Genomic DNA, 42,940 nt, shown 5'->3' with positions numbered 1-42,940 from the left:
TGTGACATCAAATACAACAGCAGCTACAAGCACAAGTGCTCTGACGACGTACTGGAATGATATATCTATGCCCATCAGGTTCATGCCGCTGGTTAGTGACATCATAACAAAGGCACCGATAATGGACCCTGTTACCTTGCCGATTCCACCGGACGGTGATACACCACCAACAAAAGCTGCGGCGATTGCATCTAATTCAAACAGAGTCCCAGCCGTAGTTGTGGCTGACTTAAAACGGGATGCGAACAATATGCCCGACAAAGCGGAAAGCATACCCATGGAACAAAAAATCATATAGGTTATTTTCTTTACACTGATGCCGTTCAGTTCAGCCGCCTCCGGATTTCCGCCGACAGCATAAATATGTCTGCCGAGTACCGTCCGCGACATAATAAAATTATAGACAAAAACTAAAATTAATACGATCACCGCAGTCCATGAAAGGCCTTTGTATCCTGAGAGCACCCAAGTCATACCCCCGATTAAAGCCGAACCAAATATCAATTTAATGATGAATAAATGCATCCCTAATACTTTAAAATTGTAGGACTGCATCTTCCTGCGGTTGTTTATCGCGTTTACAATGAAAAATAGAATGATCAGTATGCCGAGGAAGAGTGTTACTTTATGCACCCCGGGTAAAATCCCAATATCGGGAATGTCGGGAATATATCCATTGCCTATAGCATTAAAAACGTCATTCGTAATAACTATCGTGCCCCTGCTCATGGTTACAAGTTGCAGTGCCCCCCTGTAACCTAACCATCCGGCAAGCGTTGCTACAAAGGCGGGAATCTTCATCTGCCCTACCAGAAAACCAGAGAAAAACCCTGCCATAATCCCGATAACCAGGGTAAGTGCGATGCTGACATATACAGGCAAATGCCAGAATTCCATAGCAGTTGCCGCTACCGCACCGAGAAATCCAGAAAGATAGCCAACCGAAAGATCAATATGCGAAATGATAATAACCAGCGTCATGCCAACCGCTAATACTGCTATATAGCCGGTTTGATTTATCAGATTACCTATGTTTCTCGATGAAAGAAAAACACCTTTCGTTGTGATGGTAAAAAACGCCATAATAACTAACAAGGCAATATACATGCCCCATTCACGGATATTCTGCCGAAGTATTTTGTTTATATCGTTAATGAAAATCACCTCATGTCTACTTGTTCGAGCCATTTTACTGCTTATTCCCTCCTTCCGCAAAATCATCGCGTGCACCTACTATGTAGGCCACTACATGCTCTCGAAAAGTGTCAATATCGCCGGTTACGGGAGTGTCACAGACCTTACGCCCGTGGCGCAGCACCATCATTCGGTCGCTAACCTGATAGATATCTTCCAATCGATGACTGATGATAATGATGGAACAGCCCTGTTCCTTGAGCTCCCGTACTAAATCGAGAACTTTTTTTATGGCAGCCACGCTCAGGGCGGCTGTGGGTTCGTCCATTATAGTGACCTTGGTGTTGAAAGCTGTAGCACGGGCAATAGCTACTGCTTGGCGCTGACCACCGGATAGGCTTTCTACTTTCAAGCGCACGGAGGAGATGTCAATCTTAAGACGATCTAACAGACGTTTTGTTTCTTGTTCCATGTAATGCTCATCCATCACACCGATCGGACCTAATTTTACGCTCACCGCTTCACGTCCCATAAAAACGTTTGCGGCTACGTCGAGATTGTTAGCAAGGGCTAAGTCCTGGTACACCATCTCGATGCCCTGCTGGTGTGCATCCCAGGAATTGACCATGTGCACTTTCTTGCCTTCGATAAAAATCTCTCCTTCATCTGGAATGTACGCCCCACTAAGAATTTTCATCAGGGTAGATTTTCCGGCAGCATTGTCACCCACTAATCCCAACACTTCATTATGGTGTAGAACCAGATCTACCCCTCGCAATGCATGTACACCACCAAAGCTCTTTTTGATGTTCCTCATTTCCACAACGGGGATTGCTTTTACCATAGGTTTCCTCTCTTAATTTAAAAAATGATAGATGTATGATTGTACTAAATAAAACCAATAGATTGTAATAACGAGCAAAGCGAACAATCCCTACGATAACCAAGAGACCGTTCGCTTCGCTCACGTTGCTCCTTATTTACAGTAGGCTCTTTAAAATTAATAGCTTTTCGGTTATTTCTTATTTCAATCCGGTAAATTCGGTGGCTTTATAGTAACCGGAATCTATCAAAGCAGCCTTCACATTGCTCTGGTCGACAGTAACTACTACAGACGGTTTGGCAGGAACATCAATTTTTCCGTTGTTATAGGTATGGGTAGCTTCAGGAGTTTTGCCGGTAAGATAAGCGACAGCCGCAGCGATTGCATCACTAACTAATGTTCTGACGTCTTTTAAGACGGTCATTGACTGCTTACCATCAATAATGTACTGTACGGATGGTATCTCGGCATCCTGGCCAGAAACCACATAGCTCTTTACATCATTATCTGCAGCAAATGCGTCTGCAATTGCACGAGCTGTACCGTCGTTCGGCGCAAGGATGAATACATTACCCTTATCAGCAACTCCAGCGACAGTCAAGTTAGCTTCAGCCAGGTTCTTGGCAGTAACAAAGTCCCATTGGGTGGTAACTTGGCCAATGATCTTACCCATCTCATTACGGGTTAATGTGGACTTGCCCTTTAGTGCAATAGCTTCGCTTGAGTTTTTGATTACAAAAGTGCCATCGACAATCTTTGGCTGAAGGACATTCCAGGCGCCCTCAAAGAAGAGGAAGGCGTTGTTATCGGTGGCAGCACCGGCATACAAGTAAAGCGGATTACCGGTGCCAGAAGCCTTGTCAACCAGGTACTGGGCTTGAGCCTCTCCAACAGCAATGCTGTCAAAGGTCACGTAATAGTCAACAGCTTCAGTTTCGCGGATCAGACGATCGTAAGAAACAACCTTTATTCCGGCAGCTCTGGCTTCATCTGCAGCGGCAGCAGCAGCGGTAGCGTCATGCGGGCAGATGATAAGAACTTTAACGCCCTTAGTAATCAAAGCTTCAACATTCTCTTTTTCTTTAGCGGAAGAACCCTGACTGAAAAGAATCTCAGCATTGTAGCCCGCAGTCTTCAGTGCATCATTAAAGCGGGTTTCATCTTGTATCCATCTTGGCTCGTCCTTGGTTGGAAGAACGATACCAACGTCTAGCGCAGACTGTGCAAGCGAAAAACCTGCTATCATGGAAACAAATAGAAACACAAATACCAATAATAATAATTTTTTCATTTTAATTTTCCCCCTTTTTTTACTTATTAAACATTATTTAAGAAAATTTACTTCGAGATTTATTTATTATATCGCCCCCTTTTTTCATCTATATAATAGCCTAATATCTTCAAAAACCTATTTTTATAATATATCACCTCTTTCCTGCTGTCAATTTTTCGCTTCTTGTGCTTAGGATCGGGCTTACAATATCACATTTTCCCCTCCCCTTTGATTCTTTTATCAACAGCAAGTGGCAGAATAATACACACCTGAGAAATTTAAATTAAAACCTATTTCTATTAATAATATACGATATCAATTTTAAAAATCCTTCTTTTTTTGAAAAGTTTTTCGGTGGAAAATAGAGGGTAGCCTTGAAGAAATTGGTGGTAAAAGGAAGAAGTTAAATTTCATGACCGACTTTTCGTGCTCGTACTGTTTTATCCATGTCAATACCCATATTTATTCCGATCTCTACCAGGAGATTCCAACCTACGGCAATTTCCAGGTAATTGGTAAAATCACCGTATTCCGGAATGATAATAGTGGGAAAGATAGTCTTTCTTGTAGAAATTGCTATCACTTTTAATCCTATTCCTTTAATGAGTACATTCTTATATTTTTCCTCTTCCTCTTTGAAGGGATCGACAATGACCACTACTTCTTCTGTATTCATCACTTCTTCTATGCCGTGAAAGGCATAGGTGCCTTCCAAAAAATCCGATTTTTTTCGGGCGATTTCGTTTGCCTTAAGGGTTAATTCCTCGGCCACGCCATTGTTTCTGCCCGAAAAATAAATCATTCTCGAATTCATTAGAGTTTCGGTAATCTCCTCCGGAATATGCATCTGTAAAACTTGGATGATCAAATTACCTAATTGATTAAAATCGGGCAGGTCCATATTATTCAATTTCCTAAATAATAAATCGTAAAAAAGCGCCTGTTCTACCACTGATTTTGTGGCAGGAACTGCCTTCTCTTTACCGCAGGTTAACAGATAGGATAGGTGAGCTTCATTCATGATAGGAGTTCCGGTATTCGCCACAATACTAATAATATTATCATGATTTTGTCTTTTTAATTTTTGAATTAATTCTAAATCTTCTTTTGTTTTTCCTGAATTAGACGCTACAAATACTGTACTATCCAGAAGATTATATTCGAGTGCTTGTGTGGCGCAGTCGGTATAAAAATCTTCTTTATAGCCTTTTTTCCGGGCTTCATAAATTGTCTTTTTTGCCGGAAAAATACGGGATGAACCTTCACCGGTAAAAAATATTCTTTCTTTTTTTATTTCTTGCTCATAAGATATTATTTTTTCAATATCAAGGTGCTTGATTACTTCACCCGTCTCCAGCATTTCTCTGATTAAAAAAAACTGATTATATTTAGTATCCTGTAAATTCATCTCTTCTCTCCTGTTACTAAGTAACCATTATAAATATTTTATAAAATTTAACTCACTGTAATTGGGGAGTTTACCCACAAGCGGTTTGATGTATTTGATATAATCATCAGTCACAAAATTTCCTTCAGCATTGATGTATTTATCATCCATCGTTTTTATCTTTACTGCCACCTGATCAAGAGGAACAGTATCTAATTCAATTTGGTAAGGAAAAGAACTCACCCGATGGATGGAAACCATAATTCCTGAAGCACCTTCTTCAGCTAATTTTATGGCTTTGATTCCACAGGCATAAGCTTCTTCCAAATCAACTTTACTAGCTCTGTCTATAGCACACATCGAGAGAGACTCGGTTATCTGGAATTCCCCCCGGTAATTTGTTTCCTGATGAATCAGCTGATATAAATTAAGGGCTGCGCTCCCGCCACCCATTGCACCATATTCCATATCGGGAAAATCATCCTGTATCCGAAGGCTGGCTACCAAACTTTTATCTTCCCAGAGGATACCTTCACCACAGACAATGGAAACCCAGCCATATTTTTCGATACATTCTTTTACGTCTGATATAAATCTTTCTCTGGACAAAGGCCTTTCCGGTATATAAATAAGATGGGGGGCATCGGATTCATTTTTTTTAGCCAGTACCGCTGATGCTGCCAGCCATCCCGTATCTCTGCCCACCGTTTGTAAAATAACATATTTATCCACGCTCTGCATATCCCGAGCAAGTCTGCCTGCCTGTTGAACTGAAAGGCACACATATCTCGCTGCAGAAGGAAAGCCCGGAGTATGGTCAGTCCCGCAAAGGTCATTGTCCACGGTCTTGGGAATGCCAATTCCGCTTAGTCGATAATTATTTTTTTTACAATATTGCTCTACCTGTCGAAGGGTTCCCATTGAACCATTCCCACCAATAAGAAAAAAATAACGGATATTGAATTTTTTAAGTTGTCTCAAAATAAGGGGAAATTCTTCCTCTTTTAAGATATATCTGCATGAACCCAGGGCGGATGAAGGCGTTTGCCGCAAGGCATTAATGACTCGAGGTTCCTCTTTCCCCAAATCAACAATCTCGTCTTTCATAAATCCTATAATCCCATTTCTCATACCAAGAATGTTTTTGATTTTTTTCGATTTAAGACCTTCTTGAATAAGACCACAAAGACTTGAATTTATCACCGAAGTTGGTCCGCCAAATTGTCCTATAATCGCATTTTCTTCCATAATCCACTTCCCTAATAGATTTAAAATTAGCTATACTCATTTCCAATTTTGTTTAAACTTCACATCGTTTTTTTATACTACCGATATTCTTTATAAAACTATTCCCGGAATTTAGAAAAGGTATCAAAGCCCACCGCTGAGAGAATAATGGCTCCTTTGATGACATACTGAACATAAATATGTATGCCAAGAAGATTAAATACATTAGCAATAATATTTAAGAGCAAAACACCGACTAGAGTCCTCACTACCGACCCTTCTCCGCCGGATACACTGGTACCGCCGATAACCGTTGCGGCAATCGCATCCAGCTCATAACCCTGTCCTGCCAGAGGTGTCACTGATAATAACCGGGCAGCATAAATAACGCCGGCCATTGCGGCCATTAAACCTCCGACAACAAAGGTAAGGATATGATAGTAATCTACTTTTACCCCGGAGAGCCTTACTGCTTCTTTGTTCCCGCCAAGGGCACAGGCATATCTCCCGAACCTGGTTCTCACCAAAATAAACTGCCAAAAAGCGACCATGATGACCAGGATGACCACCGGAAAAGGTATTGGCCCCAGATATCCATTTCCTATAAAAGCGAAGTCCGGTGCCTCCACATACAAGGGATACCCACCGGTATATAAATATACCAAACCTCTTACAATGGTCATGGTTCCCAAAGTTGCAATAATGGCGGGAATATGGATCTTTGCTGCCAAAAATCCGTTTAACAGACCGACCAATGAACCTACTACCAGAACTAACAATATGGCAAGACTCCAGTGCATATAGTTTTGCAGACCAACACACATAGCTGCAGACAGGGCAAGTAATGAGCCAACAGAGATATCAAAACCTGCTCCAATAATAACAAAGGTTGTTCCTATGGCCATAACCCCGATAATAGAACTTTGCCTGAGGATATTGAGAATATTAGCCGAGGACAAGAAACCGGGTGTAATAATCGATAAAAAAATACATAATAAAATAAATATAAATAAAATGCCATTTTTCTTTATCGAATACCAGGTTAAATTTAAATTCATCTTTTTATTCATATTCCCTTCCTTATTTAATAAAATATTTTATTTCCAAATTTTAGCGCTTATTTATCTGCTTGTAATATAATTCTCATAATTTCTTCCTGGCTAACGCCCTGTTTAAATTCACTGGATATTTTCCCATGACTTAAAACTAAAATTCTATCCGAGACTTTCACCACTTCCGAAACTTCCGTAGAAACAAAAATAACGCAAACGCCCGATTCGGCCAGTTTACCTACAATGTTATATATTTCCACTTTGGCATTCACATCAATTCCCCGAGTCGGTTCATCCAGGATTAAAACTTTCGGTTCGGTTTGCAGCCATTTTGAGATAACCACCTTTTGCTGGTTTCCTCCACTTAAATACTTTACCACCTGATTGACGCCCGAAGTCTTTATACCTAATTTCTTTATGGCTTGTTTGGTTACATCAAATTCTTTTCTGGGTGAAATGACCCCTTTATTTACAAATTGGTCCAGGGTGGGAAGTGTAATGTTTTTGTATAATTCCAGCATCAGAACGAGTGCATCTTTTTTTCTATCTTCGGGAACTAGGGAGATACCTTGATTCACTGCATCTATTGGTGAACGAAACCTGACCGGTTTATCATTGATGAAAATTTGGCCGCCTTCCAGCTTGTCCGCACCAAAAATAAGCCGTGACAGCTCGGTCTTCCCTGCTCCCATAAGACCGGTAATACCCAAAACTTCACCGGGAGAAGCCTTAAATGACACGCCATTTATTCTTGGTTTTCTCCACAGATTTTCTACTTCTAAAATTGTCTTTTGACTCTTTTTCCCTCCGGTGGGTGGAGAGGTATAAGCATTTTTTAAACTCTCACCGACCATCATGGTAATAACTTCATCCCGGTTCACCTCTTTAGTAAGAACGGTTTTAATCTTTTTCCCATCCCTTAACACGGTAATCCGGTCGGCAATCCTAAAAACTTCTCCTAAAATATGGGTAATATAGAGGACGCTGATATGATTTAATTTGAGCTCAGCAATGATGCGGAAAAGATGCTCTATTTCATTTTCTGATAAAGAAGCGGTCGGTTCATCCATAATGATAAATTTAGTTTTATGGATGAGGGCTTTCAAGATCTCTACTAATTTTTGCTCTGCCACACCCAGGTTTCTTGCTTCTTTATGGGGAGGAAGTTCAAAGCCAAGTTTCTCCGAAATATCAAGATATTCCTGGTAGATTTTTTTTTCATCAATTAAGCCCCATGGGGTAAAACGCTCTACTCCCAAAAATATATTCTGAATCACCGTGAGCTGAGGAATTAAACTATTTTCTTGATAAATGACATTGATGCCGTTTTGAAAGGCCTGCGCGGGAGAATCAAATTCTGCTTTCTGGTTATTAAAATAGATTTCTCCTGAATTTCTTTTATAGGCACCTACCAGCACTTTAATCAGGGTCGATTTACCGGCGCCATTTTCTCCCACCAAAGCATGAACCTCATCCTGGTAGATTTCCAAATCTATATTGTCCAGTGCCTTTACTCCGGGAAAAGATTTATTTAATTTTCTCACTTCTAATATTACTTTTTCTTTTTTTTGATTTATGACTGTGTCGATAAGAAATCACCTACGGTTTTTAAATTTTCGTCGGGTATTTTCAATAAATCCCAGGATAAAACCATGCCTTTAACCTCCGTCTCTGCCAGGGATTCTAAATATTTTTTCAAAATTTTTGCGGTAATATGGCATAATCCGGGTATTTGCACTGCCTCGATTCCTACATAGATGTTGACATTTTCTCCTAAATCAAGTTCCTTTATTCTTTGCATCTCAAGGTAAATGATATTTTCGGAAATACCATTCTTTAACAGATCATTTATTTGGGTCGGCAAGTCCACCCCGATGATTCGACTTATCTCCCGGATGAACTGGCTTTCGTCCAGGGTGGGATTCATATTTAAGATCGCTTTCATAAAACAAGATAATTCCAGGGGAAGACCTGCCGGACCTGAGGCATGACCATAGATCATCGGCTTTATCCAGTCACAGGTCTTGGCTAATAACCGGTAATCTTGAGACACTAAAGGAGCCAAAGAGGGGGCAAATAAATCAACTCCTACAATTTTACCCATTTGTTTTGCCTTATCAGCAAAGATTTTTACCGCCTGATAAATATTTTGTTTACGGAAATCATAAAATTTTTTTAGATTACCTGGAATAATCATATCGGAAAAGGATTGGCAAGTTCGCAAATAAGTGATATCCATAGTTTTAAGTTTTTCAAAAACGGCTTTTGCCTGGTTCCGATAGTTTTCTAAATCCTCATCATATTGAGTATAAAATTTTTTCCGACAAAACTGACAAAAGCAAGAAAAAAGGAGTTCAAAGCCATTGGAAGGAGAAGGAAAGCGAATTCGATCTAAAAAGACCCCATCAAGGCTACTTTCTGTTATTTTATTCTGATATTGGTCAAATATTCGTCTTATATGCTCTCCATCGTTAGGGCAAAGGAATAAAAAATCTTCCTCCCCCTCTCCCAATTTATCCCAACAGCCATTTTTACCATAACCATATAATCCGTCGAATGTTTCTATTGCTTGCTCCCGTTCTATTTTAAAACCGAGAATATCAGCTAAAACAGGATACCAGAGATAAGTCTTTATTTTAAAATCCGTACAGATTTCTCTAACTAAATCAAGATTTTTTTTGTTGAGATCCGGCCATATGATTAAAGCCTCCAGGTCAAGAAACTCTTTAGCTGTTGCCAGCTTCTTTTTTAAATAATCATTTTTGCCTAATGAGTTATTTGTGATATGATTTAAAACGATCTGAGTACCAATCCATTTTTGCTTCATTTATTTAACTTAAATGTTTTAAGTATTGCCCCCTCTTAATTTTAATTAAAGATATTACCTGTAATTTGGCTAAAAACTATATTTTTACATCTCAGGAACAAACTTATCTACATTATTTTTTGTTACAATGATATGCTTAATTTCTACAAATGATGGTACCGTTTCGCCATTCAAATATTTAGCGGTCGTCTCTACTGCTTTATAGCCCTCTTCGACCACTGAAAAATAGGTACTGCCAGTAACTCTTCCTTCTTTTATATAAGGAACTAATTCTTTGGCATACTCCAGACCGGTAACATACACTCCGGTTACACCTGCTTCTTCCAAGGCCATGGCTGCTGCAATAGCTCCACTCCACCACTGACAGCTCACTAAATCAACTTTTCTACCGCTTTGCAGAAATGCTTCCATGAAAGCCAGTGCGCCTTCTTTGGTCCAACCCTCTATGGGTCTCTTCTCCACAACAGTCCAATTCGGATGTTTGGCTGCAATTTTCAAAAATCCCTCTTCGCGCATTCTTTGGGGGGCAGTTCCCGGATTACCTTCAATGAGTACAATACTGGCCGCTTTATCTCCCAGGAGCAGCTCCGCCATTTCTCCCTGAATAATTCCGGCACCAATTTCAGACCTTCCGATATAAGATACAACTCCCGCGTATTTCCCTTCAGGATCTGTGCCCAGGGAATTGGTAAAAGATATTAAGGGAATATTAGCATCATTACAAAGTTTTACTGCGGGAAGTAATGCCATATTGTCTGCAGCACAAAGCATAATTGCATCCACTTTTTTTACAATAAAGTTTTCTACCTGAGAGAGCTGCTTCCCGGCATCCCACTCGGCATCTGCATAGGTAATATTTAAACCAAGATCGAGAGCTGCTTGATCTATTCCTCTGCGCATAACGCTAAAAAACTCTACCGTCCCCGGCAGTAATACGGCTACTTCTTTCTTTTGAGCAAAGGAAACAGAAAAACTTCCCAAAATTAAACCCATCATTAACACAATCAAAATAGATAATTTAAGATAACTTTTCATTTCAGAAATCCTCCTTAAAACTTTATTAGATATTAGATCAGTAGTCTTTTTAAAGTAAATAATATTTATTTTATATACGCCTCACCGCCTTTTTTGGATTATTTTTTAGTCCGGTTGAATTTATTATGTTATCATTGCTATATTAAAATTATAAATTATTTCATTTTTTATTTATTAATTACTATCAATCCTTTCTTTTTTAAAGGCTCAAGCACCATGACTGCTGCTCCAATTAAAACGCCGTCTTCACCTAATTTAGAAAATTCCAACTTGGGAACAAAAGGGATTATTTTTCTGATATTCATCTTCATTTCTTCTAAAAATCTTGCTGGTAAAATTGAAATTCCTCCTCCGATGATTACTAATTCCGGATCAAGTACACAGGATATGTTTGCAATACCGTAAGCAAGATATTTTAGAGTTTCTTGTACAATATTAAGAGCAATGCCGTCACCCTGGGCAGCCATTTTAAATATTTCTATAACCTTGATATTCTTGCCCAATTTTTTTCTTGCTTTTTCTACAATAACTTTATAACTGGCTAATTTTTCCAAACAGCCATAATCTCTAATGCTCTTCGAGGCGTATTTGGGATCAATAAATAGATATCCTGCCTCACCAGCAGCGTTATTAGCCCCTTTATAAAGTTTCCTATTAATGATAATGCCGGCACCTATTCCGGTTCTTTCTCCCACAAAGACAAAGTTGTTAATCTTTTGGGCTACCCCCTTGGTCTTCTCGCCTAAGGCCATCAGATTCACATCGTTCTCAAGAGCAACGGGTATTCCAATTTCTTCTAAGGTTAAATCATCCAAAGACATTTCCCAGTTTAAATAAGGAGTACCAGTCACTTTTTTTAATTTACTATCAATAATTCCCGGTAGGCCAATACCTATCCCTAATATTTTTTCTTGAGAAATATTTATTTCTTTTATAAAATCTTTTAATAAAAAACTCAGAGATTTTTTTAATTTTTGGCCATTTAAAGATTCCATCTTGGGACCAAACTTCTCTTTAATAATATGGTAAGATAAATCCATCAAGGCTACTCTGATACCATTTTCTCCTCCCAAGTCAACTGCAATCATATAAGCTGTTTTTGAATTTATTTTTAATAATATTGGTTTCTTTCCTCCTGAAGAATCTCCTTTCCCAATTTCCTGAACGATATCTCTCTCCATTAAATCCTTAACAATGGCAGAGATGGTGGGAGGGGTTAAACCTATTATTTTACCAACATCTGCTCTTGAAATAGGACCATTTTTCTCAATCGTTCTTAATATCAAACCTTTATTTATATTCCTTATTTCCACTAAACTATTCCCCCTTCTGTTTTTTTTAACAGAAAATAGGTTCTCTTTATCCTTATCATGTTTTTTATTATACTTTTATATTAGCTTGTACTTAAATATGCTTTCTTAATTAATTTTACTAACTAAGTATATAATAAAATTTTTCCTATCTGATGTCAAATTTTTTTATAGAATGGATTCCTACTATTGTTTTCGCGGAAGCAGTATATAATTTTTATCAAAACTAAAAACCGACATCACCTGGCCGGTCATCTAAGCATATATGCCTTCTGAAGAAGTAATAATTAATTCGAATGATTAATGGGAAATTTCAAAGGAAAGGCAAAAACAGGAAAATTTGGAGGCTAAAAAAATCCAGCGTCTCACTAATGATCTCTTCTAAAACTGAAGAAACTATTGTTATATCTACATTGATGAAGGCCGTATCTTCGGAAATCTATGAAAATTGCTTAAATCGCTCTCTTAATTTTTAATGTTTGTTAAGCTTTTGAAGAAAGCTTTTCTATTCTACTCTTTTGGTTAATTAGAGTTATGATTTGCATAAATTTATTCTTCTTAATTTTACTCTTTCTTCCTGAATGGCGCTGCTTATTTTTTTTAGTAAACTTTCCTTCTTATTATCTGTACTATTATTCCAAGCGAAATAACAGTTAATCCAATGATAGCAACTGTGATTATACTTTGAACTGGCACAGCATCGGCAGTAAGTCGTTTTATTAGTATCCCAAATAAAGCCCAATCCACTACCAGGCAGTAGAAAATATCTTTTCGATTAAAAAGTATCGTAAGTGAGATAGCGATACCGATAATGATGACAGCTATAGTCCAAAATGGTTCACTGAGTCCAAATCGGTTCCAGTTAAGATCTACCAAAAGTGCGGTGGCGTTGGCAATCGTGGCTATGGTAATCCAACCAAGATACACACTAAAAGGAAGATGAACCAAGTATTTTTCAGATCTTGAGGAATCCGATCTACCAACCTGTAGTTTTATATAGATAGCGATTAAAGAACCCAACAGGATTAACATAAGAAAAAGGGATAAAGAGACCATTTCAAAGTGCCAGGCAAAAATCCAGCCAAAATTGGCAAGAGAAGAAACGAAAAACAGAATACCTATTTTTTCCAGGAAAGAAATATTTTGCATATTCTTTCTAAAAGCATAGACCAACTGGTAAATAATGAAAATAGCCAGTAATAGATAGATTACTCCCCAAACTAAAAAAGTAAATCCTGACGGAACGAACAAGTTGGGGTATTGGTCAGATAACTCACCGGTTGTCTGGTTATTTAAGGGAAGGGCGACAGCAAGATAGTTTATGATAACCATAGCTACAAAGCTTAATAAATTCAAAATTGATAAAGTTTTTCTTAACCGAGTATTATTCATGACATCTCCTCCTTTTCTTTATTTATAATATATTTACATAAAGAAAAATTACCCAATCCATCCCGGCTCTATTTTGCTTTTTTTCTGGCTTTTACTACCAATGATTTCTTCTTCCCGGATTTTTTTTGAAAGATTCCCAAGATAATTTCTGCTTCTTTAAAAGGCACGGTGATAAAGGAAAAATCATTATATACTTCCACCTGATCAATGGCAGAATTCCTAACCCCTGTATTTTGGATAATAAACTTTACCAGTTTACTGGGACTTATCTTATCTTTCTTACCCAAGGCTATAAATAACCTGGTGGTGCCTTCCATTTCTATCTTCCGGTTTCTGCTTGATAGATCTTGTATTTCATTATATAAGCCGGGATTAAGTTTATCATCAAAACTGTAATTTAGTAACTTGGCCAGTATCTGGGTTGGGTTATTGTCCTCAAGAAGTTTTTTAGCCCAATTATAATAAGTATTATCTACCTTTTCGCTGTCAATAGCAGTTATATCTTCGTTTATCTTCTTTGTTTTTGCGTTAATTATATCCTTGATCCTTGGTACTTTTGACTTTTTTATATCGGTCTTAGCGATGCGCTGAATAAACATCAACCGGTTATACTCGCTCGGAGTAATAAAGGTGATGGCCGTTCCCTGTTTACCCGCCCTTCCTGTGCGGCCAATCCTATTCACATAGGATTCGGGGTCTTGAGGAAGAGAATAATTAATCACATGGGTCATATTGCTAACATCTATACCACGCGCAGCCACATCGGTTGCCACCAGTACGTTGATCTTCTTTTTCTTTAACTTATCCAGGGTTTTTTCTCTTTGTGCCTGTGAAATGTCACCGTGAATCGCATCAGCATCATACCCTCTTTCAACAAGATGGCCGGCAACATCAGCGACATCATTCTTTGTTCGGCAAAAAACTAATCCGTAAAAATCTTCTTCAATATCAATGATCCGGCACAACGCCTCGAATTTGTCGGCAGCTTTGACTTCATAATAGATCTGTTCGGTAAGATCGGCGGTCAGCTGCTGTTTCTCGACAGTGATAAATTTGTAATCTGCCATGTATTTACTAGCGAGCGCTTTAATCTTTGCGGGCATGGTAGCTGAAAACAAAAAAGTCCTTTTCTTTGGATTAGTGTGTTTCATGATCTCTTCCATATCCTCAATGAATCCCATATTAAGCATTTCATCAGCTTCGTCAAGGATCAGATATTCGATATCCTTAAGATTAAGCGTCTTCCTGTTTAGGTGGTCAATTACTCTGCCGGGTGTACCCACCACAATATGCACTCCTTTTTTAAGGCGCCTCAATTGCTGGTCGATTGATTGCCCTCCATAGATAGGAATGGCCTGGATGCCGGAATCTCCCCTTAATGAGCTAATCTCTTCGCAAACCTGTATGGCAAGCTCCCTTGTAGGAGTAATGATAAGGGCTTGTACAATTTTTTTGTCAGGATCTATCATTTCTATTAGAGGAAGTCCGAAGGCAGCTGTTTTGCCGGTACCGGTCTGTGCCTGCGCCATGATATTGATATTATTCCCCAATATGAGAGGAATTGCCAAGGCTTGAATCTGAGATGGTTCTTCAAAACCTTTCTGGTGAATAGCATCCAATACTCCTTGTGAAAGGCCAAGGTGCTCAAATTTGATTTTATCTTTCATTTCTTTCATTGCTTTTCTCCTAAAATAAACTTCGATCAAAGTGAGATATATTGAAGTTTATTTCTTTTTCAACTTACTATTTTCTTTAAATTTTTTTTCTCTTGATATCGAGAGTGCGAATTTAATAGTTTTTTCCTAAGGCGTATATTAGAAGGAGTGATCTCTAACAATTCGTCCTCTTGAATATAATCTAATGCTTGTTCCAAGGAAAACTGGCGGGGATTTTCCAAACGCAGCGCTTCATCTGAGCCGCTGGCACGCATGTTGGTAACATGTTTTTTCTTGGCTACATTCACTTCCATATCTCCGGTTCTTTTATTCTCTCCGATAATCATCCCTTGATAGATCTCTGTAGCCGAATTAACGAATAAGGTACCCCTTGCTTGAGCGTTATAGAGACCGTAGATACTGGTTACGCCGCTTTCAAATACAATTAAGACACCTCGGGAACGATGAGGGATAAGCCCTTTGTAGGGTTGGTAATTAAGAAAGACGTGGTGCATGATACCTTTACCTTTGGTCTTGGTAAGAAATTCATCTCTGAAACCAATTAGGCCTCTGGCCGGAATTTCAAATTCAAGTCGAAGTTGACCATCGGCAATATCAGTCATATTAATTGATTTTGCTTTTCTTTTCCCGCAAATTTCCATAACTGCCCCCATAGTATCTTTAGGAATATCACAGGTCATCAGTTCTATCGGTTCGCACTTTTCTCCATTAATATGCTTAAAAATAACCTTGGGTTTGGACACCTGAAATTCATAACCTTCACGGCGCATATTTTCAATTAATATAGAAAGATGAAGCTCTCCCCTTCCTGATACGTGAAAAGTGTCCGTAGATTCGGTTTCTTCCACCTTCAAGCTGACATTGGTCTCAATTTCTTTAAACAATCTATCTCTTAAATGTCGAGAAGTAATGAATTTACCCTCTTTTCCGGCAAATGGACTATTATTTACTATAAAATCCATAGTTAGAGTGGGTTCATCAATCTTGATTTTTGCTAAAGCTTCCGGATTTTCTTTACAAGCAATAGTCTCGCCTATATTAGCATCGCTGATTCCAGCTATAGCTACAATCTCCCCTGATTGTGCTTTTTTTACCTCTACTCTCTTTAATCCTTCAAAAACGTAGAGCTTTATGACCTTACATAATGTTTTTCTCTTATCCCATTTGATTAAAGTTACGGTTTCTCCTTCTTTAATTTTTCCACGAGTAATCAGTCCCACAACTATTTTCCCTACATAATCGTCTTGACTAAGATTAGTCACCAGTAATTGCAGGGGAGCATTATATTCCACTAAAGGAGCAGGTATATGTTCCAAAATGGTTGAAAAAAGAGGTTCAAGATTCTCTTTCAAGTCCTCCGTAGAAAATCCGGAAACACCTGCGCGTGCAGAAGTGTAAATAACCGGAAAATCGATCTGGTCATCATTGGCTCCCAGATCAATAAATAGATCATAGATTTCATTCAATACTTCGGCAGGTCGGGCATTTGGCCGATCTATTTTATTAATCACTACGATAGGAATAAGATTTAATTCCATTGCTTTACGCAAAACAAATTTGGTTTGGGGCATGGGTCCTTCAAAGGCATCCACAATCAAGAGAACGCCATTAACCATCCGAAGTATTCTTTCAACTTCCCCACCGAAATCTGCATGTCCCGGAGTATCTACAATATTAATCTTGGTGTTCTGCCAATAAACGGAGGCATTTTTGGAAAAAATAGTAATTCCCCTTTCTCTCTCCAGATCATTAGAATCCATGATCCTCTCTTTTACTTCCTGGTTCTCCCGAAAAGTACCGCTTTGTTTAAGCATGGCATCAACAAGTGTAGTCTTTCCGTGGTCTACATGGGCAATAATAGCAATATTTCTTAAATTTATATTTTTCCTCATATTTATTTCCTTTATCCTAAATAGTGACAGGCGGGTAAATTGTAAGTATACCACAATATTAAGAAATATCAAAATTTTTTTGACCTTTCAAAAATTTATTGCATACTTTTTTAGAGAGATTATGGAATTTGAGGATAAGAACATGGATATCTCGATGAAAAAATTAAAACTTCTACTCGCTTTTTCCCTAACCTTCTTTTAGATATGCTTACCCATGATATAATGAGGAATAGTTTTCCCCAATAAAAATCGGAGGAAAGAATATTTCCCGCTAAACAATATATTAAAATTCAATTTTATAAAAAAATCTTTTGCGCTTTCTGATACAACCCCAAAATGGACTCCCCGGACATTTTCCTTCTGTAGAAAATCAAGAAAATGATCGATCAGCAAAGAACCAATATTTTGCCTTCTGTATTCCGCTCTAATGTTGATATGCAAAGTTGCAGGATATTCTTGGGAAAAATCAGGTGAAATAAATTCTCCTTTCAAATAACTGGATATAATATTTTTAAGTAATATTAGGCTATTTCTGCGTAAAAGTTGACGACGACCTAAAGCTTTACATATTAATCCTGGAACAATCTTATGTTTCATTAATCTACGCATCTTTCGAATATCCTGAGCTCCTATAATATAACCAATTACCTGATTTACTTTAACTGCAACAAAGCAGGATAAAGGTTCATAATCAGTAAAATATTTGGTCAATAGGTCAGCCAGTATCTCATCATCAAAGATAGAATCCCTGTGCTCTCCTAACACGATGTTCTCAAGGCTGATCTTTTGAATAGCCTCTCTATCTTTTATCTGATAGTTACGAATTTTTATACTCGTTACATCCATATTGATTCATCCTATTGTCGTACATTGAAACCCGTATAAACACTGGAAGACTGTATCGTGCTCTTCTCTGTTTATCTGGGTGTTTGTTATGGTTAATCGGGGTAACTTTCTACAGCAAAGAGTTCATTTTCCCGAATAAATGATTCGAGTAAATTTTTTAGTAAGGGATTCTTTAATTGACTTTGATAAGATTTAAGTACTTTTTGCTTTAAGTTCTTTGTTTCTTCCGATAGCATCAATCTTTCCCATCCTCCATCAAAAGTAATTAAACTAATTGGCGGCATGGTGTATAAATCAGGAGTGTATTTTTTGGGATAAGGATACAGAGGGTGATGAACTAAGTATTTATAAGCAATTTTCTTATTCGGAGATTGTTCTAATATTTTCTCTACAATTTTGCTGGTGATGGCATGGTCTTTATGGGTGTCGTTAGGATGAGGATAGAGTACAATATCAGGGTTAAAACTATCTATCCGGCTTCGGAAATTTTTTTCTAATTCTACCTGATCTTCTTGGATAAGATTACCGTCCGGATAATTTAAGAAAATTAAATTGTTAACCAACACCCCTAAAATATTGGTAGCGGCTTCAAATTCTAAATATCGTAGATCTTTTAAACTGCGCCTATTGCCATCAGTAACCAATACAATTTTGACTTCGGCTCCTCTCTTTATTGACTCGATAATATAACCGCCACAGGCAAGTGTTTCATCGTCAGGATGAGGTGAAAAAATCAGAACTTTTTGGTCTTTTTCCGGCAGCTTTACATCATTTAAAAAATAAATGGTCAACTGCGGCATAACTGGATTGGTTCTAATATACCAAAAAATTCCAGCGCAAACGCAAACAAACAAAATTATTATTACAATAAGAATTTGGGTTTTACGATTATTTTTAATTTTCTTGAATGGTTTTATCATGGTCCTCTTGGAAGGCCTTTTTAAAATTTTTAGAAAGTTGATAATCTAAAATAATTTTGGGTGATCAATTTTTCCTCAATTATTATTATAATAACATTTTTTTTACTAATTAAAAAATTTTTAGCAGAATTTTTGTATCGCTTACACCAAGCGAAAGTAATCGCCATAGCACAAAATTATTCTTCTTTTTATTTTAAAACAGAGTTTATCCTATTGACATTCCTGAATATTTTAGGTATAAGAAGGATGAATAAAAAAATAAGATTTTTTTATTAAAGTGAAATCTGTGAAGATTTTTGAAAAATATAGAGGAGAATTATGAATCAAAAAACTACTTCGGACAAACCTCCCCAGCGAAGGAAAAACGGTAAAGATCGAAAAGTATTTTTAGGTCCTGTTCCTGATCTTGAAGAACACGTTCGCCCGGATTGGTGGAGTCGAATCTTTAATTATCTTTATTTAAAAACCGATGGCGATGTGGTAGACGACCTGAGCATTACCGCAGGTGAAATTACTCAATTTTTAGATATTCTAAAACTCTCGCTGGAAGATAAAATTCTTGACTTGTGTTGCGGACAAGGCAGACATTCCCTTGAATTAGCCAGGAGAAACTTTAAAAATATCGAAGGATTGGATCGCTCTCATTATCTGATCCAAAAGGCTAAGGCTCGCGCAAGAAAAGAAGATTTAAATGTCAGGTTTAGAGAGGGTGATGCCCGGAAAATTCCCTCCCCACCCGATACTTTTGATGCTGTAACTATATTGGGTAACAGCTTCGGCTATTTTGAGACTATTCAGGATGACTTGAGAGTATTAAAGGAAATATTTAGAGTTTTAAAGCCCTGGGGCAAACTTCTTATTGAGATTACCGACGGCGAATACCTAAAGAAACACTTTCAAGCCAGATCTTGGGAGTGGATGGATAAAAAGCATTTTGTTTGCAGAGAACGCTCCCTTTCTCTTGATAAGCAGCGTCTCATATCCAGAGAGATTATTAATCACGTAGAAAAAGGGATGATAACAGACCAATTCTATGCTGAAAGGCTATATTCTAAAGAAAGTTTAAATCGTCTTTTGGAGACAGCTGGTTTCAGTGATATCGCCTTTCATGGTCAATTCTCTCCTGATTCCAAACGAAATCAAGATTTGGGCATGATGGAAAGATGTATCATTGTTAGCGCCGTAACTAAAAAAGAATGGACACCCATCAAAAAGAAACTGAGAAAAGAGTTAAAAAATGTGGTAGTTATTTTAGGAGATCCACAAAAAGCAGATCCATTAAAACCCTCTACCATCTTTGATGATGATGATTTTTATACTATAGATCAATTAAAATCAGGGCTAAAGGAGCTGAAAAATTATAATTTTACTTATCTGAGTAATCACGATACTTTAATACAAGATCTGATAAAAGTGAAAGAGAAAATTAATTTTGCCTTTAACCTGTGTGATGAAGGCTACTACAATGATGCACAAAAAGAACTGCATATACCCTCTTTGCTGGAAATGCTCGGTATAGCATACACCGGCTCGGGACCACAATGCCTTGCTTACTGTTATGATAAGTCATTAGTGCGTGGTATTGCACGGGAAATGGAAATTCCGGTACCGGAAGCTTTCTTTATTAAGCCCGAAGATACTGCTTTTGAATTGCCCTTTAGTTTTCCGGTAATCGTAAAGCCAAACTTCGGGGATTCTAGTTTTGGGATTACCCAAAACAGCGTGGCCAACAGTTTTGAAGAATTAGTAAATGCTATTTCGGAGATCAGGGAAAAATTTGGTTATGATAAGCCCATTCTTGTTGAGGAACTTCTTACCGGAAAAGACCTTAGCGTGGGAATCATAGGAAATCCTCCCGAACCCTATACTGTCCTGCCTATCATTATGGCAGATTATTCATTATTGCCGGAAAATTTGCCGCAGATCTGCGGTTATGAGTCTAAATGGCTCCCGGAATCACCCTATTGGAATATAAAATCTGCTGCTGCTGAGCTTCTGGAAGATGTAGAAAAATTCATTATCGAGTGCTGCTTGAAACTATCCGAGAGGTTAGAATGTAAAGATTACTGCCGATTCGATTGGAGAATTGATGCTAATGGCGCCCCGAAGCTCCTTGAAGTCAATCCTAACCCCGGTTGGTGCTGGGATGGTCACCTGGTTAAGATGGCCGAGATTGCCGGGAAATCCTACGGTGAAACCCTAAAAATGATTTTACAAGCCACCGAGCAACGTCTTGGTATAAAATAAATAAAAAATAGGGCACATCCTATTTCTTTTGATATAAATGTGATGTGTCCCTATTTTTTTTATTTAACAGTAGATTCTACTTTTTCAAGTCTTTTTTCTAAATCCTTAAAGTAGGCTTCGAGTTTTTCCAAATCAAGAAATTCCGGAGCGGTATCAGGAACGCTTAAATAATAAACTGTCATATCCGGCAATTCACTGGGATAATTTTCTATCTTTTCACTTTGATAAAAGAAGAAGGTTTTCCCCATCATCTTTTTAAAGGATTCTCGATTTAATTTGATTATATTTTCCTTTGTTAATTTTTGCCCGGTAATGATCCATTCTTCCGAATTTGAAAATGGGTCGGTGGCAATCAGACTAAAGGCATAAAACGGTTTTAAGCTGTTTTCTTGATTAATTATTTTAATATATACCCAAGAATTACTCTCTTCTGTTCCCTTAAGAATAGCCCAAAAAAGGGAAATTCCCTTTGCTTTAAAAAATGAATCCGCTCCGTGATATTTGTTGGGACCGGGTTGCTGCTCGGCAACTACCGAAATAATACAAGCTATACTTAAAGCTAAAAACAGATAGGTAAAAAAAATAAAGATCCTTCTTTTCATTTTTAATCTCCCTTCTCTTTAAAAATTTTCAGCTCCTTTTCAGCCAGGTGTACCTCTACCTCTTGATTTAATACATATTTTGCATATTCGACAGCATTGTAAGAGGTAATATTTAAGCTATGTCCATAAACATCTATGGCAAATTCGACTTTCTCTCCCAAAAAGACTTTTTCGGTAACAATTCCTTTTAATTCTTTCCCTTCTACCTTTTTAGAAAGTTGTACAAATTCTGGTCTGATAAAAACATTTATTTTTTGTTGGGGTTTAATTCCCTCTGAAACGGCAGCAATTTTGTAAGCATGATTAAATATTTTTACCATTATAAAGCCATTTTCCACTTCTTGTACTTCTGCAGGAAGTGTATTAATTCTACCAATAAACTTCGCAACAAATTCTGAATTAGGTTGAAAGTATAAATCTTCTGCTGTTCCTACCTGAATTATCTTCCCTTTATTCATAATGGCTATGTGGTCAGATATAGCCATTGCTTCCTCCTGATCATGAGTAACATAAATAGAAGTCATGTGGAGAGATTGCTGTAGACGTCTTATTTCGCTCCGAGTATGAACTCTTAATTTTGCATCTAAGTTTGATAAAGGCTCATCCAGGAGAAGAACTTTTGGTCTGATCACAATGGCACGGGCAAGGGCTACCCGCTGCTGTTCTCCGCCAGAAATCTGGTGAGGAAACTGCGCTTCATACCCGGTTAAGCCCACCATAGCTAAAATTTCATCAACTCTCTGTTTTTCTTCTTGTGGAGAAACCCCTTTTACTTTTAGACCATAAGCAACATTTTCATAAATCGAAAGATGGGGAAAAAGAGCGTAATTCTGAAAAACGAACCCAATATTTCGTTTATTTGCCAATAAATTGGTCACATTTTCTTCTCCAAGAAAAATAGTTCCCTGATCTGGTTGTTCAAAGCCGGCAACCATTCTTAAGGTAGTGGTCTTACCGCAGCCAGAGGGGCCTAATAAGGTTACCAGCTTAGCATGTTCGATGTCTAAATTAACATTATCAACGGCTTTTACTTTGCCTTTTATTCGATGTATAAAGGTTTTATGAATATTGCTTAAATGGATTCCGATTGCTTCCATATTATCCTCCTAAAATGTTAGACATATCGATTGCTCCTGGGCCGCGAAATAGCCTGAGAAACAAATTAATAAATATAATCACTATAAAAACAATTACGACTACCAGAGTGGAAAACGCAGCAGCTACGCCTAATTCCAGTTCGGTCATCTTCTCGAGAATACGAACGGTAATAAGAGTCCAGTTTATAGAAATTAAAAAGATGGTAGCGCTGATTGCTGTCATTGAACGAATAAATACTATCCCTAAACCGCTAAATAAACCGGGAAGGATAAGTGGTATGGTGATACGTTTAAAAGTGGTGGCAGCATTAGCTCCTAAGCTTGAGGATGCTTCTTCGATGCTTGGATCGATTTGCTGAAGAATAGCTACTGTAGTCCGAATTCCCGTAGCACCATATCGAAAGACATAACAGGCTATGATAATAATTGCCGTTCCGGTTATCATAATCGGAGGATTATTAAAAGCAATTAAATACGCAATTCCTACTATCGTTCCGGGCAGAGAGTAATTGACCATTGAAATAATCTCCATAGCAGATCGGGAAATAAAGGTCTTTTTAGAGATCAAATATCCCACAATAACACCATAAAACCCCCCCAGCAACATTCCCGTAGTGGCAATAATAAGTGTATCTTTTATGGCCTTTAATCCCTCGGTGAAAACCACCGTATAATGTTGTAAAGTAACCTGATAATTGGCACCAAATGCCTTTATAATAGAAGCATAGAATAAAAGAATATAGAAATATAGAATTAAAAGGGAAACAAGGATGCATACGGCAAGAAAAATTCTTCCGGTTATGGAAGTAACACTTTTAATTTGAGTCTGTGCTCCGGCTTTTCCGGTAATAGTCACATAATATTTTCGGCTTACCCAATACCTCTGAAGAATAAATACTAAAAAAGCGGGGACCAGAAGAATAAAAGATAAAACTGCTCCTCCTCTTATATCAAATAACCCGGTAATCTGAAGAAAGGCTTCGGTAGGGAGTACCGGAAATTTATTTCCTGCCAGAATTAAAGGTGTGGCAAAATCGGCCAAAGAGGCAGCAAATAGCAAAAGAAAGGAATTTGCTAATCCCGGGATAGCAAGCGGTAGGGTAATAGTTCTAAACACCCTTCCCCGGGAACTTCCCAGACTAAATGCCATATCTTCTACCGTAGGGTCAATACCAGACAGAACAGCTTTTAAAGTAAGATAAGCAATGGGAAAAAAGGTAATGGTTTCGGCAAACAGTACACTATGTAAACCATAAACATTAAATGTTTTTATTCCTAATAGATTATAGGTGATAAGTCCTCTCCGCCCAAAGGAAAATATCATGGCAATTGCTGTAGTGAAGGGAGGAGATATAAGAGGCAGTATGATGGTGCCGTCTAAAAATTTTGACCAGCCCTTGGAAAGATTAGCTCTAACCGAAGTAAAAGCAAAGAAAAAACCAAGAATCGTCCCTGACAAACCAACCAGGGTAGCCAGAAGAAGGCTATTCCAAAATGCTTGTATATGATTCCGTTTATTCAGGATTTCCAGGAGGTTAGATAAAGTAAAATGCCCGCCTTTTTCAAAAGTTAATATAATTATTTTTGATAAAGGGAAAATAATGAATAATAATAAAAAGAACCAAATTACCATGATGCTTAGTAAAATTGCCGGATCTTTTGGCAAATTAGTAGATATTTTTTTCTTAAATAAATTTAAAAAAGCGGGCATTTTTTCTCTTTCTTTCAATAAATTTCTTACTTAATAGTAGCTATCGGTTAAGGCAAAACTTTTTCTACCCATTCATTTACAATACGTTCACGATTTTCCCCCGCCCAAACACTGTCTATTGGGAAAATATTTGCGTCTTTTATCACCGCAGCCAGACTTGGTTCAATCTCTACGTCCGGATGGGCAGGAATAAAGTTAATCTGGTATTTTGCAAAAAGATTTTGCATTGCCGGACTGGAAGCCCAGTCTATTAACTTTTTGCCTAGTTCGGGGTTTTTAGCTCCTTTAAGCAAGGCAATTGCTTCGGTAGATGTACCAATTCCTTCTTTGGGGAAAGATACTACAACATCATAACCTTCCTGTTGTGTTTTCAAAGCATCGACTATAAAGAATATCCCTGCTCCAGCCTGGCCTAAACCTACGGGAATTGTTCCTCCTCCACCACTTTTTGTATACACTTGTACATTAGCACGTAATTTTTTCATGTATTCAAAGGCTTTTTCTTCATCTCTATTAAAAACTTGGAGAATAGTAAATATCCTGGTAACAGCTGTGCCTGAAGTACGGGCATCAGCCATTTGGATCATTTCTTTATAGGCAGGGTCGAGTAAATCATACCAGGATGCAGGCGGATTAAGATTTTTTTCTTTCAGAAATTCCGCATTGGACATAAATACCAGCGGATCATCGGCAATGCCGACCCAAAATCCATCAGCATCTTTAAATCTGCTTTCCAATACATCATATGAAGGTGGTTTATAGGCTTCAAATACCCCCTCTTTAATTCCTGCACTGTGAGTTTCTACGGGTCCGCCGAAAAGAACATCTACTTGTGGATTGTTTTTTTCCGCTATCACCCGTGCCAGGGCCTCACCGGAAGAAAAACGAATAAAATTTACATGTATCCCGGTTGCTTTTTCAAACTCTTCGAACATCGGTCGTGCCCAATTCTCCGGCCAAATTGAATAAGCATTTAATTCTTCGGCAGCTTGTATGGGAATATTCATTTCACCCACGAACCATACTAATATCAAACTAAAAATCAAGGTGAGGAAAAGAATAACAAAATTTTTCTTAATGCTTGACATAATGATAAAATTCTCCTTTCAATTTTAATTTTTTTTCTGGTTTATCCATACAAAGAGTTCTGAAAAGATCACCTCCTTTTTTTGTGCATTGCTTAAACTTCGTTAGGCATTATCTTTTTATAAAAAAATAAATATAAAAATAAAATTTAATTAGGCGGGTCAAAATTTTGAAAAATCTTAGCAATCCTGATCTTTTTATTTATAGTACAATAAGATTTTGGATAATACAAATTGATTTTAAAAAATGTTCGTGTCAACTACTTGTGGGGGGTTTTCCTTACCTCAAAATTTATGCAAATTAAATCAAGTTACAGAGTAATGATAATAAACAAATTCTAACCGTAAAACGAGAATAATAATAGCAATACATTCTAATGATACACTCCTATATTCTTTTATTAATCTTTAATTAATGAATACTGATAAACTCCTTTAATTGTTTTACCCAGCTTTTGTCCTGGTGGGGACCTACTAATACCGGAAGAGAATATCTACGGTCATATTTATCCTCTTTGGGGAAATGGTCTTCTTCTTTAGGCTCTATCTGTTTGAGGATCACCTCTGGTTCTTTCGGCCAGAAGTCATCCCAGTCATCATTGATGATCAATTGTCCGACCTTGGCTAGGTTCAGTGCTCCAGTAAGACTCCAGCTCATCCCCCTTTTCTTGAAGCGATTGGCCAGGATCTTGTCGATATTGCCCTCAATGGCTCCCATGGTATCTACAGGTAATCCTGCTTCTTTTAAGCGATCTACGGCATTGATTCCCTCAGAGTTATTGACAAGATAGGTAATCAGTTCATTTAATTCATCTTTTTTGGGGGGATTCTTACCTTTTTCTTCTTCCAATAAAATAAGTGCTTCCGGGAGGTTACCCTCTCCTAAGAGCGAACTAATCTCAGATTTTCTTTTACGGTTATAGGAAAGATGCTGGATTAGTTTACGTTTTAAGTGAAAGGGGCATAATTGGTAGATGGAATGAGGAAAATAATCTTTCGCTCCTTCTTTGATCCAGGGAGCACCATCCCCTCCTACTAAGATAAGGTTATGGTCATACAGATGAAACTTCTCTTCAGCCAGGAGACTGACCTGAGCCATAAATTCATCTGCTGGGCCAAGACCGGTATAGGCTAATTTATCTTTGAGCTTTTTGGCATCCGAGTTTCCCGAAGGATACCTCTTTTCTTTTCCTTGGTGGATGATAGCCAGTTTCAATTCCGCCTTTTTCTTCTGCTGTTTCTGCAGGTGAATCATGGTGCCGTCTATCTCCAGATAGAGGGGCTCTCTATTTGATTTTGGGGTGAGGGTTGTTGGTTTTAGAGCCTCTTCTAAGTTTTGGTCAAAGGCGTATTCTTCCTGTCTTTGAATCTGGCTACCCTGCAGTTGTACCTGCCTGCGGATAGCCTCAAAGCTTACTGAATCTCCATAACAATACTCTAGGAATCTTTGGGCATTATGGTAGCTGCCGGCTAGAAAAGAGAATAGCCCGGTGATCTTCTGGTAATGAGTGCTCATACGCTGATTGGGGTTTAAGCCCAGGGTTTCATCCAAAAGACCACGGTAACGACCTTCTTTGCCCCGGTAGAGATGCTTCTGGTAGGTGATATTGCCCAGGAGGGTCAAGAGATATTTGCTACGCTTTACACAGTTGGAAAGCTCTCCCCTTTGTCTTTCTTTCCTTAATTTGTTGTCAAGGAACTGGAGTATTTCGGTTAGGACATGCTGGCCTATGATTTTGGTTAGGTTAAAAACAAATTTCTCCAGGTACTGGAAATTTAGTTTGCCTTCTGGTATAGTCACTTGTAGAGATGGTAAGGTAACTGTTAAGCACAATTCTTTCATTAGGTAGATTTACCTCCTTATTTAGAAAAAGAAGGTTTCTTCTTTTTCTTTAGTTTGATCTATGAGGTAAGTCTACCTTTTTTGTTGACCTACTGGCAAGTGATTTCCTAGAAAACCCCTACTAAAATTTTACACTATCTTAAAAAATAGGGATACATCCTATTTTTTAATTTAAGGATTGATGGTGTTGATAAAGAGTTGGATTACTTTTGCTCCACCGATAAACGTCCCTGCCATACTTCCCAGATTAGCCAGAGCGACTACCAGCAATATTTTAGTAACCCGATTATGAAAAAAGTCTTTGAGGGCAGTGATATTCCCCAGTTCTTCAAAATCTTCTACCCGGGGACGCCTAATCAGGGCTTCTACAATACCGGCAAACCATCCGGCTGCTAAAAGAGGATTTAAAGAGCTAAAGGGGGCAGCCGCAAAGGCAGTAAGGATAGAAAGGGGGTGTGCTATAGCAATCAATGCCCCCAGGGCAGATAGAGAGCCATTCCATAAAAACCATTGGATAATCTGGTCAAAACCAGCAGGAGGATAATAACTAAAAGTAGAGGCGATAATCGCAATGATTACCAGAGGAATGCCCCAGGCCAACGCTTTTATGTAATTGGGAGTAGAAGGTATTTTGCTGAGAGCTATTAAATCATGCTCTTTATCTATTTCCTTTTTAATACCTGGTATATGCCCGGCACCTACAACGGCAATGACTTTATTGCCAGGAGCCAGTCTTATTTTTTCAGCCAGGTATTGATCTCTTTCATCGATTAGAGTATGTTTTAATTGGGGAAATGAATGGGCTAATTCGCTTAAGGCTGCGGTAAGAATGTCTTCTGATTTTAGCCTTTCAATTTCTTTTTCGGAAATTTTTTCCTTGCTGAGTATACTTAAAATTAGCATAAAAATTATCCGTATTTTTCCCCAGAGATTAAGCTTTTTCCAGACACGGGTAAAGGTCACTTGAATGTCCCTATCGGCAAGGACCAGTTGGGCTCCCATCTCTTTTGCTGATGAGATAGCCTGGATCATTTCCTGACCTGGATTAATCCCTAATTGTTGAGCTAATCGTTTTTGAAAAGAAGATAAAATTAAATTAACCAGAAGGAGCGGAGCCTTTTTTTGTTTTATGATGGTGATAATATCCATATTTTTCCATTTGTTCGGAGTATTGATACTGCTATAACGGGCATGACACAGTTCTACACAGACGCTGTCCGGTTTCTCTTGCTCAATTAATTCTTTCACTTCTCGGGCACTGTCTTTAGAGACGTGAGCAGTACCTACTAATAAAATTTCTTTTTCGTCTTTTTTTAATATATGAATATTTCTATTATTTTGTAACAATTGTTTATTTCCTCCAGTAAAAATAGTGTGAACGTGTTTATATCTATGAAATTGAAATAATATTATACCATAAAGAAATTATGAAGAATAATGTTGGGGGGGTTTTTGAGGAAAAAGGTACAGAAAAACCTACTAGAAAACCCTGGTCCCTTGGTAGGTTTTTATTTATTATCAATTTTTCTAATTTCTTCTTTAAAAAAACTTTTTACTTTTTGCCAAGATACATGAACAATCATCTTTGGCATTGGATTATTTTCAGCGTCTTCGAAATATATCAAGCTTTTTAAAATATGCATCATATTATAATTTACGCTCTTGTATTTTCTTTTAAACAAACCTAGAAGATTATTTAAAGATATTAATTCTTTACAGATAAAAAATAAATCAATAAAATCTCTCTTTGTTCCGCGAGAGGAAATAGCATCAATTTTCATGCAACCTATATCTCTGAGGTCTGCGACATTAATTTCTTTTATTGGTTTAGGGTCAAAAAGTAGGGGATAATCATATTTTAAAAAACTGACCCGGGTTCTATTAAATATTCCAATTAAAGTATTCTCTGTTTCTCTTTCTATAGAAAATTTTTCCAGGGTTTTAATTTTTTGAATTAAGATTTTGGTGTTAATGTCTTCTTTGGTAAAAAAATCTAAATCAAGGGAAACGCGATGCTTTAATTGTAAGGCTGCGCCCGTTCCACCAGCTAAATAAAAATTTTTAAGCACCGCTTCTTTGGTTAGTATTTCCAGATTGGCTTTTGTTCTTTTTGAAATGATTTTCTGAAGCATAATATTTTTTCTCTCTTCAGATTAAAAATTAATTGCCAATAATTAGCACTTCTGGGGGAAAGATTCTTAGAATTGTAAAGTACATTTTTTATCTGAGCATTATTAAAGTTTTCTCTCATCCACCTTACTGCTTTTTCATCCCCTTCTTCTAATACTCTTTCAATAATAAATGAAGGAAATATTTCTTGGTCTAATTTAGAAAAATCTACATCCCAAAAATATTTTTTCAGAAATTGAGGAAGTGCTTTCATATATTAATTTTACCAGATTATCAGCCAAAACAAAAGGACTCTTACCATTAGAGTTTTAAGGGTATTAATGGGCTTCTCTCATCATATAAGCACAGGACCTTACGCCGTACTGCTACTAAAATATTTATTGTGAATTAAAGAGTCACAGAAATAAGCCTGCTATAGGGCTTTCCCCTGGTAAGTTTTCGCCGTTATTTGGCTTTATTTATAAAAAGAGTTCCTTTTTTATTAGCTGTTCGGCTATTTGGACAGCATTTAGAGCAGCACCTTTTCGCAGATTATCGGAGACTATCCACATCACCAGACCATTTTCGGTGGAGATATCTTCTCTGATCCTACCTACAAAGACTTCGTCCTTTCCTTCGGCAAATAAAGCTAAGGGGTATTCTAATTTTTCCGGATGGTCAATCACTTTAACTCCGGGAAAAGAGCTCAATATTCCCCGGGTCCTTTGAAGAGAGATTTTCCTTTTGGTCTCTATATGGACTACTTCCGAATGAGCTCGATAGACCGGGACCCTCACCGTAGTAGCCACTACACGAATTTGATCATCTCCCAATATCTTTCTGGTCTCGTCTAACATCTTCATCTCTTCGGAAGTATAGCCGTTCTCTTGAAAAGCACCGATATGGGGGAGTGCATTATAAGCTATCTGATAAGGATAGACTTTGACATCAAACTTCTCGCCCTTAGCAATAGAAATCGCTTGATTCTTTAGTTCTGCTATAGCATCTTTACCGGTTCCGGAAACGCTCTGATAAGTAGCTGCAATCACTCTTTCTATCCCTACCTCATCATAGATAGGCTTTAAGGCCATCACCATCTGAATAGTAGAACAGTTGGGATTGGCGATTAAACCCTTGTGCCATTTTAAATCATCGGGATTCACTTCCGGAACCACCAAAGGAACCTTGGGATCCATGCGGAAGTACTTGCAATTATCTATTACTATCGCACCCTGCCGCACTGCCAGGGGAGCAAAGTGGGCGCTTACTTCATCACCGGCTGAAAAAAGAGCGATATCAATCCCGAAAAAGGAATCTTCTTTTAACTCCCAAACTATAATTTCCTCTTCATTAAATTTATAGGTTCTGCCCGCTGAACGGTCGGAAGCAAAGAGACTTAATTTCTCCACAGGAAATTTTCTTTGCTCTAACACCAACCTCATCTCTTCACCAACTGCTCCGGTAGCCCCTACAACAGCGACATTATATTTTCTCATTTTTCTTCACCTTCTTTATCTAAATGAAATTCTTTGTGTATTGCTTTTACCGCATCTTGGATGCGGGAATCAAGGATCAAGCAGGATATCCTAATCCCGGAGGTGCTAATCATATCGATATTTATCCCTTCTTGGGCTAAAGCTCCGAACATCCTGGCAGCTATCGCCGGGTCACTGGTAATACCTGCACCCACAATGGAAACTTTGGCTACTCCCGGTTCTGAGATTACACCCTTCGCTTTAATTTTATCGGCTATTTGTTTAGTGATTCGAATAGTATTATCAAAATCGCTTGAAGCAACAGTAAAGGCGATATCATTCACCTTATTATGATGGGCGCTCTGGATAATCATATCGACAATGATCTCTTCTTCGGCTAAGGCTTTGAATAATTTATAAGCCACGCCGGGGACATCCGGAACTCCCCGGACAACGAGCTTCCCTACATTGACCTCCTGGGTTACTCCCCTTACGATTACTTTTTCTAACATCGGATCTACCTCCTGTATAAGGGTTCCTTCTCCTGGAATAAAAGATGATTTAACTAAAATTTTTACCTGATAATTTCTGGCCAAATCTATAGCCCGATAGTGCATTACTTTTGCTCCCAAACTGGCCATTTCAGCCATTTCATCATAAGAAATTACCGGAATTCGACGGGCGCTGTCTACTATTCGCGGATCAGCAGTGTAAACGCCATCAACATCAGTATAAATTTCACATCCCTCTGCATTTAACTGAGCGGCCAGGGCAATAGCGGTAGTATCTGACCCGCCTCTGCCCAAAGTAGTGATATCACCATTAGTGTTAATGCCCTGAAAGCCAGCCACGATAATTATTTTGCCTTTTTCTAAGGCGGACCTTAGTTTTGTATGATCCACGGCGGTAACCCTAGCTTTGGTGTGAGCGGCATTGGTTACAATTCCAGCCTGCATTCCGGTAAAAGAGATAGCATCCCAACCCAGGGAGTGAATAGCCATAGTTAGCAGGGCGATAGAAACCTGTTCACCAGTAGAAATGAGCATGTCTAATTCCCGTTCATTGGGAGATGAAGTAATTTGGCCAGCCATTTTAATTAATTCATCAGTGGTCTTGCCCATCGCGGAAACTACTACCACCACTTTATTTCCTTCTTTTGCCTTTTCCACTATTTTCCCGGCTACTTTTTTTATCCGTTCGATATTGGCTACCGAGCTTCCTCCGTATTTTTGCACTATAATTTTATTCATCGATAAAATATTCACTCCTTAAAAAATTCACCGATTCTCCAATTGCCCAATTCACCAATTTACTCATTTCCAGACTGGCTAACCAGGCAAGCAACTAACGAGCTACTTCTTTCTCTTCACTCATCACTTGTCACTTATCACTTACTACTGTTCCCTCCAAATCAGCTTCTAACACCAAGATCCGACAAGTTATTCCTTCTTTTAAAAAAGCGTCTTTCATTATCCTGCTGATTGCTTCCTCTCTGCCTTTTTTGGTTAGAGAAACTACTGAAGGTCCGGAACCGCTTAAGGCTACCCCTGCTAAACCTGTCTGTTTGATTTGGGAGAACATCTCTTCAATTCCCGGGACAAAGGGCATCCTGTAAGGTTGATGCAGCCTATCCTCCATGGCCTCAACCAACCTTTCCCAATGGGAATTTTGCAAAGCATTAACTAATAGAGCAGATCTGCTTAAATTAAATATAGCTTCAGATAATGCTACTTTTGAAGGCAAAACCTTTCTCATTTCTTTCGTGTTTAAAGTAAATTCCGGGATCGCCAGTACAATTTGTAAATCAAGCGGGGTTTCTATCCTGGTCCACTTTATCTCTCCTTGATCGGTTTTATAAGCCAGGGTAAGCCCCCCTATTAGAGCAGGGACAATATTATCCATATGTCCTTCTAAAGAAAGAGCTAATTCAAGAATCTCCTGATTAGTTAAATCAAAATCATAGAACTTGGCTGCTCCCACTATCCCCCCTATTATAGCTGATGCGCTGCTACCCAATCCTCTGGTAATAGGTATGGTGTTAAGCGCTTTTATCTTTAACCCCTTTTTGGGGATATCTTTATGGATTTTTTGTAAAACCAGGTTGATAGATTTCCAGATTAGGGCATCTTCTTTCTTTTTGGCCGAAAACTTTCCCGATCCTTCTCCCTGATATTCAATAACCAGTCCCCCTTCTATTTCTTCTATCTCCAGGTTTAAATAACATTTTAAAGCCAAGCCCAGACAGTCAAAGCCAGGACCTAAGTTGGCGGTAGTTGCCGGAACTCTAATCTTTATCATAAATTTTCTCCTTTATTAGTCGATGGTGAATAGTCGTTAGTACTAAATACAAATTACAAGATACAAGTTTATATTATTTTACCTAATTGTCCGGTTTTCCTGTTTTCCAGTTAGTGATAATTCACCAATTCGTAGGGCAGGCCTCTCGCCTGTCTTGCTCCTATTTTTTATTTAATTGACTAGCAAAAACTAAATTATTCTCTACTAATCTGTTATTGCGAGTGAACAAAGTGAGCGCGGCAATCCCGGATTAGCTTGTTGAAACGTATGCAATATACTCCTATTTTTTTCTCTTTTTATTTTCTTTACTATATACTATATACTAAATGCTATATACTGTTTTTAAATTTCCACTACTCTCAGGGCACTGCATATTTTTTCTACACATTTTAAACTAGCGACTTCCTTCAAAGCCTCTTGGACATTCCCTTCTTTAGCCTGATGAGTTAAAAAAACAATATCCGCTACTTCTCCGGCTTCTCCCTTTTGTATAACCGAAAGAAAGCTGACTTTTTCCCGAGCAAAAACACCGGCAATCTCTGCTAAAACCCCCGGTCTGTCTTTTACCCTGATCCTTAAATAATAAGGAGAATAAGTTTGGTTGAAATCCCTGATCTTCTTTGTTTCAAAACAATTATACTGGTTGTGGTAATTTTCGTAATTTTTAATTATCTCTACTATGTTGCTGACAATCATACTTCCAGCGGGTAAAGCCCCGGCACCCAAACCGGAAAAAGTTAAGTCTCCAAAATCCCCTCCCCGGACTAGAATTCCATTGTAGACACCACCAATATTAGCCAAAGTATGCCTTTGGGGGATTAATGAGGGGTGAACCCTTATATCAAGATCCGAACCTGTATTTCGGGCTAAAGCTAAAAGCTTGATTTTATAACCCAACTCTCGGGCATATTCAATATCAAGCTTGCTAATATTTCTTATCCCCTCATAATAGATATCGTCCGGTTCGATCTTTGCCCTGAAGGCAATGGCAGAAAGAATAAATATCTTATTAAAGGCATCAAACCCGTCAATATCTTTACCGGGATCGGATTCGGCATACCCCTTCTCTTTAGCCTCCTTCAATACTTCTTCATAATCTTTGTCCTCTTCACTCATCTTAGTGAGGATATAATTAGTGGTCCCGTTTAAAATTCCTATTATCTCCTTTATTTTATAAGAAGTAAGGGAGTGGGAAAGTGCCCCGATGATAGGGATCCCGCTAGCCACGCTGGCCTCGAAAAGAAAATGCACTTTATTTTCCTGGGCTATATCTAAAATTTCATAACCTGCTTTGGCTATTACTTCTTTGTTGGCAGTAACCACATGTTTCCCCGACTTGAGTGCTTTTATAATCAAACTTTTAGCTGGTTCAACACCACCTATGGTTTCAACCACTATTTCTATTTCGGGATCGTTTATTACTTCTTCGGCAGAATCCGTAAAAATTTTATAGAATCTTTTATCAGGCAGAATTTTATTTTTATCTTTATCTGCCAATTTCTTTAAGATAATTTTTTTGGGATATATCTTCTGCTCAATAAATGCTTTATTCTCCTGCAAAACTTTAAGAGTCCCCTGGCCTACTGTCCCCAATCCTAATATCCCGATATTGATCGTATTTTTCTTCATGATTATCGACCATCCCTTCAAATGAGACGTTAGTATATAAAAAAATCTTTCGCCTTATACTTTAAATGTAAAGACGAAAGATTTTCGCGGTTCCACTTTATTTCTCTGAAATAAATATTTTCAGAGCTCTCTGTAAGCTCTAAGGGTCTTATCCCGAAAGATTTAGTCTTTTTTAAGATTCATCTTAAGCCTCCGGGTTGGTTTTCAGATGAAAAATCTCTACAGCAAAAATTTTCAACCTACTCTTCCCGTCATCGGCCGGTTATTCAATTTTTATAATGTTAGCACTCGCATTTAATTTTGTCAAAATTTTTGTTAGCTTTTCCGAGTATCTTTATTTTTATTTTTCAGAACCTTTTTTAGCTCAGGTCAACATCTTCACTCGACACCAGAGCAACACTGGCTACCTTATCTTCCGGTGCAAGGTTCATTACCCTAACTCCTTGCGTGCATCTTCCGGTATGACGAATCTCTTTAACTTGAACCCGGATAACAATCCCTTGTTGGCTGATCAATACCAGCTCATCTTCTTCGCTCACCTCTTTGACGTCTACTACCAAACCTCTTTCTTTGGTAAGTTTAATAGATTTCAGCCCTTGGCTGCCTCGCCTTTTAAATTCTCTAAATTCCTTCAGGGATGTTCTTTTGGCAAATCCTTTCTCGGTTACTAACAATAAATATTTATCTGTTTCTGGGTGAACTAAGCTAATTTTTACCAGAAAGTCTTTTTCCCGTAAGGTGATACCTTTTACTCCGAAGGTGATTCTACCCATGGACCTTATTGTCTCTCCCGAAAAGCGGATAGACTTTCCGTGTTTAGTTGTTAAAATAACGTCTTCGTTGCCCTCGGCGAGCTTTACCCCGATTAATTCATCTTCGGGCAAGAGACGAATGGCAATAATCCCGATGTTTCTTAAATTAGAAAAACGGGAAAGAGAAACTTTTTTTATTTTTCCTTTTTTAGTAGCCATAAACAAACACTTTTGATTATTTTCTTCCTTTGATTCTTCCAATTCGTTACTCTCTATAGGAATAAGAGTGGTAATATGCTCATCTTTTTCAATACCTAATAAATTGATAGCTGCTACTCCCCGGGAAGTTCTCCCTCCTTCGGGAATCTGATAGGCTCTCCTTCTATAAACCATTCCTTTACTGGTGAAAAATAAGATATCGTGGAGGTTGGTAGTGACAAACACCTGATCTACAAGATCTTCCAGTTTAGTGGTCATCCCAATTTTACCTTTTCCTCCCCTCCGTTGCTTTCTATAGGTGCTTAAAGGAAGGCGCTTAAGGTATCCATCCCGGGTATAAGTTATAACTATGTCCTCCGAAGTAATGAAATCTTCAATTTCGTATTCTCCTTCTTCTTCTATTATCTCAGTCCTTCTTTCGTCACCGTATTTCTGCTTCATCTCCAACAGCTCATCTCTAATGATCAACATGAGTTTCTTTTCGTTTTGTAATATATCTTCTAAATAGGCAATACGTTTTATTAATTCTAAATATTCTTCTAAAATCTTTTCGGTCTCCAGAGAAGTAAGACGCTGCAGTTTCATATCTAAGATAGCCTGCGCCTGGATATCGCTTAAACCAAATCTGCTTTTCAATTTATCGTGCGCAGTTTTTACGTTATCTGCTTTTTTAATAATCTGTACCACTTCATCAATATTAGACAGGGCAATTTTCAATCCTTCCAAGATGTGGGCTCTTTCTCGGGCTTTCCTTAATTCGTATCTGGTTCTTCTTTCCACCACTTCTTTGCGGTGAGCCAAAAAACATTTTAGTAGCTCTTTTAAATTAAAGGTTTTGGGACGGCCTTCGGAAATGGCTAAAATATTAATCCCAAAAGTAATTTTCATCTTGGTATGCTTATAAAGATTGTTCAGTACTATATCTATATTAGCCCCTCTCTTTAGTTCGATAACTATCCGCATCCCTTTTCTATCTGATTCGTCCCTTAAGCTGGAAATATCGGGTATCTTTTTGTCCTGAACCAGCTGGGCAATGTCTTCTACCAGGTTTGCTTTGTTTACTTGATAGGGGAGTTCTTTAACAATTATACGGGGGCTTTTCTTGCCCGTACTTTTTTCGCCGTTTACTCCTTCGGTAAATACTGCAGCCTGTATTTTTATAATTCCTTTACCGGTTTCATAGGCACTCCTTATTCCTGTTCTGCCGCAGATAATACCACCGGTGGGGAAATCAGGACCCTTGATTGCGGTCATTATTTCTTGTAAGGAAGCTTGCGGATTTTCGATGATCATTATGGCACCATCAACTACCTCTCCCAAATTATGTGGAGGAATGTTAGTCGCCATTCCTACTGCAATTCCCGAAGAACCATTAAGTAAAAGTTGGGGAATTTTCGACGGTAAAACTTCCGGTTCTTTAAGAGAATTATCATAATTAGGAACAAAATTAACCGTTTCCTTATCTATGTCGGCCAGCAACTCCTGGGCAGTTTTTGACATTCGGATTTCGGTATATCTTTGGGCGGCTGCAGAGTCGCCATCGATAGAACCAAAATTTCCCTGACCATCGACTAAAGGATAACGATAGGAAAAATCCTGAGCCATTCTTACAATGGTATCATACACAGCCATATCGCCATGAGGGTGGTATTTGCCTATAATGTCTCCTACTATTCGTGCGGATTTCTTATAGGCTTTATCGGGCGTGTTACCCATTCTTTCCATAGAATATAATGCCCGGCGGTGAACCGGTTTTAATCCATCGCGAACATCAGGCAAAGCTCTTCCCACTATTACGCTCATAGCATAGCTAAGATAGGCTTCTTTTATTTCTCCACCGACATCAGTAAGCAGGGTTCTGCCTGTTTCTACAAATCCTTCTTCTCGTTCTTCATTTTCTTTTTCGTTATTATTGTCTAAATTGTCTTTTTCTTCTTCTTTCATGATTCTCCAATTTGCCAACTGATCAATTCACCAATTGACCGATTAATTTAGTTTTTAGTGTTAAATGCAGGTTATCAATCCGCAGTTTAAGGACTATTTAAATATCCAACTCCTTTACTTCCAGACTATGCCGATAAATAAAATCTTTTCTGGGTTCAACTTTTCCTCCCATTAAAACCGTAAACATGGTTTCTGCTTCTATATTGTCTTCCAGTTCTATTCTCTTTAAGATCCTGTTTCCCGGGTTCATAGTGGTTTCCCATAATTGTTCAGGATTCATTTCTCCTAAACCTTTATACCTCTGAATCCGAGGATTGCCGTCTATCTCTTTTAACTTATCGTTTAGCTCCTGATCGTTAAACAAATAATAACTTTCTTTGTTATATTCGAGTTTATAGAGGGGAGGTTGAGCAATATAAATATTCCCTCTTTCGATTAACGGTTTCATATAACGGAAGAAAAAGGTTAAAAGCAGAGTTTTTATGTGGGCTCCATCAACATCCGCATCAGTCATTATGATCACTTTATAATATCTTAGTTTTTCGATATCCAAATCTTCCCCAATGTTAATGCCCAGGGCAGTAACCATGGCTCTTATTTCGTTATTATCCAATATTTTGTGCAACCGGGCTTTTTCTACATTTAATATTTTACCTCTTAGGGGCAGGATAGCCTGAAATCTTCTATCTCTCCCTTGTTTGGCAGAACCTCCTGCCGAATCACCCTCCACTAAAAATATCTCTCTAAACAGGGGATCTTTTTCTGAACAATCAGATAGTTTTCCGGGAAGAGTGCCAAGCCCTGATATTTCATTTTTTTGCCGGACTAAATTTCGTGCTTTTCTGGCTGCTTCCCTGGCGTTTAAGGCAGAAACAGATTTATCCAGTATCTTCTTGCTTATGCTTGGATTTTCGTTAAGAAAATTATTTAAACCTTCACCTACAACATAAGAGACTACCCCTCTTACCTCGCTATTCCCCAGTTTGGTTTTAGTTTGTCCCTCGAATTGGGGATTTAATAATTTTACACTAATTACAGCAGTCAGACCCTCTCTTACATCATCGCCAGAAAGATTATTATCGCCATCTTTTAAAGACGATTTTTTGCCATTAGACAATAAATTATTGCGGGCATAATCATTTATTACCCTGGTTATAGAAGCTTTAAACCCTGCTAAATGGGTTCCTCCTTCTTCTGTGTTTATATTATTGGCAAAAGAAAGGATGTTTTCGGTATAACTGTTATTATATTGCAATGCTACCTCTACCTCTATATCGTCCTTTTTCCCGGTAAAGCAGATGGGCTTGGGGAACAGAAGATCTTTATTTTTGTTTAAATGGCTGACAAATTCACTTATTCCTCCGTTGTACTTATAAGAAACTTCTTTGTTCTCCTCTCTTTCGTCTTTTAAAATAATCTTAACGCCGGCATTTAAAAAAGCAATTTCCCTAAGCCGGTGAGTAATATTATCAAAATTAAAGTTGGTTTCCTCAAAAATGGTTGGATCGGGTTTAAAAGTAATTTTGGTTCCAGTACGGGAAGATTTTCCTATCTTTTTTAATTCGGATACGGCATCTCCCCTTTCAAATCTTTGAAAAAATATTCCCGAGTCTCGAGAGATTTCTACTTCCAGCCATTCCGAAAGGGCATTTACCACTGAAAGACCTACTCCGTGTAGTCCGCCGGTGACCCGATATCCACCTCCTCCAAACTTACCGCCAGCATGGAGCTTGGTTAACACTATAGTCACAGCGGGTAACTTGGTTTCTTTGTGAATGTCAACCGGGATCCCCCGGCCGTCATCAGTTACGGTAGCACTGCCGTCGGGGCGAATAAACACTTCTATTTTTTTGCAATAGCCAGCCATTGCTTCATCAATACTGTTATCTACTACTTCGTCTAAAAGATGATGCAGTCCTTTACTGGAAGTACTACCAATGTACATGCTAGGCCTTTTTCTAACCGCCTTTAACCCCTCTAAGACTTGTATCTGTTTGGCGGTATATTGATTATCTGTATTATCAGTTTTCTTTTTTCTTTTTGGCAAAGCGTAACTCCTATCAAAATGAAACCGCGGCTTATCGCCACGGTTTTTATTTTTATAATTTATGGTGAAGTTTAATTTCTTATTCTAAAAACCTGGTTAATTTTACTATATTTTAGCACTTATGTCAAAATTCATCTTCGTTTTTTGTACCTCTTTAAAGCCCTTTTCTCTTGTCTTGAAAATAGGGAGTTCGGATCTTAAACAGGATGTTGGAGATTATCTCCTCTCCCGCTTCCTGATTAATTTTTTCAATAAACTCTCCCTTTCTTAAATTCAGTTCATTAGCCCAAACATTGCTTTTCACAGCCAAAAAAAGGCATTTATCCTGTATCTTAATAGGTTGGGAAGATTGGGCAATCTCCTTGCCCACTAAATCGTTCCAATGACTAATTATTTGATACGCCTTTATCTTTGTGCTCCATTTTTTATCTTGTAAAAAATTGCTTAAAGCCGCTTTAAAGGAAACCATTTCTTTTTTTTTCATAAAGCAATTATCTTTCCTTCTTTTATTTTAAATATCTGGCTTTTTTCTTTAATATCACTATTAAAATAATCCAGATTTATGCTGGTAATAAAGGTCTGAACCTTTTTCTTAATAATCAGTTCTAATAAGAAATGCCTTCTGTCTTCATCTAGCTCTGACATAACATCATCTAAGAAAAATATAGGATAGACTCCTTCTTTTTCTTTAATTAATTCTAATTCGGATAGTTTTAAAGATAAGACAGCTGTTCGTTGTTGACCTTGTGAACCATAAGAGGCGAGATTAACTCCGTTGATAAATACTGAAAAATCGTCCCGGTGGGGACCTACTAAGGTGGCTCCTTGTTCCTCCTCTTTTTTCCTGTATTCTTCTATTTTGTCTTTAAATAGTTGGGTTATTAAAGAAATGCTTTCTTCTTTGTCTTTTAATATACTGCTTTGGTAAGTTAACTCTACCTCTTCTTTACCTTTAGTAATCTCTTGATGAAAATTATAAGCGAGTTGACTTATCTTTTTTATAAATTTAATCCTGGTTAATATTAAAAAAGATCCCCTTTCTATTAGCCGGGGATCCCATATTATTAGTTTTTCTTTTTTCTTTTTTTGGTCAATTTCTTTTTTTAATATGTTGTTTCGATGGCCTAAAATTCTATAATATTCGGAAAGATACTTGTGGTATAAAGGATAAATTTGGGATATTTGCTCATCTAAAAACTTTCTTCTTAAAGAAGGTGCTCCTTTTATGATCTGCAAATGCTCGGGAGAAAACACCACTCCTTTAAATTCTTTGTTTAAAGCAGCTTTTTTTCGAATATTTTGATTTATTTTTATGGTCTTGCTCAGCTTGTTTTTGTAAAAATCCTCTGTTTTATTTTCTAAGGCAATGGCTATTTGAATATCTTCATCATCTTTGTTTATTTCTCCAAATAGATAGGCGCTTTTATTTTTCCACTTGATTGCTTCCCAGTCTTCTTTTGTCCTGTATGAGCTGCCTTTAATTATTAAATTCAACCCTTCTAATAAATTGGTCTTCCCCTGGGCGTTATTTCCGATAAAAATATTAAGATTAGAATCAAGATTTATTGTTAAGTTAGAAAAATTTCGGTAGTTTTTTAATTTTACTTTTTTAAAATACAACTTCTTCTTTTCCTCTTTTTTAAGTAAACATTACGTATAGTATATCCTAAAGAAGAAATATTGTATAGTTACTCTGCCCTCACCGGCATCAAAACATAGACATAGTTTTTATCTTCATCCGGAGCAATAATTGCTGGATTAAGAGGGTTATTTAATTTTATAATGGTATTTTCTTTTTTAATTATTTTTAGTACGTCTAAAACATAATCACTGTTAAAAGTAATGGTAATGTCCTCTCCTTTTTTAAAACAGGAAATCCTTTCCGACGCTTCTCCAATACTTGGGCTTTCTGCCTTTAAAATTATTTCACATGTTTCCTCTTTCTGATTATTTTCTTGATTAATTGCTTCCACTTTTACTGTTTTTAAATCTTCCCTTACAAAGAGGGCAATCCTTTCCATTTTATCCCTAAATTCCTCTGTATTCACTTTTATCTCGGTTTTAAAAGAATTTGGAAAAATCTGTTGGTAATTGGGAAATTGACCTTCTATTAATCGAGAGTAAATTCTTATACTATTCTTCTGTCCATCAGGGAATAAAATAAACATTATTTGTTTTTCCCCAAATTTTATTTCTACAAAGACCTCTTCATCTTCTAAAAGGATTCTGGATAATTCTGATAAAGCTCGATAAGGAATAATAACCTCTATTGGTTTATCGGCTGCTGTTTTTTCTAAGTTTGTAGTTTTAATATTTTTAAGAGATAATCTATGACTATCAGTAGTAACTACCTCAATTTTATTATCATTTATTTTAAATAGGGCTCCGTTTAAAAAAGTTTTACTATCATCTCGGGCAGTGGAAAATATAATTTGTTGAATGGTCTCTTTTAGTAATTTTTGGCTTAGTTTAATTTTAGCTCTCATCTTTATTTCGGGAAAATTAGAGAACTCTTCTGCGGAAAATCCTAAAATTCTATAATTTGAACTACTTTCTTTAACGGTAGTGATATTATTATCTAAACACTCTATCTCTATATTACCTTCAGGAAATTTTTTAATCAGTTCGCCTATTATTCTACTGGGAATAACTGTAGATCCGGTATTAATAACCTGGGCAGGAATATAACAATCTATTCCAATTTCTAAATCGGTAGCAAACAGATGAACTTTATTATCTTCGTTTGCTTCAAAAAGTATTCCATTATAGATAGGTAATCCAATTCTGCTAGATATTCCTTTTTGTACGGTTTGAATCCCATGTAATAAACTCTCTTGAGAACATATAATTTTCATATTTTCTTCTCTCCTTTACTCTGAATAATTAGATAAAAAAATAGTATTATTAATAATAGTGTTGTTAAAACTGGGGAAATAAAAATAAACCCCAGTACTTTATTATTTGTATCCTGTGGATAAAAATAGGGATAAAATTTTTATATATTAACAAATTCCCCATTTTTATTTTTAAATAAAAAGAATTGTCCATTAAATCAGAGTTTTACACATATTATTAAAAAGTTATTAAC

At 37.5% G+C, this 42,940-nt stretch carries 32 protein-coding genes and 1 pseudogene; 1 reads left to right on the top strand and 32 read right to left on the bottom strand.

Annotated elements, in window-relative coordinates; all coding sequences use genetic code 11:
• From ENO17_08150 to ENO17_08080, 15 genes are all read right to left on the bottom strand, one after another.
• Positions 1 to 1,188 (bottom strand): sugar ABC transporter permease (locus ENO17_08150; GenBank protein HER25003.1); only part of this gene is annotated, 1,188 nt, incomplete at its 3' end.
• A 1-nt stretch (position 1,189) separates the two neighbouring features.
• Positions 1,190 to 1,978, bottom strand: a complete 789-nt coding sequence (locus ENO17_08145; GenBank protein ID HER25002.1) for a sugar ABC transporter ATP-binding protein — start codon at positions 1,976 to 1,978, stop codon at positions 1,190 to 1,192.
• Between the two features lie 178 nt (positions 1,979 to 2,156).
• Positions 2,157 to 3,248, bottom strand: coding sequence for a sugar ABC transporter substrate-binding protein (locus ENO17_08140; protein ID HER25001.1), 1,092 nt, complete (start codon positions 3,246 to 3,248; stop codon positions 2,157 to 2,159).
• Positions 3,249 to 3,633: 385 nt separating this feature from the next.
• The gene (locus ENO17_08135) at positions 3,634 to 4,638 is read right to left on the bottom strand and encodes an SIS domain-containing protein (protein ID HER25000.1); all 1,005 of its coding nucleotides are present in this window, start codon (positions 4,636 to 4,638) and stop codon (positions 3,634 to 3,636) included.
• Between the two features lie 27 nt (positions 4,639 to 4,665).
• Complete coding sequence (locus tag ENO17_08130) at positions 4,666 to 5,865, bottom strand: diphosphate--fructose-6-phosphate 1-phosphotransferase (GenBank protein ID HER24999.1); 1,200 nt, start codon at positions 5,863 to 5,865, stop codon at positions 4,666 to 4,668.
• 98 nt (positions 5,866 to 5,963) lie between these two features.
• Entirely contained in the window at positions 5,964 to 6,914 is a 951-nt protein-coding gene (locus ENO17_08125; GenBank protein HER24998.1) for an ABC transporter permease, read from the bottom strand.
• Positions 6,915 to 6,961: 47 nt separating this feature from the next.
• A complete protein-coding gene (locus tag ENO17_08120) occupies positions 6,962 to 8,485 on the bottom strand; it encodes a sugar ABC transporter ATP-binding protein (GenBank protein ID HER24997.1) in 1,524 nt (507 codons plus the stop codon).
• Positions 8,470 to 9,723, bottom strand: coding sequence for a hypothetical protein (locus ENO17_08115; GenBank protein ID HER24996.1), 1,254 nt, complete (start codon positions 9,721 to 9,723; stop codon positions 8,470 to 8,472). The genes ENO17_08120 and ENO17_08115 overlap by 16 nt, the downstream gene beginning before the upstream one ends.
• A gap of 84 nt (positions 9,724 to 9,807) precedes the next feature.
• Positions 9,808 to 10,758, bottom strand: coding sequence for a sugar ABC transporter substrate-binding protein (locus tag ENO17_08110; protein ID HER24995.1), 951 nt, complete (start codon positions 10,756 to 10,758; stop codon positions 9,808 to 9,810).
• Between the two features lie 167 nt (positions 10,759 to 10,925).
• A complete protein-coding gene (locus ENO17_08105) occupies positions 10,926 to 12,071 on the bottom strand; it encodes an ROK family transcriptional regulator (GenBank protein ID HER24994.1) in 1,146 nt (381 codons plus the stop codon).
• A 597-nt stretch (positions 12,072 to 12,668) separates the two neighbouring features.
• Complete coding sequence (locus tag ENO17_08100) at positions 12,669 to 13,460, bottom strand: hypothetical protein (GenBank protein ID HER24993.1); 792 nt, start codon at positions 13,458 to 13,460, stop codon at positions 12,669 to 12,671.
• 68 nt (positions 13,461 to 13,528) lie between these two features.
• Positions 13,529 to 15,127: a DEAD/DEAH box helicase gene (locus ENO17_08095; GenBank protein ID HER24992.1), complete on the bottom strand. Its 1,599-nt coding sequence runs from the start codon at positions 15,125 to 15,127 to the stop codon at positions 13,529 to 13,531.
• Positions 15,128 to 15,195: 68 nt separating this feature from the next.
• Positions 15,196 to 17,028 carry a translational GTPase TypA gene (gene typA, locus ENO17_08090; protein HER24991.1) on the bottom strand — a complete coding sequence of 611 codons (1,833 nt, stop codon included), beginning with the start codon at positions 17,026 to 17,028 and terminating at the stop codon, positions 15,196 to 15,198.
• Between the two features lie 198 nt (positions 17,029 to 17,226).
• Positions 17,227 to 17,874 carry a GNAT family N-acetyltransferase gene (locus ENO17_08085; GenBank protein ID HER24990.1) on the bottom strand — a complete coding sequence of 216 codons (648 nt, stop codon included), beginning with the start codon at positions 17,872 to 17,874 and terminating at the stop codon, positions 17,227 to 17,229.
• Positions 17,875 to 17,966: 92 nt separating this feature from the next.
• Positions 17,967 to 18,794 carry a PIG-L family deacetylase gene (locus ENO17_08080; protein HER24989.1) on the bottom strand — a complete coding sequence of 276 codons (828 nt, stop codon included), beginning with the start codon at positions 18,792 to 18,794 and terminating at the stop codon, positions 17,967 to 17,969.
• A 318-nt stretch (positions 18,795 to 19,112) separates the two neighbouring features.
• On the opposite strand from ENO17_08080, the gene ENO17_08075 reads away from it, so the two are divergent.
• Complete coding sequence (locus tag ENO17_08075; protein HER24988.1) at positions 19,113 to 21,041, top strand: methyltransferase domain-containing protein; 1,929 nt, start codon at positions 19,113 to 19,115, stop codon at positions 21,039 to 21,041.
• 59 nt (positions 21,042 to 21,100) lie between these two features.
• Here ENO17_08075 and ENO17_08070 read toward each other — a convergent pair whose 3' ends face one another.
• From ENO17_08070 to dnaN, 17 genes and pseudogenes are all read right to left on the bottom strand, one after another.
• Positions 21,101 to 21,643 carry a hypothetical protein gene (locus ENO17_08070; protein HER24987.1) on the bottom strand — a complete coding sequence of 181 codons (543 nt, stop codon included), beginning with the start codon at positions 21,641 to 21,643 and terminating at the stop codon, positions 21,101 to 21,103.
• Positions 21,644 to 21,645: 2 nt separating this feature from the next.
• Positions 21,646 to 22,740 (bottom strand): ABC transporter ATP-binding protein, encoded by a 1,095-nt coding sequence (locus ENO17_08065; GenBank protein ID HER24986.1) that lies wholly within the window; start codon positions 22,738 to 22,740, stop codon positions 21,646 to 21,648.
• A gap of 1 nt (position 22,741) precedes the next feature.
• On the bottom strand, positions 22,742 to 24,451 hold the full coding sequence (locus ENO17_08060; protein ID HER24985.1) for an iron ABC transporter permease: 1,710 nt from the start codon (positions 24,449 to 24,451) through the stop codon (positions 22,742 to 22,744).
• 47 nt (positions 24,452 to 24,498) lie between these two features.
• Positions 24,499 to 25,539: an ABC transporter substrate-binding protein gene (locus ENO17_08055; GenBank protein HER24984.1), complete on the bottom strand. Its 1,041-nt coding sequence runs from the start codon at positions 25,537 to 25,539 to the stop codon at positions 24,499 to 24,501.
• 409 nt (positions 25,540 to 25,948) lie between these two features.
• Positions 25,949 to 27,379 (bottom strand): hypothetical protein, encoded by a 1,431-nt coding sequence (locus ENO17_08050; protein ID HER24983.1) that lies wholly within the window; start codon positions 27,377 to 27,379, stop codon positions 25,949 to 25,951.
• Positions 27,380 to 27,550: 171 nt separating this feature from the next.
• Positions 27,551 to 28,726, bottom strand: a complete 1,176-nt coding sequence (locus ENO17_08045) for a TraB/GumN family protein (protein ID HER24982.1) — start codon at positions 28,724 to 28,726, stop codon at positions 27,551 to 27,553.
• 161 nt (positions 28,727 to 28,887) lie between these two features.
• Positions 28,888 to 29,511 carry a hypothetical protein gene (locus tag ENO17_08040; protein ID HER24981.1) on the bottom strand — a complete coding sequence of 208 codons (624 nt, stop codon included), beginning with the start codon at positions 29,509 to 29,511 and terminating at the stop codon, positions 28,888 to 28,890.
• Positions 29,460 to 29,762: a hypothetical protein gene (locus ENO17_08035; protein HER24980.1), complete on the bottom strand. Its 303-nt coding sequence runs from the start codon at positions 29,760 to 29,762 to the stop codon at positions 29,460 to 29,462. The genes ENO17_08040 and ENO17_08035 overlap by 52 nt, the downstream gene beginning before the upstream one ends.
• Positions 29,763 to 29,967: 205 nt before the next feature.
• Positions 29,968 to 30,984 (bottom strand): aspartate-semialdehyde dehydrogenase, encoded by a 1,017-nt coding sequence (locus ENO17_08030; GenBank protein ID HER24979.1) that lies wholly within the window; start codon positions 30,982 to 30,984, stop codon positions 29,968 to 29,970.
• The gene (locus ENO17_08025; protein HER24978.1) at positions 30,981 to 32,213 is read right to left on the bottom strand and encodes an aspartate kinase; all 1,233 of its coding nucleotides are present in this window, start codon (positions 32,211 to 32,213) and stop codon (positions 30,981 to 30,983) included. The genes ENO17_08030 and ENO17_08025 overlap by 4 nt, the downstream gene beginning before the upstream one ends.
• A gap of 130 nt (positions 32,214 to 32,343) precedes the next feature.
• Positions 32,344 to 33,261 (bottom strand): homoserine kinase, encoded by a 918-nt coding sequence (locus ENO17_08020; GenBank protein HER24977.1) that lies wholly within the window; start codon positions 33,259 to 33,261, stop codon positions 32,344 to 32,346.
• A gap of 342 nt (positions 33,262 to 33,603) precedes the next feature.
• Positions 33,604 to 34,890 carry a homoserine dehydrogenase gene (locus ENO17_08015; GenBank protein ID HER24976.1) on the bottom strand — a complete coding sequence of 429 codons (1,287 nt, stop codon included), beginning with the start codon at positions 34,888 to 34,890 and terminating at the stop codon, positions 33,604 to 33,606.
• A 359-nt stretch (positions 34,891 to 35,249) separates the two neighbouring features.
• Positions 35,250 to 37,805 (bottom strand): DNA gyrase subunit A, encoded by a 2,556-nt coding sequence (gene gyrA, locus ENO17_08010; protein ID HER24975.1) that lies wholly within the window; start codon positions 37,803 to 37,805, stop codon positions 35,250 to 35,252.
• Positions 37,806 to 37,902: 97 nt separating this feature from the next.
• The gene (gene gyrB / locus ENO17_08005) at positions 37,903 to 39,852 is read right to left on the bottom strand and encodes a DNA topoisomerase (ATP-hydrolyzing) subunit B (GenBank protein HER24974.1); all 1,950 of its coding nucleotides are present in this window, start codon (positions 39,850 to 39,852) and stop codon (positions 37,903 to 37,905) included.
• Between the two features lie 154 nt (positions 39,853 to 40,006).
• Positions 40,007 to 40,336, bottom strand: a complete 330-nt coding sequence (locus tag ENO17_08000) for a DUF721 domain-containing protein (GenBank protein ID HER24973.1) — start codon at positions 40,334 to 40,336, stop codon at positions 40,007 to 40,009.
• Positions 40,333 to 41,472: a DNA replication/repair protein RecF gene (gene recF / locus ENO17_07995; protein ID HER24972.1), complete on the bottom strand. Its 1,140-nt coding sequence runs from the start codon at positions 41,470 to 41,472 to the stop codon at positions 40,333 to 40,335. Before recF ends, ENO17_08000 begins: the two co-directional genes overlap by 4 nt.
• Positions 41,473 to 41,540: 68 nt before the next feature.
• Positions 41,541 to 42,707, bottom strand: a pseudogene (gene dnaN / locus ENO17_07990) (DNA polymerase III subunit beta).
• Positions 42,708 to 42,940: the final 233 nt, after the last annotated feature.

This window comes from Candidatus Atribacteria bacterium, from assembly GCA_011056645.1.
In the GTDB taxonomy this organism is placed as follows: Bacteria; Atribacterota; Phoenicimicrobiia; order Phoenicimicrobiales; family Phoenicimicrobiaceae; genus Sediminicultor; species Sediminicultor quartus.
This window is presented reverse-complemented; position numbering and strand designations above follow the sequence as displayed.

What these genes read in the sequence shown, in the direction of transcription:
- ENO17_08080 (HER24989.1), bottom strand. Translation starts at nt 18,794, where the DNA reads ATGATAAAACCATTCAAGAAAATTAAAAATAATCGTAAAACCCAAATT.
- ENO17_08020 (HER24977.1), bottom strand. Translation starts at nt 33,261, where the DNA reads ATGATAAAGATTAGAGTTCCGGCAACTACCGCCAACTTAGGTCCTGGC.
- ENO17_08095 (HER24992.1), bottom strand. Translation starts at nt 15,127, where the DNA reads ATGAAAGATAAAATCAAATTTGAGCACCTTGGCCTTTCACAAGGAGTA.
- ENO17_08025 (HER24978.1), bottom strand. Translation starts at nt 32,213, where the DNA reads ATGAATAAAATTATAGTGCAAAAATACGGAGGAAGCTCGGTAGCCAAT.
- ENO17_08015 (HER24976.1), bottom strand. Translation starts at nt 34,890, where the DNA reads ATGAAGAAAAATACGATCAATATCGGGATATTAGGATTGGGGACAGTA.
- ENO17_08125 (HER24998.1), bottom strand. Translation starts at nt 6,914, where the DNA reads ATGAATAAAAAGATGAATTTAAATTTAACCTGGTATTCGATAAAGAAA.
- ENO17_08030 (HER24979.1), bottom strand. Translation starts at nt 30,984, where the DNA reads ATGAGAAAATATAATGTCGCTGTTGTAGGGGCTACCGGAGCAGTTGGT.
- ENO17_08110 (HER24995.1), bottom strand. Translation starts at nt 10,758, where the DNA reads ATGAAAAGTTATCTTAAATTATCTATTTTGATTGTGTTAATGATGGGT.
- ENO17_08075 (HER24988.1), top strand. Translation starts at nt 19,113, where the DNA reads ATGAATCAAAAAACTACTTCGGACAAACCTCCCCAGCGAAGGAAAAAC.
- ENO17_08085 (HER24990.1), bottom strand. Translation starts at nt 17,874, where the DNA reads ATGGATGTAACGAGTATAAAAATTCGTAACTATCAGATAAAAGATAGA.
- ENO17_08035 (HER24980.1), bottom strand. Translation starts at nt 29,762, where the DNA reads ATGAAAGCACTTCCTCAATTTCTGAAAAAATATTTTTGGGATGTAGAT.
- ENO17_08050 (HER24983.1), bottom strand. Translation starts at nt 27,379, where the DNA reads ATGAAAGAATTGTGCTTAACAGTTACCTTACCATCTCTACAAGTGACT.
- ENO17_08070 (HER24987.1), bottom strand. Translation starts at nt 21,643, where the DNA reads ATGAAAAGAAGGATCTTTATTTTTTTTACCTATCTGTTTTTAGCTTTA.
- typA (HER24991.1), bottom strand. Translation starts at nt 17,028, where the DNA reads ATGAGGAAAAATATAAATTTAAGAAATATTGCTATTATTGCCCATGTA.
- ENO17_08140 (HER25001.1), bottom strand. Translation starts at nt 3,248, where the DNA reads ATGAAAAAATTATTATTATTGGTATTTGTGTTTCTATTTGTTTCCATG.
- ENO17_08060 (HER24985.1), bottom strand. Translation starts at nt 24,451, where the DNA reads ATGCCCGCTTTTTTAAATTTATTTAAGAAAAAAATATCTACTAATTTG.
- ENO17_08100 (HER24993.1), bottom strand. Translation starts at nt 13,460, where the DNA reads ATGAATAATACTCGGTTAAGAAAAACTTTATCAATTTTGAATTTATTA.
- ENO17_08065 (HER24986.1), bottom strand. Translation starts at nt 22,740, where the DNA reads ATGGAAGCAATCGGAATCCATTTAAGCAATATTCATAAAACCTTTATA.
- gyrA (HER24975.1), bottom strand. Translation starts at nt 37,805, where the DNA reads ATGAAAGAAGAAGAAAAAGACAATTTAGACAATAATAACGAAAAAGAA.
- ENO17_08135 (HER25000.1), bottom strand. Translation starts at nt 4,638, where the DNA reads ATGAATTTACAGGATACTAAATATAATCAGTTTTTTTTAATCAGAGAA.
- ENO17_08040 (HER24981.1), bottom strand. Translation starts at nt 29,511, where the DNA reads ATGCTTCAGAAAATCATTTCAAAAAGAACAAAAGCCAATCTGGAAATA.
- ENO17_08055 (HER24984.1), bottom strand. Translation starts at nt 25,539, where the DNA reads ATGTCAAGCATTAAGAAAAATTTTGTTATTCTTTTCCTCACCTTGATT.
- ENO17_08115 (HER24996.1), bottom strand. Translation starts at nt 9,723, where the DNA reads ATGAAGCAAAAATGGATTGGTACTCAGATCGTTTTAAATCATATCACA.
- ENO17_08145 (HER25002.1), bottom strand. Translation starts at nt 1,978, where the DNA reads ATGGTAAAAGCAATCCCCGTTGTGGAAATGAGGAACATCAAAAAGAGC.
- ENO17_08130 (HER24999.1), bottom strand. Translation starts at nt 5,865, where the DNA reads ATGGAAGAAAATGCGATTATAGGACAATTTGGCGGACCAACTTCGGTG.
- ENO17_08000 (HER24973.1), bottom strand. Translation starts at nt 40,336, where the DNA reads ATGAAAAAAAAAGAAATGGTTTCCTTTAAAGCGGCTTTAAGCAATTTT.